The sequence below is a fragment of the Streptomyces sp. NPDC088194 genome (genome assembly GCF_040702025.1).
Classification (GTDB): Bacteria; Actinomycetota; Actinomycetes; order Streptomycetales; family Streptomycetaceae; genus Actinacidiphila.
On record NZ_JBFBIV010000025.1, the window covers coordinates 57,055 to 113,065 of the forward strand.

General features: G+C 73.1%; 35 protein-coding genes, 1 tRNA gene and 1 pseudogene (1 of these 37 cut by a window edge). 14 read left to right on the forward strand and 23 right to left on the reverse strand.

What is annotated here, in order from left to right; translation table 11 throughout:
• The 6 genes from AB0399_RS16270 to AB0399_RS16295 all read right to left on the reverse strand — a co-directional run.
• Positions 1-15, reverse strand: the 5' end (the start) of a protein-coding gene (locus tag AB0399_RS16270; protein ID WP_366411737.1) for a hypothetical protein. Its footprint begins 2,016 nt before the window's first position; the window shows 15 of its 2,031 coding nt (coding positions 1-15); its start codon is at positions 13-15; its stop codon lies beyond the left edge, outside the window.
• Positions 16-21: 6 nt separating this feature from the next.
• The gene (locus AB0399_RS16275; RefSeq protein ID WP_366411738.1) at positions 22-1,638 is read right to left on the reverse strand and encodes a heparinase II/III family protein; all 1,617 of its coding nucleotides are present in this window, start codon (positions 1,636-1,638) and stop codon (positions 22-24) included.
• 797 nt (positions 1,639-2,435) lie between these two features.
• Entirely contained in the window at positions 2,436-3,203 is a 768-nt protein-coding gene (locus AB0399_RS16280; protein ID WP_366411739.1) for an SDR family oxidoreductase, read from the reverse strand.
• Between the two features lie 88 nt (positions 3,204-3,291).
• Positions 3,292-4,200, reverse strand: coding sequence for a carbohydrate ABC transporter permease (locus tag AB0399_RS16285; RefSeq protein WP_329362066.1), 909 nt, complete (start codon positions 4,198-4,200; stop codon positions 3,292-3,294).
• Positions 4,190-5,173 carry a sugar ABC transporter permease gene (locus tag AB0399_RS16290; RefSeq protein ID WP_366411740.1) on the reverse strand — a complete coding sequence of 328 codons (984 nt, stop codon included), beginning with the start codon at positions 5,171-5,173 and terminating at the stop codon, positions 4,190-4,192. The genes AB0399_RS16285 and AB0399_RS16290 overlap by 11 nt, the downstream gene beginning before the upstream one ends.
• Positions 5,173-6,471 (reverse strand): ABC transporter substrate-binding protein, encoded by a 1,299-nt coding sequence (locus AB0399_RS16295; RefSeq protein WP_366411741.1) that lies wholly within the window; start codon positions 6,469-6,471, stop codon positions 5,173-5,175. Before AB0399_RS16295 ends, AB0399_RS16290 begins: the two co-directional genes overlap by 1 nt.
• Before the next feature lie 182 nt (positions 6,472-6,653).
• On the opposite strand from AB0399_RS16295, the gene AB0399_RS16300 reads away from it, so the two are divergent.
• Positions 6,654-7,703 carry a LacI family DNA-binding transcriptional regulator gene (locus AB0399_RS16300; RefSeq protein ID WP_328472670.1) on the forward strand — a complete coding sequence of 350 codons (1,050 nt, stop codon included), beginning with the start codon at positions 6,654-6,656 and terminating at the stop codon, positions 7,701-7,703.
• A gap of 130 nt (positions 7,704-7,833) precedes the next feature.
• Here the strand turns inward: AB0399_RS16300 and AB0399_RS16305 are convergent, their stop codons facing one another.
• Positions 7,834-8,733, reverse strand: a complete 900-nt coding sequence (locus AB0399_RS16305; RefSeq protein WP_366411742.1) for a LysR family transcriptional regulator — start codon at positions 8,731-8,733, stop codon at positions 7,834-7,836.
• A 122-nt stretch (positions 8,734-8,855) separates the two neighbouring features.
• Here AB0399_RS16305 and AB0399_RS16310 point away from each other — a divergent pair, with 122 nt between their 5' ends.
• Positions 8,856-9,944, forward strand: a complete 1,089-nt coding sequence (locus tag AB0399_RS16310) for a zinc-binding dehydrogenase (protein ID WP_329362074.1) — start codon at positions 8,856-8,858, stop codon at positions 9,942-9,944.
• 42 nt (positions 9,945-9,986) lie between these two features.
• Here the strand turns inward: AB0399_RS16310 and AB0399_RS16315 are convergent, their stop codons facing one another.
• The 3 genes from AB0399_RS16315 to AB0399_RS16325 form a co-directional block, all read right to left on the reverse strand.
• Complete coding sequence (locus AB0399_RS16315; protein ID WP_366411743.1) at positions 9,987-11,201, reverse strand: FHA domain-containing serine/threonine-protein kinase; 1,215 nt, start codon at positions 11,199-11,201, stop codon at positions 9,987-9,989.
• Between the two features lie 2 nt (positions 11,202-11,203).
• Positions 11,204-14,797 (reverse strand): protein kinase, encoded by a 3,594-nt coding sequence (locus tag AB0399_RS16320; protein WP_366411744.1) that lies wholly within the window; start codon positions 14,795-14,797, stop codon positions 11,204-11,206.
• Positions 14,798-15,284: 487 nt separating this feature from the next.
• On the reverse strand, positions 15,285-19,490 hold the full coding sequence (locus AB0399_RS16325; protein ID WP_366411745.1) for a hypothetical protein: 4,206 nt from the start codon (positions 19,488-19,490) through the stop codon (positions 15,285-15,287).
• A gap of 196 nt (positions 19,491-19,686) precedes the next feature.
• On the opposite strand from AB0399_RS16325, the gene AB0399_RS16330 reads away from it, so the two are divergent.
• The 3 genes from AB0399_RS16330 (at position 19,687) to AB0399_RS16340 (ending at position 24,332) form a co-directional block, all read left to right on the forward strand.
• On the forward strand, positions 19,687-20,727 hold the full coding sequence (locus AB0399_RS16330) for a helix-turn-helix domain-containing protein (protein WP_366411746.1): 1,041 nt from the start codon (positions 19,687-19,689) through the stop codon (positions 20,725-20,727).
• 218 nt (positions 20,728-20,945) lie between these two features.
• Positions 20,946-23,528: a PQQ-binding-like beta-propeller repeat protein gene (locus tag AB0399_RS16335; protein WP_366411747.1), complete on the forward strand. Its 2,583-nt coding sequence runs from the start codon at positions 20,946-20,948 to the stop codon at positions 23,526-23,528.
• A 162-nt stretch (positions 23,529-23,690) separates the two neighbouring features.
• Positions 23,691-24,332: a hypothetical protein gene (locus AB0399_RS16340; protein WP_329362085.1), complete on the forward strand. Its 642-nt coding sequence runs from the start codon at positions 23,691-23,693 to the stop codon at positions 24,330-24,332.
• Positions 24,333-24,451: 119 nt separating this feature from the next.
• Here AB0399_RS16340 and AB0399_RS16345 read toward each other — a convergent pair.
• Together AB0399_RS16345 and AB0399_RS16350 are read right to left on the reverse strand one after the other, a co-directional pair.
• Positions 24,452-24,526, reverse strand: a tRNA-Trp gene (locus tag AB0399_RS16345).
• Between the two features lie 257 nt (positions 24,527-24,783).
• Positions 24,784-26,271, reverse strand: a complete 1,488-nt coding sequence (locus tag AB0399_RS16350) for an MFS transporter (RefSeq protein WP_366411748.1) — start codon at positions 26,269-26,271, stop codon at positions 24,784-24,786.
• 113 nt (positions 26,272-26,384) lie between these two features.
• On the opposite strand from AB0399_RS16350, the gene AB0399_RS16355 reads away from it, so the two are divergent.
• On the forward strand, positions 26,385-27,281 hold the full coding sequence (locus tag AB0399_RS16355) for a LysR family transcriptional regulator (protein ID WP_366411749.1): 897 nt from the start codon (positions 26,385-26,387) through the stop codon (positions 27,279-27,281).
• Between the two features lie 83 nt (positions 27,282-27,364).
• Here AB0399_RS16355 and AB0399_RS16360 read toward each other — a convergent pair whose 3' ends face one another.
• The 4 genes from AB0399_RS16360 to AB0399_RS16375 form a co-directional block, all read right to left on the reverse strand.
• Complete coding sequence (locus tag AB0399_RS16360) at positions 27,365-27,586, reverse strand: hypothetical protein (RefSeq protein ID WP_366411750.1); 222 nt, start codon at positions 27,584-27,586, stop codon at positions 27,365-27,367.
• Positions 27,577-27,963 (reverse strand): hypothetical protein, encoded by a 387-nt coding sequence (locus AB0399_RS16365; protein WP_366411751.1) that lies wholly within the window; start codon positions 27,961-27,963, stop codon positions 27,577-27,579. Before AB0399_RS16365 ends, AB0399_RS16360 begins: the two co-directional genes overlap by 10 nt.
• Before the next feature lie 248 nt (positions 27,964-28,211).
• Positions 28,212-28,430 carry a hypothetical protein gene (locus AB0399_RS16370; protein ID WP_366411752.1) on the reverse strand — a complete coding sequence of 73 codons (219 nt, stop codon included), beginning with the start codon at positions 28,428-28,430 and terminating at the stop codon, positions 28,212-28,214.
• Between the two features lie 184 nt (positions 28,431-28,614).
• On the reverse strand, positions 28,615-29,235 hold the full coding sequence (locus tag AB0399_RS16375) for an L-threonylcarbamoyladenylate synthase (RefSeq protein ID WP_329362095.1): 621 nt from the start codon (positions 29,233-29,235) through the stop codon (positions 28,615-28,617).
• A 165-nt stretch (positions 29,236-29,400) separates the two neighbouring features.
• Here AB0399_RS16375 and AB0399_RS16380 point away from each other — a divergent pair, with 165 nt between their 5' ends.
• The 6 genes from AB0399_RS16380 (at position 29,401) to AB0399_RS16405 (ending at position 36,980) form a co-directional block, all read left to right on the forward strand.
• Positions 29,401-30,645 (forward strand): hypothetical protein, encoded by a 1,245-nt coding sequence (locus tag AB0399_RS16380; protein WP_366411753.1) that lies wholly within the window; start codon positions 29,401-29,403, stop codon positions 30,643-30,645.
• Positions 30,646-30,813: 168 nt separating this feature from the next.
• Positions 30,814-32,199: an MFS transporter gene (locus AB0399_RS16385; RefSeq protein ID WP_366411754.1), complete on the forward strand. Its 1,386-nt coding sequence runs from the start codon at positions 30,814-30,816 to the stop codon at positions 32,197-32,199.
• A 130-nt stretch (positions 32,200-32,329) separates the two neighbouring features.
• Positions 32,330-34,036 carry a hypothetical protein gene (locus AB0399_RS16390; protein WP_366411755.1) on the forward strand — a complete coding sequence of 569 codons (1,707 nt, stop codon included), beginning with the start codon at positions 32,330-32,332 and terminating at the stop codon, positions 34,034-34,036.
• Positions 34,037-34,062: 26 nt separating this feature from the next.
• Positions 34,063-34,995: a GntR family transcriptional regulator gene (locus AB0399_RS16395; protein WP_366411756.1), complete on the forward strand. Its 933-nt coding sequence runs from the start codon at positions 34,063-34,065 to the stop codon at positions 34,993-34,995.
• Between the two features lie 142 nt (positions 34,996-35,137).
• Complete coding sequence (locus AB0399_RS16400) at positions 35,138-36,595, forward strand: amidase (protein WP_366411757.1); 1,458 nt, start codon at positions 35,138-35,140, stop codon at positions 36,593-36,595.
• Between the two features lie 88 nt (positions 36,596-36,683).
• Positions 36,684-36,980, forward strand: coding sequence for a hypothetical protein (locus AB0399_RS16405; protein ID WP_329362107.1), 297 nt, complete (start codon positions 36,684-36,686; stop codon positions 36,978-36,980).
• A gap of 86 nt (positions 36,981-37,066) precedes the next feature.
• Here AB0399_RS16405 and AB0399_RS16410 read toward each other — a convergent pair whose 3' ends face one another.
• The 5 genes and pseudogenes from AB0399_RS16410 to AB0399_RS16430 form a co-directional block, all read right to left on the reverse strand.
• Positions 37,067-38,866, reverse strand: coding sequence for an adenylyl cyclase (locus AB0399_RS16410; RefSeq protein WP_366411758.1), 1,800 nt, complete (start codon positions 38,864-38,866; stop codon positions 37,067-37,069).
• Between the two features lie 535 nt (positions 38,867-39,401).
• The gene (locus AB0399_RS16415; protein WP_366411759.1) at positions 39,402-42,164 is read right to left on the reverse strand and encodes an NPCBM/NEW2 domain-containing protein; all 2,763 of its coding nucleotides are present in this window, start codon (positions 42,162-42,164) and stop codon (positions 39,402-39,404) included.
• Positions 42,165-42,328: 164 nt separating this feature from the next.
• On the reverse strand, positions 42,329-43,603 hold the full coding sequence (locus AB0399_RS16420) for a SpoIIE family protein phosphatase (RefSeq protein WP_366411760.1): 1,275 nt from the start codon (positions 43,601-43,603) through the stop codon (positions 42,329-42,331).
• 172 nt (positions 43,604-43,775) lie between these two features.
• Positions 43,776-47,765, reverse strand: coding sequence for a GH92 family glycosyl hydrolase (locus tag AB0399_RS16425; RefSeq protein WP_366411761.1), 3,990 nt, complete (start codon positions 47,763-47,765; stop codon positions 43,776-43,778).
• Positions 47,766-48,821: 1,056 nt separating this feature from the next.
• Positions 48,822-51,164, reverse strand: a pseudogene (locus AB0399_RS16430) (GH92 family glycosyl hydrolase); the annotation flags it as partial.
• Positions 51,165-51,484: 320 nt separating this feature from the next.
• Between AB0399_RS16430 and AB0399_RS16435 the strand changes: the two are divergent.
• Positions 51,485-54,133, forward strand: a complete 2,649-nt coding sequence (locus AB0399_RS16435; RefSeq protein ID WP_366411762.1) for an alpha-L-rhamnosidase C-terminal domain-containing protein — start codon at positions 51,485-51,487, stop codon at positions 54,131-54,133.
• A gap of 36 nt (positions 54,134-54,169) precedes the next feature.
• On the opposite strand, the gene AB0399_RS16440 is transcribed toward AB0399_RS16435, so the two are convergent.
• Complete coding sequence (locus AB0399_RS16440; RefSeq protein WP_329371213.1) at positions 54,170-54,778, reverse strand: hypothetical protein; 609 nt, start codon at positions 54,776-54,778, stop codon at positions 54,170-54,172.
• A gap of 48 nt (positions 54,779-54,826) precedes the next feature.
• Here AB0399_RS16440 and AB0399_RS16445 point away from each other — a divergent pair, with 48 nt between their 5' ends.
• Positions 54,827-55,015 (forward strand): DUF5703 family protein, encoded by a 189-nt coding sequence (locus AB0399_RS16445; RefSeq protein ID WP_328462000.1) that lies wholly within the window; start codon positions 54,827-54,829, stop codon positions 55,013-55,015.
• Between the two features lie 299 nt (positions 55,016-55,314).
• Here the strand turns inward: AB0399_RS16445 and AB0399_RS16450 are convergent, their stop codons facing one another.
• Positions 55,315-55,935: a chaplin gene (locus tag AB0399_RS16450; RefSeq protein WP_366411763.1), complete on the reverse strand. Its 621-nt coding sequence runs from the start codon at positions 55,933-55,935 to the stop codon at positions 55,315-55,317.
• Between the last annotated feature and the right edge of the window lie 76 nt (positions 55,936-56,011).

A 56,011-nucleotide genomic window follows, 5' to 3' on the forward strand; every position in this document is an offset into this window, starting at 1 on the left:
GTCGAGTAGTAGCACTTCGGCTCACTCTCCCAGGTCGTGGTGGTCGGTGGTGCCGTCGAGGAGTTCGACGGCGAGCAGCGAACCGTCCAGCCGCATGGCGCGGACCGGGGACAGCCCGCGGCAGTAGGCCGAGGCGAAGACGACGTGGCGGCCGTGCGCGGACCAGTCGGCGCCCTGCCGGACGGCCGCCGGGTCGTCGGCCGGTCCCGGGTGCGGCCGGATCGCGAACTCCGCCTGCACCGAGGCGACATGGATGCCGGTGAGGACCGGGCCCGCCTCGTCGCCCCAGACGGTGCGGACCACGCCGTCCGGGCCGCGCACCGCGTCGAACTCCACCGCCGGGCGCAGGTGCGCGGTGAGCGTGCGCTCGCGGTCGGCCTCGACGGTCAGCACGTCGAGCAGGTAGCCCGCGGCCGCGGTGACCGTGCGGGTGGCGGTCACCCCGTCGTACGCCTGCGCGCACACGCCGTGCGCGGCGCGCTCGTCCGCCCGGTCCAGCCGGGCGTCCACCTGCCGCTGGTCCGCGCCGTCCACGCTGAAGGCCGGGTGCGCGGCGGTCGAGGCGTAGTACGCCCGGAAAGCGCGGTGCGCGTACGGCACCTGGCCGGGGTCCGGCTGCCACGCCACGCCGTCCGGGCCGTACAGGTACAGCGCGAGCTTGTCCTGGTGGCCGTGGCCGCCGCCGTGCGGGCCGGCGTCCAGGACGGCGTGCACGCCGCCGCCCCTGACCACCGCGAATCCGGCGTCGGGGAAGGTCCGGCGCGGCCGGGAGTACGGCCACGGCAGCGCGGGGCCGTCGAACCAGCCCTCGACGTCCGGCGCGGGCGCCGCGGACCGGGACCGGACCCGGTCCAGGACCTCGGCCAGCGGTTCGCCGGTGAACAACTGGTGCACCAGCAGGCACACTTCGTGCAGCTCGGCCAGGGCCTCGGCTCGCCGGTAGGGCCCGTCGTGCAGCTCCGGCAGGTCGCCGTCGGGCGCGGCGATCCCGGCCAGCGCGGCGGCCATCGCCGCGAGCCGCTCCCGGTCGTCCGGCGCGATCCGGGCCGGGTCGCAGCCGCGCAGCGACAGCAGGTAGGCCCGCAGCACGAACAGGTGGTAGTAGGTGCTGCCTTCCCACTCCCAGCCGTCGGGGTGGGTGGCCAGTCCCGGGTGGCCGCGCAGGTCGCCGTCGCGGCGGCCGCGGCAGACCGCGGCGGCGGCGTTCAGCCACGCGGTGTAGTTGGAGCGCTCGTCGCCACGGGCCACCAGCCGCTCGCGGGCCGCCTCCGCGGAGTGCGCGAGCGCGGCGAGCAGGCGTGCCACGGCCGCGCCGCCGGTGCTGGTGCCGGTGCCGGTGCCGGTGCCGGTGCCCTCGCCGCGCTCGGCGAGGCTCCAGGCCGCGTGCCCGATGTTCACCGCCCAGATCGCCTCGGTCAGCGCCTGCTGGAAGAGCCGGCCGCGCAGCATCCAGTCGGGCGCACCGCTGTGCTCCCCCGGCCTGGTCAACTCCGCGTACAGGGCCGCGTACCGCTCCAGTCCCCGGGCCGCGCTCACCCGATCCGCGGCATCCTCGGACGCGGCCAGGTGCCGCAGCCGCAGCGCGCACGCCTGATGGGCGAGCACCGTCCAGGCCCCGCGCACCTCAGCGGTGTCCACCCGGCAGCCATGCGGACACACCGCTCCACCCGCCGGAAACCTCCCACCGAGCAGATCCCCATGCCCGAGCTCCGTGCCGTGCACGGGACACACGTAGGCATGCCACCACCCACCCCGCTCCCCCGGCGGAACGACCACGTGCCCGCCCTCCCCCGCAGGGGCAACCGGGTATCCGTGCTCCGCGGCCGGGTTCACCAGGTGCCCGCGCTCTCCCGTCGGGGTGACCGGGTTTCCGCTTTCCCCTGCCCGGATGACCGGGTGGCTGTGCCTCCCCGCCGGGTTCACCGGGTCCGCCGGGATGACCGGGTTCCCCGCCGGGGTCACCCGGTGCCCGCCCTCCCCCGCCGGGATGACCGAACTTCCGCTCTCCCCCGGCGGGGCCGCCTGGCGTTCGGCCTCCCCGTCGATGCCCCCGGTGCCGCCGGTCATGTCGGTCGCGCCCATGCCCTCAGCCCCGTCTCTCGCACTGGCCTCACCGGCCGTGCTCGCTGTGCCGGTTCCACCGCTGCCGCCGATCCTGCCGGTTCCGCCCATTCCCTCGGCTCCGCCGGTCGTGCCGCTCTCACCGGCCCCGCCGACACCGCCGACCTCGGCGAGCAGGCCCGGTACGCCCACACCCTCGGCCCCGCCGCTCGCGCTGCTCTCACCGACCCTGATCACCCCGCCCGTGTCGCCAGTCCTGTCGGCTCCGCCCGAACCCTCCGCCCCGCCGGCCGTGCCGGCCGTGGCGGGCGCACCGGGCGTGGCGGCACGGCCGGTGCCACCGGCCGTGCCGGCCGTGCCCCGCGCGGACGCGCTCATCGCGGCCACGCGCCGCCGCCGATGTCGAAGGTGGCCCCGGTGAGGTAACCCGCCTCGTCCGAGGCGAGGTAGACGGCCGCGCCGGCAACGTCGTCCGGGACGCCGCCGCGGCCGATCGGCAGGCCGCCGACGATCTTCTCCTGGACCTGCGGGGCCGTGAAGGTGCCGTGGAAGGCGGTGTCGCCGATGAAGCCGGGGGCGAGGGAGTTCGCGGTGATGCCGTCCTGGCCGAACTCCTTGGCCAGGCCCTTGGTGAACCCGACGACGCCGGCCTTCGCCGCGGCGTAGGCCGCCGCGCCCGGTCCGCCGCCGTCGTGCGCGGCCTGGGAGGCCATCGTGATGATCCGGCCGCGGCGGCCGGCTTCCCGCAGATACGGCACGGCGGCGCGCACGGTCCGGTAGGTGGCCGTCAGGTTGACGTCGATGACGGCGTGGAAGTGGTCCTCGGTCATCTCGGCGACCGGCACCCGCGCCACGAGGTGGCCGGCGTTGGTCACCACGATGTCGAGGCCGCCGAGGAAGCCGGCCGCCGCGTCGACGAGCGCGGTGACCTCGGCGCCGTCGGTGACGTCGGCGTGCAGCGCCGTGGCCTTGCGGCCGAGTCCGGCGATCTCGGCGGCGACCTGTTCGGCGCCTTCGGCACTGCGGCCGTAGTGGACGGCGACGTCCGCGCCGGCGGCGGCCAGGCCGCGGGCGACGGCGGCGCCGATCCCGCGGCCGGCCCCGGTGACGAGGGCGCGGCGCCCGGTGAGATCGAACGGCATGGGGGTCCTCCTGGTGTGCGGTGGGTGAACTGCGAGGGGTGGGTGCGAGGAAAGAGAGGAAGGGTCGTGAACGGGCCTCGCGGCGCGGTCACTTGATGCCGGAGTTGGCGAAGCCCTGCACGAAGTAGCGCTGGGTGAAGAGGAAGAGGACGACCATCGGCACGGTGGCCATCGTGGTGCCGGCCATCAGGTAGGCCCACGCGTTCTGGTCGGACTGCTGGAAGCTGGACAGCCCCACCTGCAACACCCGCTTGTCGGGGCTGCTGGTGACGATCAGCGGCCACAGGAAGTTGTTCCAGCTCGACTCGAAGGTCAGCAGCGCCACCGTCGCGATGGCCGGCTTCACCTGCGGCGTCATCACCCTGGCGTAGATGCCGAACTCGCCGAGTCCGTCGATCCGGGCCGCCTCCTCCAGTTCGCGCGGCAGCGACAGGTAGAACTGCCGGAACAGGAAGATGGCGAACGGGGTGAGCGCGCCGGGGACGATCAGCCCCCACCACGAGTCGAGCCAGCCGTGCCCGCCGCGGCCGAGGTAGTCGTTGCCGCCGAAGAAGGGCATGCCCTTCGCGATCAGGTACTGCGGCACGACCTTGGTGTAGGTGGGGATCATCATCATGGCGAGGATCGCCATGAACAGCGGTGTCCGGCCGCGGAACGGCACCCGGGCGAGGGCATATCCGGCCATCGAGGCGAGCAGCAGGTTCAGCCCCGTGTGGCTGACCGCGATCACCAGGCTGTTCAGGGAGTACGTGCCGAACGGCGCGTAACTCAGTGCCGTCGAGTAGTTCGACCACCGCCAGTGCTGCGGGAGCAGGTGCGGCGGATAGGACGCGAGGTCCGCCTCGGTCTTCACCGAGGTGAGGACCATCCACACGAACGGGGCGATCATCGCCAGGGAGACCAGCAGCAGCACCAGGTGCAGTGCCGCCCTGCGCAGCCGCCGTGCGAGCAGCGGGTCGAGGGACCGTATCCGGCCCCGGATCGGTTCAGCGGACATCGTCCTCCCTCCCCGTCACTCGCCGGCTGATCAGCATGAGCACCAGCAGGAAGGCGAAGAGCACCACGCTCATCGCGCACGCCTGGCCCATCTGGAACTCCTTGAACGCCTTGGTGTAGATCTCGTACGTCATCACGGTCGTGGAGTTGGCCGGCCCGCCGTCCGGCGTCAGCACGTAGAGTTGGTCGAACGCCTGGAAGGAGTCGATGATCGACACCACCAGCACGAAGAAGGTCGCGGGTTTGAGCAGCGGCAGCGTGATCGACCAGAAGGTGCGGGCCTTGGAGGCACCGTCGAGCGCGGCCGCCTCGTACACGTCCTGCGGCATCGCCTGGAGCGCGGCCAGATAGATGAGCATCTTGATGCCGACGCCCTTCCAGATCGACACCATGATCACGGCGAACAGCGCCCAGCTCGGGTCCCCGAGCCACACCGGTCCCTTCACGCCGAACCAGCCCAGCGCCGTGTTGAAGATGCCGATCCGCGGCTCGAACATCCACATCCACACCAGCGCGATCGCCACCGTGGCGGTGATGTGCGGCATGAAGATCGCCGCCCGGTACCAGGCGCGCCCGCGGATCTTGTTGTTGAGCAGGACCGCGAGCACGACCGCGATGGCCATCGCCACCGGCACGGTGAAGAAGGTGAAGACCACGGTGTGCCAGATCGAGGCGTTCCAGGTGCTGTCGGAGAAGATCGCCCGGAAGTTGTCCAGGCCGGTGAACGTGGCGGTGCCGGCGAGGATGTCGTAGTTCATGAACGCGAGCACGAACGTGGCGGCCACGGGTACGCCGATCCACCACACGAGGTGGATGGTGGCCGGGGTGAGCATGAGCAGCGCGACCCGGCGGCGGTCCCGCCCGAACTTCGGCCGCCGGCCGCCGCCGTGCCGCCGTGTCGACGGGAGCGGGAAGCCGCGCGGCGGCGGTGGGCCGCCGCGGGGGTGCGAGGCCTGCGCGGTGGGCGCGGCCATCAGGCGTCCTTGGCCATGATCGCCCGGGCCTTCTCGGCCAGCCCCTGGAGCGCCTTGGCCGGGGTGGTCCGGCCGAGCAGCGCGCTCTCCAGCGCGGGCTTGAACTCGTCGCGGATCTCCAGCCAGGACGGCACGCCGCCCTCGGAGAAGGCGTGGTCGAGGTTCTTCATGGCGAAGCCGACGAGCTTGTCGTCCTTGACGTACGCGGAGTCGGCGGCGCTGTTGACGGCGGGGAGGTTGCCGCGCTGCTGCGCGGCCTGCGGGGAGACCTGCGCGCTGGAGATGAACTCGACCAGCTTCTTCGCCTCCTCACGGTGGCTGGAGCGTGCCGCGACGGTGGCCAGGGTGCCGCCCTGGAACATCGCCGGGCGGGCCTGGTTGAGGGTGAACCCGGCGACCTTGTCCTCCTTGATCAGGTCGGGCGCGGCCGCCTCCATCTGCCGCCACAGGTCGTTGTGGCCGACCGCCATCGCGGCCCGGCCCTGGGTGAGCGGGGCGGCGACCGCGCTGGTGCTGGAGAAGCCGTAGTCCTCGATCCTGTCGTTGCGGACGACGTCCACCATCCACTGGAGCGCGTCGATCGCCTCCGGGGAGTCGAAGGCGGGCTTGCCGTCCTTGAACAGGTCGGCGCCGAAGGCCCACATCAGCGGCAGGAAGGTCTGCCGGATGTCGTTGCTGAGGATGTCCACCCCGGCCCGTTGCAGGGTGCCGCCCTTACGGACCGTCAACTCCTTTGCCATGTCCTTGAGTTCGGTGAGATCCTTCGGCGGCGCGGTGATGCCGGCCGCCGCCAGGATGTCCTTGCGGTAGATGCCGAGCCGGGTGTCGAGGACGACCGGCCGCGCGTAGGTCCTGCCGTCGTAGACGCCCGCCTCGACCACCCGGGAGTTGTAGACCTTGCCCAGTTCGGCCGCGCTGGTCTCCAGGTCGGCGAGCACCCCCTTCTTGGCGAAGGGCGGTATCCAGCCGACCCCGATCAGCATCACGTCGTACGGCATGCCGCCGACGATCGAGGTGGTGAGCTTCTCGTTGAGCTTGCTGTAACTGGTGTAGTCCGGTTGGACCGTGACCCCCGGGTTGGTCTTCCGGAAGTCGGCGATCAGCGACTCCAGCAGCTTCTGGCCGTCGGAGCGGTCGAAGATCGGGGTGATCATCCGGAGCGTGCCGCCTCCTCCGCCGCCGCCCGACGAGTTCGGCGCCGGACCGCCGCACGCGGCGAGCGCGGCGCCGGCCGCCGCTGCCGTACCGAGGCCGAGGAAGTGTCTGCGGGACAGTGCTGCTGAGCGTGTTGGAGGCATGGCTGAACTCCCGTCGGCGAGCAGGATCGCCGTGGTAGAAGACTCGCTTGGTCTTGCGCTGACGCCAGTGCATCGATTTACTTGGCTGCGTTGCAGAGCAGACTAGAAATGTCACCAGAGAGTGTCAACATGTGTGAAACACATTGGTTATCAGCGCGAGTGAGGGTGGGGCCTTGAGTGGTGTGACGATCTACCAGGTGGCGGCGGAAGCGGGCGTCTCGCCGAGCACCGTCTCGAACCTCCTCAACGGGCGGCACGCCAAGATGCAGCCGGAGACCCGGGAGCGGGTGGAGTCCGCGATACGGAAGCTCGGCTACCGCCCGAACCGGGCCGCGCGGCAACTGCGCACCGGGCGGGTGCAGACGGTCGGCCTGATCGTGCCGTCGGTGGCCAACCCCTTCTGGGGGACCTTCGCCCGGCACTTCGAGGCGGCGGCGCTCGCCGACGGGTTCTACGTGCTGCTCTGCAACAGCGAGCGCGATCCGGTCCGCGAGCGCGGCTACGTCGAGGAGTTGTGGGACGACGGCATCGGCGGGGTGGTGCTCTGCTCCTCGCTGCCCTCGCTCGACCACCTGCGCCCGGTCGTCGAACGCGGCCTGGCGCTGGTGGCGTTCGACCGCACCGCGCAGCCGGGCGACCCGTCGACCGTGGTGAACGTCGGCACCGACAACGTGCTCGGCGCGCAGATGTCCGGCAGCCATCTGATCGAACTCGGCCACCGCCGCTTCGGGTTCGTCTCCGGCTCCATCGGCAGCGTCAACCGCTCCGAGCGGTACCGCGGCTTCCGGCAGGCGCTGGAGGCGGCCGGGCTGCCGGAGGACGCCATCACCGTCTCCTCGGCCGCCGCCACCGCGAACTTCGACGACCGCGACTCCGCGGAGATGGGCCGTACCGCGGCCCGCGAACTCCTGGACGGGGAGCATCCGCCCACCGCGATCGTCGCCATCAACGACGTCTGCGCGCTGGGCGTCTGCGCGGGGGTGCGCGACGCGGGCCTCGAAGTCGGCCGGGACGTCTCGGTCGTGGGGTACGACGACATCATGCTGGCGCAGATGGCCATGCCCGGGCTGACCACGGTCCGCCAGCCGATCGCCGAGATGGCCACGGGCGCCTTCGCGAAGCTGCGCGAGCAGACCGAGGCCGAGACGGCCACCGCCGGCCACTCGGTGCTGCACCGGCCCGAACTCGTCGTCCGCGGCTCGACCGGCCCGGCCCCCGCGCCACGGTCCTGACAGCGGGGCGCGGGCCCTGACGGCGAGGCCCTGACCGCGCGGGCGGCCGGGCGCCCCACCGGAAGGCGGCGCCACCGGTGCGCCGTGCGCCGCCGGGTCGAAGGGCCGTCACCCGCCGGTCGGAGGTCCGTCACCCGCCGGTCGAAGCCGCCATGACCGCGCGGGTGACAGCCTCGACCGCGGGGGTGGGGCGGCCGGGAAGGCGGGCCAGCAGCACCCGGCGGATCTCGGGCGGCGCGCCCTCGACACGCAGCAGGATCACACCCGGGGGCAGCGCCGCCGAGGACCGGGAGGGCACCGTCGTCACGCCGAACCCCCGTGCGACGAGCCGGAGTTTGGTCAGCCAGTCGGCCGCGTGGTGGGCGACGCGGGCCCGCCCGGGCAGGCCCGGCCAGACCCCGAGCAGCGGCTGCGCGGACGAGGAGGGGGTGGCGATCCAGGCGGCGTCCACGAGTTCGTCGACGTGCACCGCGGTGCGGCCGGCGAACTTCCCGTCCGACGCCGCCGCGACGGCCAGTTCGGTGTCCTCGACGGTCTCCAGGCGCAGGCGCGGCGACTCGCCGTCCGACGGCCTGTGCGGCGGGCGGGAGGTCAGCAGGGCCAGGTCCGTCGAGCCGGCGCGCAGCGCCCGGATCAGGGCGGGCGTGCTGCCCTCGCTCGTCGTCACGGTGATCCGCGGGTGGGCCGAGAGCCGGTCGAGCACGTCGGGCAGGACGGTCCAGCCCGCGCTGGGGAACGTGCCCAGCCGCACCACCTCGGTCCGCGAGCCGGCGCCGGCGAGTTCGCGCTCGGCGTCCGCGACGGAGTCCAGGATGGTCCGGGCGTGGCGCAGCAGGACGAGTCCCGCGGGAGTCAGCCGCACCCCGTCCGCGTGGCGCTCGAACAAGGCGGCGTTCGCGTTCCGTTCGAGGGCGGCCGCCTGGCGCGAGACGGCCGACTGCGTGTAGCCGAGGTGGGCCGCGGCGGCGGTGAAGCTGCCGGACTCCGCGATCTGCCGCAGGACCCGCAGGCCCGCACTGGAGATGTCCATGCGCACCAGGCATACCACGCATGCTCGATCGTCGCTTCCCGCATGACCGCCCCGGTCGTAGCGTCGATACCGGAAACGCGGAGGACAGACCCGGAATCACGGACGAAAGACGAGGTCATCACGTGCGAGCAGCGGTTCTCACGGAGTTCGGCGCGCCGCTCACGGTGCGGGAGGTGCCCGCCCCCGAGGCGGGCGGCGGTGAGGTGGTGGTCGACGTGCTGGCCGCCTGCGTACCTCCGTACACCGCCGAGGTCTTCAGCGGCGAGCGCAACTACCCGCTGGTCCCTCCCGTCGTGCCCGGTGTCGGCGGTGTGGGCCGGGTGGTCCACGTCGGGCCGGACGCCACCCGGCTGCGGGCCGGCGACCTGGTGTGGTGCGACTCGACCGTGCGCTCCCGGGACGACGCCCTGGCCCCCGACATCACGTTGCAGGGCTGGAGTTCCCGTGGCGACGGCGGCGCGCGGCTCGCCGAGCACCTGCACGACGGTTCGTTCGCCGAGTCGATGCGGGTGCCGACCGAGAACGTCTTCCCGCTGCCCGCGGCGGCGCGGTCCGATCCGGCCCGCTGGGCCGCGCTCACCGTGCACGCCATCCCCTACGGCGGGCTGCTGGCCGGCGGGCTCGAAGCCGGTGAGACGCTGCTCGTCAGCGGGGCCACCGGGAACCTCGGCAGCAGCGCGGTCGCGGTCGCCCTGGCGATGGGGGCGGGGCGAGTGGTGGCACCGGGCCGGAACCAGGCCGCGCTCGACCTGCTCGCCGACCGGTTCGGCCCGCGCGTGCGACCGGTCCGGTTGACCGGGGACGAGGCCGCCGACCGTGCGGCGATGTCCGCGGCAGCCGGCGGCCCGGTCGACATGGTGATCGACCTGCTGCCGCCGCGCGCGCCCGGCTCCGTGACGCGCACCGCCGCCATGACCGTACGGGAGAACGGCCGCGTCGTCCTGATGGGCGGCGTCGGCATGCTCGGCGGCGAGGACCTCGCGCTCCCGTACCGGTGGATCATGCGCAACTCGATCACCGTGCGCGGGCAGTGGATGTATCCGCGCTCCGCGAACGTGGGCATCGTCCGGCTGCTCGCGTCGGGCGCGCTCGACCTCGCCCCCGAACGCGTCCGGTCCTTCGGGCTCGACGCGGTCAACGACGCCGTCGCGTACGCCGCGGCGCACCCGGGACCGTTCGACCGCACGGTCCTCGTCCCGCCGGCCGGCTGACCGCCGTTACGTCAGACGGCAGACGGAAGACGGCGGGCCCGCTCACAGCGTCCGTCGCAACGCCGAGGCCAGCTCGGACGCCGAGGACGGTGCCGTGCCGGCCGACTCGTCGAGGGTGGTGTCGATCAGCTCGGCGAGCCCGCGTGGCAGCGACGGCACGCGGGTGCGCACCGGCACCGGCGGCTCCCACAGCACGATCTCGGCGGGGTCCACGTCCGGGGGGAAGTCGCGTGGCGTGTGGCCGGTCAGCATCCAGTACAGGCAGGCCGCGGTCGCCCACAGGTCGACGTCGGGCCGGGAGTACTTGTAGTCGAGCAGCTGGCGGCGCGGCATGAAGGCGATGCTGCCGCCGACCGCACCGGTGTGGGTGCGCCCGGACAGGCCGGCGTAGTCGAACGCCTTCGCCAGGCCGAAGTCCGCGACCTTCAGCACCGGTTGCCGGCCGGGACCGTCCAGCAGCAGGTTCTGCGGCTTGATGTCACGATGCACCAGTCCGCGCGCGACCGCCGCCCCGCCGTCGGCGCGGCGTACCGTGACCTCGGCCTCGTGGGCGTACGCGAGCCCCTCCAGGGCCTGGAGCGCCAGGGGGACGGCCGTCTCGACGGGGAGCCGGCCACCGCTGCGCCGCACCAGGTCGGCGACGCTGCCGCCGGCGCAGTACTCGCACAGCAGCCAGAACACGCCGTCGCGCGCGGCGCTGTCGTGGAAGCGGACGATGTGCGGATGGCGCAGCGCCTTCGTGCAGTCGAGTTCCCGGCGGAACGCCTCGCGCGCGGCCGGGTCGACGTGGCCCTGCGGGATCAGCGACTTCACGGCGACGAGCCTGCGGGAGCGTGCGTGCCGGGCCAGTTCGACCACGCCCTGCCCGCCTCTTCCCAGCTCCCGCAGGACGCGCAGTCCGGGCGGCAGGTCGGTGCGGACGTCGGGGCGCAGCACCACCCGCACGGTCGTGCCGCCCGCGCGCAGCTCGTCCCCGTCCGCCAACTCCCGTGCGCCGGCGGCCTCGTCGATCCGCTCGCCGTTGACGTGGGTGCCGTTGCGGCTGCCCAGGTCGCGCACGAAGGCGTGCGGCGGCCGGACCTCGACCAGGCAGTGCCGGCGGGACACCTTGTGCTGCTCGGCGGCGATCCGGATACGCGCGTCCCGGCCGCGCCCGAGCAGGCAGTCGGCGCGCTCGGTGAACACGTGCTCGTCGGTGAGTTCGGCCCCGTCGCCGGTCCGCCCGGTGGTGACGACGAGCACCGCGGTCCACGGCACGGTCACTCCCCGTCCGCGGGTGCGAGGGTGAAGTCCCAGGCCAGCTCCCACACCCGCAGGTTCGACCCCAGGTCCGTGGTGGCGAGCAGGGCGCCGTCCCGGCTCAGCTCGATCCCGCCGACGGCGGCCTCGTGGCCCTCCAGCGTCCGCAGGCAGCGTCCCGAACGCAGGTCGTACACCTGGACCAGCCCGTCCCAGCCGCCGGTGATCGCGAACGCGCCGTCGGCGCTGAGGGTGAAGGAGTAGGGCATACCGCAGGGCAGTGAGTGGAGCACCCGGCCGGTCGCGGTCTCCCACACCTGCACCGCGCCGCGGCCCGGGGAGGCGGCCAGCCTGCCGTCGGCGCTGAAGGCGCCGGCCGTCTGGCCGATCGCGAACGCGCCGCCGCCCCGGACCGAGTACTGCGGCGACCCGCTCGCCACGTCGAACGCCGTGGTCATCAGGCCGGCGGAGAGGAACAGGGTCCGCCCGTCCGGGCTGAAGTCCAACTCCTCGTCGCTCGATCGGGACGGCAGGGTCCAGGCGGGGCGGTCCGCGTCCAGCGGCCACAGATGGACCTCGTGCTCGCCCGAGGGCCGGAACGAGGTGTCCGCGGCCGGCCGGGTCAGGCCGTGCGTGGCGGCGAACCTGCCGTCGGGGCTGAGCGCCACCGCGCCCACCCTCCCGCCGTGCGCCCGGAGCTCGCGCAGGACGGTGCAGCCGGGCAGGTCGCGCAGCCGCACCGTGCCGCCCGCGTCGCCGATGAGTATCCGGTCGCCCGCGGGGTTCAGCGCGAACGTGCTGATCCGGCCGAACTCGTCGGTGAGCAGGTACTTGCCGCCGTCCTCCAGGCTCAGCAGCCGGATGGTGCCCGTGTTGGTCAGGACCGCCAGTACTCGCCCGTCGAGGGCGAACCGGATGTCCTTGGCGTGGCCGCCCTCACCGTGGTCGAAGGTGTGCAGCCGCTCCCCGGCCCCGACGTCCCAGACATCCACCTCGCCACTCCACCGCCCGGTGGCCAGCAGGGTTCCGTCATGGTCGAGCACGGTGGTGGCGGGCTGGGTGAACTGCCGGTGCCCGTTGTACGCGTACAGCCCCCAGGCGCCGACCAGACCTGCCCTGCGGCCGTGCGCGCCCACCCTGGCCCACTGCTGGCGCACCTCGGGATGGCGGGCGAAGCCGGGCACCTGCTGTGCGGCGCGCAGCGTCTCGGCGGCGGGCGCGTAGCGGGCCGCGTCCGCGAGGTCGCGGGCACGTGCGATCAGCTCGCGGAACGTCTCTTCCGCGGTGGTGAGTTCACCGGCCGGCCTCGGGCGGGCGTAGCACCACGGGGCACGGTAGCCGGTGCCGGGCAGCGAGCGCAGTACGACCGTGGAGCGGCCGCCGAGCACGGCCACCCGCCCGTTCGCCACCAGCGCCGCGCAGTTCACCGAGCGCGCGGCCGACGGCACCTCCCGGTCGAGGGTGCGCAGGCAGCGGCCGGTGGTCGGGGCCCACGCCTGGATCGGCACCCCGGCGTCGCCGGCGGTCAGGAGGGTGGGGCCGGCCGAGGCGACCGCCATGGACCTGATGTGCCGCAACCGGTGCGGCACTTCGCTCACCACCTCGCCACGGCGGGCGTCCCACACCGTGAGCGGCCCGTCCCACCAGGCGACCACGGCACAGCGGGCGTCCGGGGAGATGCCCACCACGTCCAACCCGTGGGCCCGCACGTCCCTGCCGTGCAAAGTCCCCCGGACCGGACCGACCAGGGTGGCCAGCAGCCGCGGCCCGGCCATGTTCCAGGTGCGGACGGTGCCGTCCCGGCCGGAGTCGTCGAAGGACGCGGACACGGCGCGGCTGCCGGTACGGCTCAGCGCGAGCGAGGTGACCGGGCCGTCGTGCGCCCGCACGATGGTGGCTCCGGCGCTCATCCGATCCGGTTCCCAGAGCCAGATGGTGCCGTCCTGGTGTCCCACGGCCACGTGGCGGCCTTCGCCGCTGACCGCCAGCGCGCGGACGGCGGAGTGCTCGTCCTGCAACAGGATGCGCCGGCGGCCCCGGGCCAGGTCCCAGATCTCGACGGCACCGTCCGCGCGGGCCACCGCTCCCCGGGTGCCCGTCGCGTCCACGGCGAGGTGCACGACGGCCGGCCCGTTCCGGGTCAGGGTGCGCCGCGCGTGCCTTCGGCGCCGCTCGCCGGGCACCGACACCACCAGCCGGCCCGCGCGGTCACCGGACAGCACGAGGCGGCCGTCGGCGGTGACGGCGACCGCCGACACCTCCTCGGTGTGGCCGTCGAGGTCGGTGCGGACCGGCGGCGGCCGGCGCGCCAGCTCGGCCAGCGCCACCGCTGCGTCCGGCGAGTCCGGGTCCGCGGCGGCCGCCTCGCGCAGCAACTCCCCGGCCCGCTCGTCCTCGTGGCGCTCCAGCTCCAGGCAGCCGAGCAGGAGGGCGCCGAGGCCGGCCGGGGCGCCGGCGACACGGGCCGCCGCCAGGTCGGAGGCCGCCTGCTCGCCGGTGACGCGGCCCGAACGCCAGCGGTGCAGGCCGAAGTTGTACAGCGTCGGGAGATGGTTCGGATCGGCGCCCGACGCCTGTCGCCACAGTGCCTCGGCCTCCTCGGCCCTGCCCAGGTCCAGCAGCGAGAGCGCCTGGTTGGACAGGCCGTCCGACAGCAGGCGCACCGGCCTGGGCGCGGGCCGCGGATGGGCGGTGCCGAGGGCCGCGCGGTACACCTCGCCGAGCGTCGCCGCGATCTCGTCGAAGCCGGACGGCCGGGCCGCCGGGTCCTCGGCGAAGCACCGGCTCAGCAACTCGCCGACCCCGGCGGGCATCTGAGGCACCCGGGCGTCCTCGGCGCCGCCGTCCCGCAGGAACGTCGCCAGCGCTTCCCCGGCGACCTGTCCACGGGCGGTGAGGCGGCGTCCGGCGAACATCTCCAGGACGCTCACCGCCCAGGACCACACGTCGGTCGCCGCGGTCAGCCGGGCCGCGCCGCGCCCCGCGCCGGCCGCCGCCTGTTCCGGGGAGCAGTAGGCGGGTGTCATCCCGGCGTACGTCGCGGTCAGTGGGTCGCCGGCCGGGGGCTCCGCCGCCTCCGGCCGGTTCGCCGCCGGTCCCCCGGCCAGGCCGAAGTCGGTGACCTTCGCCGTGCCGTCCGCCTGGAGCATCACGTTCGCCGGTTTGACGTCCTGATGGACCAGCCCGCTGTCGTGTGCGTGCGCCAGCCCCCAGGCCATCTGCACGGCGATGTCCAGGACGCGGCCGAGCGCGGCCCGGTGGCCGCCCTCGTACAGCCCGCCGCCGCGTACGGCCTGCGCCAGGCTGCCGCCGTCGACCCACTCGGCGAACACCCGGGGCAGCCCGTCGATGGTGCGCACGTACACGCAGTTGACGGTGTGCGGATGGAGCCCGAGTCCGACCCAGGTGCCCGCCTCGTTCTCGAACCGCCGCCGGTCGTCCGGTGTCCGCACCCGGTCGGGGCGCGGGGTCTTCACGGCGAGGTCCACCTGCCAGTCACGGTGCCGGACCCGGTGCACCAGGCCCATCCCGCCGTCACGCACCACGTCGAGGATCTCGTACAGCCCGAGGACGGTGTCGCCGGGTGCCCAGATACGGGCGGGTCCGCGTGCCACGGCGGCCTCAGCCGGCGGGGCCGGGCGGCGACGGCGGCGGGGCGGCCCCCGCGTCGCCGACGTGAAGGCAGTAGCGCAGCGGCATCCGGCCGACCCTCCCCCGATATGACGTCAACTCACCGACGTCAGGTTAGTGCCGTGGCCGGAAAGGTTTGCCCGGTTCGCGGAGTCCGGTGCGATGCGTCGCAGGGCGGAGGATCGTCCTCGTACCGGGCGTACTCGGACGGCTGCGACAACGCGGCGAGGTGCCGTGCCGGGCGCCGCGAACCGGTGCACCCTTCCGGTCACGGCACGAGCGGCCGGCTGTTTCACGCTTTGCGTCGCCGGCGCACGCGGAAGGCCGGTGCCCGGGGGGTCTGCCCCGGGCACCGGCCTGAGTGACCGGCCGGATCGGCCTGGTGGGCCGGGCCGGCCGGTTCCGCCGCGATCGGCCGCCGTCGGCCGTGATCGGCCGTGATCGGCCGCCGTCAGCCGTGATCGGCCGCGATCAGTAGCTGAACTGCTGGATCTGCTGGTCGTACGCCCCGAAGGTCCACCCCGTCCGCGTCGACGGGTCGAGCTGGATGGCGTCGGCGGGCGAGGCGTGTCCGCCGAGCGTGAAGCCGGTGAGCGTACGCAGCACCTTGCCCGTGGTCAGGTCCACCACGACCAGCCGGCCGCTCGCGTTGTTGTCCGGGACCCACATGCCCGCCCCGAAGTACGCGGTGCCGGCGGGCGAGGAGTAGGAGACGACGGCGATCTTGTGGGTGCCGTCGACCGCGAGCGCGGCCGGCTTGCCCAGTCGCACCGTCACCGAGTCGCCGGCGGTGGCTCCGGTGGTCTCGTCGGTGCCGGAGATGACGCCGGTGGGCACGATGTTCACGCTGATCGCGGTGGCGAACAGGTTGTAGAGCGTGCCGTTTCCGTCGGAGGCGATGCCGTGGCTGCACGCCGAGGTGCTGCCGGCCGCGGTCACCGTGCGGGCGGCCAGGTCGACACGGGCGACGGTGGCGCTGCCCAGGCAGTTGAACGGCCCGGCCGGGCGGGCCAGGAACACCGCCCCGGTGGAGGTGTCGACGGCCAGCAGCCCGTACGACCCGACGAGCACGCCGGGCAGGTCGGCGGGGATGGGCGCCGCCGCCGTCCCGGTGGACAGGTCGACCGGCAGCACCAGGTCGGCGCTGTCGGCGCCGTGCAGCAGCAGGGCGCCGCGGCCGTGCGCGGCGTCCACCCGGCCGGTGACGTAGGTGTCCTCGGCGGCGGGCAGCACGGTGGAGCCCACGAGCGTGCCGGACGCGGTGTCCCACGTCTCGACCCGCAGGTCGCCGCCCGGTGCGGAGCGGTGCACGAGCAGCACGCGGTCGGTCGTGGCGCCCACCACCTGGTAGGCGGAACCGGCCGCGGTGTCGGCGGTGATGACGGCCCCGTAGCGGCCGGTCGCCGTCGCGTAGTGCCGCACCTCGGTGCCGCCGGACGCGGTGGTGAGGGCCACCACCGAGTGGTCGCCGTCGGCCGCGAAGCCGCTCACCGACGAGCCGTCGGGGGCGAGTCCGTCGTCGAAGGCGAGCGAGGACAGCGGGGACGCCTGGCCGACCACGTGTCCGGCGCGGTCCAGCGCGAGGACCCGCACCCCGTAGCCGTCGGAGCTGCCCAGGCCGAGCGCGGACGCGTCCAGCCGGACCGTCCCGGACGTACCGGGCAGCACCCGGTGCGCGGCCGAGGGGGTGTCCACGCCGTCGTCGTCGAGCCCGGTGCCGTTGGCGTTGGTGAACGTGTTCACCGAGCCGAACGCGGTGGGCGCCGGCGCGGAGAACTCCAGCTCCGCGCTGTGCGCGCCCGGCACCGTACGCACGTCGTAGCGCACGTCGAACCGCGGTGCGGCGCGGGTGGGTTCGGCGGTGTGGCCGGCCGCGCCGCCGGCCGCGGACAGCAGCGGGGCGTCGGGGCGCTGGGCCGCGGTGGCGCCCGCGACCCGGATCGGGGCGAACTCGCCGTATCCGGTGAGCTGCGGGTTGCCGCCGTAGCCGAACTGCGCGATGCCGATCCCGTAGATGCCGCCGCCGTCGTCGAACGCGGACGCCGGGATGGTGACGGTGCCCTTGTCCGCGGTCAGCTCCTGGTGCCACGCGGCGGTGAACAGCGGGGCGAGCTGCGGGTTCCAGTGGCCCGCGGTGGAGACGACCAGCTGCGGGCTGGAGGTCTTCGCCACCCCGGTCAGGTCGTAGGAGACGGTCACCGCGTGCCCGGCGGCGACCACGGCGGGCGCGGTGGGAGCGGCCGCCTCGGCGTAACGCCCGTCGCTCGGGCCGACGGTGAGCGTACGCTGCCGGCTCGCGACGGTGCGGCCGCCGCTGACCACCGCGTAGGTGACGGTGACCTGCCGGTCCGTTCCGGAGACCACCGGCAGCCCCGCGGCGGCCAGCAGCCGGCTCGGCGTCACCCGGATCGCGGGCGAGTCGGAGCGCAGGACGGTGTGGCCGACAGTGAGGGTGTACGACGTCCGGCCGCCGGTCAGGCCGGTCACGTCGCCGGCGAAGGTGATCGGGCCGACCAGGCCCTCGCCGTCGCCGCCCGAGGCCATGTCGCCCAGGTCGATCCGGTCCTGGTCGGTGCCCTCCAGGAAGGTGCCGCCCAGGCCGCCTTGGGTGACCCGGTGCGCGACCGACAGCCGCACCAGTGCCGGGCGGGCCGGCGCCTTGCGGCCCAGCGCCCGCTCGGCGGCGGCGGTCACGTCGATCTGCGGGCCGACGTGCAGCGTGCGGTCGATCTGCGGCGGCGTCGGCACCGCGCGGCCGGTCTGCTCCAGCAGGTCGCGGACCTGCTGCGGGCTCAGCTCGCGGCCGTCGAGCCGGCCGGCCTGAAGCACCACGGCGGCCGCCGCGGCGATCTCCGGGGCGGAGGCCGAAGTGCCGCCGTTGAGCGAGACGTTCACGTCCTGCGCGGAGCCGCCCGCGGCGTGCGAGAAGGCGAGGATGTTGTCGCTGGGCGCCGACAGGTCGACCCGGCTGCCGAAGCCTGAGGAGAAGCTGCCGAAGCCGCTGAGCCGGGTCTCGGCGGTGGTGGCCGGGCCGCTGGTGCCCTGCGCGAGCGTGTCGTCGAGCGTGCTGCCGCCGGCGGCTATGGCGCCGGTGTCCGGCACCCGGGTGGGCGTGGTCGACAGCGCGTCGTCGTCGATGGTGGTCGCCGGCGAGTGGCCCGGCGCGGTGTCGGTCGGGGTGCTGCCGCCGTCCGGGCCGACCGCGGCCGGGGTGTAGAGCCGGGTGCCGTCGTTGGAGGAGATCGACACCACGATGTGGTCGCGCTGCACGATCGACGCGACGACCGAGCGGATCACCGGGTCGTCCTCCAGGTAACGGCCGGGCAGTCCCTGGGAGTCGGTGCCGAAGCCGAGGCTCGCGGTGATCACGTCCGGCTTGGGCGACTGGTCGGCCGCGGCCAGCAGCGCCCCGGCGATACGGTCGGTGGTCGGCTGCTCGGGCACCACCAGCCGGTAGTTCGCGCCCGGTGCGATGCCGAGCAGGTCGGTGTAGCCGCTGCCGGTCGCGCCGTCGCGCTGCTGGTCGTGCGGCAGCGGCGCCATCACCCCGAAGTCGAGCATGACCTCGTCGAGGGAGGGGTCCTGCTGCTCGGTGGAGGCGGCGCCGTCCAGGCCGCCGGAGTCCTTGGCGACGTACGCCGGGATCAGCGGCATCGACGGCAGGTCGAGGTAGCGCTGCCCGTGCTGGAGGACGGTGGTCGGGCCGTTGCCCTGGACGTACGTGTCGCCGGCGTCGGCCATCGACTGGTCGGTGAGGTCGCCGATCGACACGTTGGTGATGGTCTCGCCGGCGCCGGGCTGCTGGCCGAACTCGCCGCCCAGCAGGGAGTAGGCGCCGACCGCGTCGACGCCGCCGGCGTCGAGGAACGCCTGCGCGGAGTCGGCGAGGGTGTCGTTGGCGGGGAGGGAGGCGGTGCCGGAGGTGCCGGGCTTGCCGGGCTTGCCGGGCGTGCCGGGGGCGGCCTTCGCGGCGGGGGTGTGCGCCGCCGTGCCGGGCGCGGTCGCCCCCTTCGGGAGCTGCTGCGCGCCGCTGTTCATGGTGTTGACGTAGCGGTCGGGTTCGGCCGCGACCACGCCGGGGCTCTTCGCCAACTCCCGTGCCACGGCTGCCGCGTCCTTCCCGGAGGTGCGCAGCACATAGGTCCGGCCGAGGTCGGGTGCGGCGGTGCCCAGCCGGCTGCGGGCGGCACCGGTCAGCGTCTCGGCGGCGGACTCGGACACGCCGGGCAGCAGCGGGCTCAGTGACTGCGCGCCGACCGACTTCAGCCGCGTGTCGAGCGCGGAGTTGCTGGTGTCGGGCCGGCGCGCGGCGATCCGGGTGCCGGGCACGCCGCTCCCGGTCACCGAGGTCGCGGCGTCCAGGGTCACCAACACCTGTCCCGGCACGACGCCTTGGCGCTGGGGCGGGGGCGGGGTCGGTGCGGCGGCCTTGCCGAGTGGGGACAGGGCCGGGGCGGGCAGGTCGGTGGAGGGGTTCGCCGAGGAGGCGGTCGAGGTGGTCGAGGTGGTCGAGCCGGATGCGTCCGGCGCGGCCGGCGCGGAGAACGCCTGAGGGTGCGGGGTCGCCGCTGACACCGTTGTCGGAGCGGCCACGGCGGTGGCGACGGCCGCGACGACCGCCACCACGGCGGCACGTGCGCGGCCGGGCGCGCTGCCCGGCAGGTTGGAGCGGTGCATGGAACACCTTCCGACGGAGGGAGTGCGAGTGCGGGCGCACAGGGAAGGAACGGGCGGCGCTTCCGGGGCTGCGTCGACACGGGAACGACACCCTGTGCGGTGGAAGATGCCAACTGCGGTGGATCATGCGCAAGATGTTCACGTTGGCCTGGTTGTGCCAGGTGGCTGCGGGCCGCCACACGAGTACGGAGAAACCATGAAACTTGACGTCCTGGGGCTCGGTGCGGAAACAGAGCGCGTCTACACGGCGCTGGTCGGCCTTCCCCGGTCCAGCGCCTCGGAGCTGGCCGAGGCGTCCGGCGGCAGCACCGCCGCCGTCGCGAAGGTGCTCGCGGCGCTGGTCGCCAAGGGCCTCGCGATCCGGGCGGGCGGCAGGCCGCCGCGCTTCACCGCCGCCCCGCCGGACGTCGCGGTCACCGCGCTGATCCAGGACCGCCAGCGCCGGCTCGACGCGGCGCGCACGCTGGTGCAGCGCCTCGCGGAGACGCACCGCGAGGCGCTGCGCATCAACGACCCTGACATCGCGGTGGAGTTGCTCACCCACCGTGACGACATCAGCGCGGCCGCCGGACGGCTGATCAACGAGGCGGAGCGCGAGGTGCGGGCGTTCGACCTGCCGCCGTACATCGACCGGCCGGGCAGCAACCTCCAGCACCAGTTGCGGCGGCAGCGCATCGGGGTGGCGCACCGGGTGATCTACTCGCGTGACGCGGTGGCGTGGCCGGGCCGGCTGCTCGACGACATCCTGCCGAGCGTGCAGGCCGGTGAACAGGCGCGGGTGCGCGGCGAGTTGCCGTTGAAGCTCGTCATACGCGACGACGTGGCGGCGCTCATCCCGTTCAGCCTGTCGGCCGGCGGTCACTCCGCGGCGTACCTGGTCCACCCGTCCCCGATCCTGGCGGCGCTGGAGGCGCTGTTCGAGGCGGAGTGGGACCGGGCGGTGCCGCTCGGCACGGGCGGGCCGGGGCTGTCGCAGGGGGCCGCGGGGGCGCCGGGGGCCGCGGGGGCCGGGTCCGCCGGGTCCGCCGGGTCCGCCGGGTCGTCGGCTGCGCCGAGCGAGGAGACCAGGACCCTGCTCATGCTCCTCACCTCCGGGCTGACCGACGCCGCGATCGCCAGAACCCAGGGGTGGAGCCCGCGCACCACGCAGCGGCGCATCCAGGCCCTGATGACCGCCCTCGGCGCGACCACCCGCTTCCAGGCCGCCCTGGCCGCCGCCCGCCGCGGCTGGGTGTGACGGTGTGACCTCGCGCCGCCCCACCGCACCCCCGCACGACCAAAGACCTTGCGCTCAGGGCGCCTTGCTCCGTCCACCGCACCCCCGCGCCTCCCGTTCCATAACGAACAGATAACGGGTCTAGTCCAGATTTCAGAGGCTGTTCACGTGCCGGTTCGCCGCTCCTCGCGGGGCCTACGCCGGTGCGGCCGAGGGTGGAGGCCATGTGCAACCACGACATGAGCCGACGTACGTTGATGGGCGCGGGCGCCGCCGCGGCCGCCGCGCTCACCTTGGACATCTCCCCGGCGCTGAGCGGGTCGGCAGCCGCCGACTCCGGCGCCACCGCGACGGTTTCGGGGGTGGTGTACCTGGACCGCAGGAAGAACGGGACGGCGGGCCACGGCAACCCCGGCATCGCGGGGGTCGCCGTCAGCGACGGGGTGCAGACCGTCCTGACCGACCGCGACGGGGCGTACCACCTGAGTGTGGACCCGGGCCGCCGCGCGCAGACCATCGTCTTCGTCTGCGTGCCCGACGGCTACACCGCGCCGCTCGACCAGTACCGCGTCCCCCGCTTCTACCGCCGGGTCGGCGCCCTGAGCGCCGGTTCCCAGGCGACCGCCGACTTCGGCCTCGACCGCGACCACGCCGCCGGCGGCAGCGCGTTCACCTTCACCCAGATCTCCGACACCCATGTGAACACCATCGACATCCCCGAGCCGCCGAGCGACGACAAGGGTGCCGCGATCGGCCGGATCAGCCGCTACCTGGAGCAGATCGGCGCTTTGACGGCCGCTCCCGCGTTCATCCTGAACACCGGCGACCTGTCCTTCGACGGCGCGGACGGGATGTTCCAGGGGCTGCTGGCCGCGTTGAAGAACTCGCCACTGCCGGTGTGGCCGGTCGTCGGCAACCACGACCACGGTGGCGGCGGCTCGTTGGGCACCGACCGCTACCGCTCCTACCTGGGCCCGGAGTGGTACTCCTTCGACTACCGCGGCTGCCACTTCGTCGTGCTGGAGAACAACGGCGGCTTCGGCGTCGCCGAGCAACTCGCCTGGCTCCAGCAGGATCTGAAGCTGCACGCGCGGGACGCCAAGGGCCGGATGAAGAAGCTGATCGTGGCCACCCACGAGCCCTGGGACACCCCCGCGGCCGGCGGCTCCACCGTCCAACTCCAGGCGTACCTCGACGCGCTGGCCCCCTACGGACCGCGCACGCTGCTCAACGGCCACAGCCACGCGAACTACGTCTCCGAGCGCATCGCGCCCAACACGGTTCAGTACAACACCAGTTCGTCGAACTACAACGACGACCAGAGCCCGATGGGCTACCGCGAGTTCGCGGTCACCAGCAAGGGAGTCAGGAGCACCTTCCGGCCCTACGACTACGAGCGCCGCACCGCGTTCCTCAACCCCCTGCCCGGGCAGACCGTCGCCCGCACGCGCACCGACTTCCAGGTCAACGTGTTCGACACCTCGGCCGAGATCGAGTGGGTCCGCTTCCGCGTCGACGACCGCGGTGGCTGGAACGACCTGAAGCGCACCGGCCTGTTCACCTGGTCGGCCCCCTGGAACACCAGGCAGCTCGGCCTCGGGCGGCACACCGCGCGACTGCGCGTCCACGCCCGCGGCAACACCGACTGGAGCGCGGAGACCACCTTCACCGTCACCGCCGCGCCCGCCGCTGTCCCCGCCGTCGCCAACCGGCCCGAGTTGCAGCAGTTCCACGGCGGCCCCGCCCACACCGGCATCGCCGCCGGCCGGGTCGGCCCCGAGCTGGACCTCCTGTGGAGCCACCGCTCCGGCGCCGCCACCGTCATGAGCTCCCCGGTCATCGCCTCCGGCGTGGCCTACTGGGGCACTTGGGACAACGACGCCGAAGCCGGCAACGGCCTGATCGCCGTCGACACCGCCACCGGCGGGCAGTTGTGGCGCTTCCCGACCCGCTCCCAGATCCAGGGCACCCCCGCGGTCAGCGCCGACACCGTCTACGCCACCGAGGTGTACGGCCTGCTGCACGCGGTCGACGCCCGTACCGGAAAGCAGCGTTGGAGCCTGATGCTGCCCGGCGTCAACGCCACCCTCGGCGGCTGGGCGTACACCTCCCCCACCGTCGTGGACACCACCGTGTACGCCATCGGCTACGGGTCGACCCCCCAGTGCAGCGCCATCGACGCCCTCAGCGGCCGCGTCCTGTGGTCGGCGCCCCTGGACGGCGGCTGGTGGAACAGCACCGCCCCCACCGTGGTCGGCGACAAGGTCTACATCAACTCCAACCCCTCCGAACTCGTCATCCTGGACCGGGCCACCGGTACCCGCCTCGCGGCCTCCAGCCAGCTCGGCGCCCTGACCCACTCCACGCCCGCCGTCGACGGCGACACCGCGTACGCGGGCGCGTTCGGCAACATCCTGGTCGCCCGGGACGCCACCACCGCCGCCGAGAAGTGGCGCTTCACCTCCACCGGCCCCTCCGTGCACGAGGCCGCGCAGATGGGCTCCTCCCCGGCGGTCGACGGCAGCACGGTCTACGTCGGGTTCACCGACGGCCGGGTCACCGCCGTCGACAAGGCCACCGGCGGCCAGAAGTGGAGCGTGATGACCGGCGCCGCGATCGTCTCCTCCCCGACCGTCGCCGGCGACCTGGTGTGGATCGGCTCCATGGACGGCTTCCTCTACGCCTTCGACAAGGCCACCGGCGCCAAGCGCGCCGCCGTCGACATCGGCGCCCCCGTCGACGGCACCCCCGCCGTCGCCGACCACCTCCTCCTCGTCACCGCCTACGACGGCAACCTCTACGCCCTCACCACCCGGCGCTGACCCAATCGCCCGCTGCGGCAGCCGGTGGACGGCCGGGTTGCCCCGGACACCGGCCGGCTGCCGCACCGCGCGCGGGAGTCCCCCCGCGACCCCGCCCCCACCGGCCCCGTCGGCGGGCACACTGCCTGTGGTTCCAACTGCCGCTCGCCGTATGGGGGGACGATGCTGACGCTGTCGATCTCGGTGCTGGCCGTACTCGTGTCGCTGGGATCGCTCTTCCTCGCGTACGCGTCGGACCGGCGCTCCGAGATGCCGGTGCTCCAGTTCATGTGGGAGAGCGGCCAGGGAACGACCGGCGAGCCGAAGTGGTGGCTGGTCAACGTCGGCGCCGGCCCCGCCACGAACGTCGTCGTCGCGCAGTCGCTCCGCACGGGTCTCGGCCGCGGCCTGGCCCACGAGACGTGGTTCAACCCGGTCCTGGTGCCGTCGATTCCGGCAGGCGGCAGGCTGGCCCTGGCGTGGCTGGGGAGCACGCAAGGTCTCGACTGCGGCTTGGGCGCGAGCTGTACGGACGTCCACCGGTTCTTCTACACCACCAAGTGCGGCGACGACGTGTCGATGTTCCACGTCGGCTTGCACCTGCCGCGATGGCCGCTGCTGAAACTCCACGGGGAGAAGGCGGTCAAGACCTGGTGGGGCGTGGAGGATCTGTCCGGTCCGGAGTGGTCGCACGCCGCGGCGGGGTGCGTGCGCAGGCGCTGGTGGCTGCCGCGGCGGTTCGGGCTCAGCCGCCGCCTCGGGGGGTGGGCGGACCCCGTGCTCTCCTACCGCCCGCAGGCCGCCGTCAGCGGCGCCCCGCAGTGACCTCGCCGGCTCGGCTCGGCCGGCTCCCCAGTGCCCGAAAGCCCCGCCGCTGCCAGAGGTCCCGGCCCCCTCCGCGAGCGGAAACGTGTCGGAGGAGGCGACCGGCCGGGCGAGGTGGACGAAGCCGGCCGGATTCGAACCGGCGTCCTCGCGGTTTTGGAGACCGCGCGCGTCGACCGCTGCGCTACGGCTTCGCCCAGCCGGAATCCTAGGCCCCCGCGCCGCGGACAGCTCCGGCTTCCGGTGCCCCTGGCGGCGCGGGCCGACCGAAGGACCGTCACGACCGATTGGTCCCGCCCCGCGCGGCGGGCCCTGGTTGTCGGCTGGGCGCCCGCGCGCCCCGGTGCACCGTTCCGGTTCGACCAGTCGCGCGGCTTCGTTCCGTGGCCGGGGGCGCCGCTCGCCGAGCAGTGATCCGCGGCGGGAGCGGGAGCGCCCCGTACGGCCGGCGTCAGCGGCTGAGCGTTGCCGGTTCGGGGGAGGCCGCGGGCGGCTCGGACGTGGAGCGCGCGGCGAAGGCGACGTCGGCCGCGGCCACGACCAGGGCAAGCGCGATGAAACCGATGCAGTACAGCAGCCCCTTGGCCGCCGCGGCGGGGAACCGTCGGTGCGACGCGCCCAGCGCGCCGAAGAACGCCGAGCTGGTGACGGCGAGGCCCACCGCCGCTCCGATGCGTTGAGCGGTCTGGAGTGCCGCGGCGGCGGTACCGCCTTCGGACGGGGGCACCTCGTGCAGCGCCAGCGTCAGGTTCGGCCCGACGACCACCCCGCTGCCGGCGCCGGCGAGCAGGAACGGCCCCAGCAGGACCAGCCAGATCGGGGTGCCGTGCACGGTGCGGATCAGGGCGACCGTGGCGGCGAGCCCGACCACCACGGTGACCGCGCCGAGCAGGACCAGGAGCCGGCCGAGCCGGATGACGAACCGTCCGCTCAACGCGGCGCCGGCCGCGGCGCCGACCGCGAACGGCACCCCGGCCGCACCCGAGGCAAGTGCCGTGTAGCCGAGCCCCTGTTGGAGGTAGAGCGAGGTGATGAAGGGAATGGCGCTGTACCCGGCGAAGTACGGCACCCCGATGAGCGCGGCGAAGACGTACGACCGCTGCCGCAGCAGCGCCGGATTGATCAGCGGCTGCCCGCCGCGCCGGCCGCACCGTCGCTCCCACCCCGCGAAGCCGACCAGGACCACCACGCCGAGGCCGACGGCCGGCCACCGCTTGGCGCCGCCGAAGGAGGTCAACGGCAAGGTGACCGAGGTGATGCCGGCGCCGAGCAGCAGCACGCCGACAGGGTCGAACCGGACGGTACGGCCGCCTGTCCGGTCGAGCCGCCGGCGGTCGTGAGGGATGCGACGCGCCCCGAGGGCGTACGCGAGGACGCCGATCGGCACGTTCACCAGGAACACCCACCGCCAGCCGTTCGCGTTCCCGGCTCCCTGGACGATCAGCCCGCCGGCCACCGGCCCGACGGCGGTCGCCGCCGCGATCATGGCGGCGTACCAGCCGTAGGCGACACCGCGTTCCCGCCCGACGAACAACTGCTGCATCACGCCGACCACCTGCGGCGTGAGCAACCCGCCCGCCACCCCCTGGGCCAGCCGGGCGGACACCAGCCACTCTCCGGACAGCGCCGACCCGCAGGCCAGGCTGGTCACGGTGAACAGCACCAGGCCGGACAGCAGGAGCGTACGGCGTCCGAACACGTCGCCGAGCCGGCCGGCGGGCACGAGCACCAGTCCGAAGGCCAGCGTGTAGCCGGTCACCGTCCACGACAACTCGCCGGAGGAGACGCCGAGCCCGGCCTGCATCGACGGCATCGCCACGTTGACGATGCTCACGTCGAGCAACGTCATGAACCCGGCGATCAGGCACACCGCGAACGCCGACCAGCGCCGCGGGTCCGTGCCGCGCCCCGGATCGGGTTCGGCGATTGATTCGACCACTCGCACTCCCTGGTTTCCCGTTCGTCCGGTCACCAGTCCACTGGGCTCGGCGAGGGGTGGTCAATGACCGATGCGCCCGTAGACTCATCACCGAACGGAATCGATGGAGATCAATGATGGAGCTCCGGCAACTGCGTTATTTCGTCGCTGTCGCGGAGTTCGGGCACTTCGGCCGGGCCGCGGCGCACCTGCACATCGTGCAGCCCGCGGTGAGCAAGCAGATTGCCGGCCTGGAACGCGAACTCGGACTCGACCTGTTCGACCGCTCCCGCCGGCAGGCGAGGCTCACCTCCGACGGCGAAGCCTTCCTGCCGCACGCGCGCCGGGTGCTGCGCGCCGTCGACCGGGCCGCGACCGCGGCGGCGGACCTCGCGGCGGGCTCGACGGGAACGCTGCGCCTGGGCGGCAACCCCGGTCTCGGCCGCCGGCTGGAGGACATCCTCACCGAGTTCCGCGAGCGGCGCCCGGCCGTCACGGTGCACCTGACGACGACCCGGTCGGCCCCGGAGAAGGTCGACGCGGTGCTGGGCGGCGACCTCGACGCCGCGTTCGTCGCGGCGGTGCCGAGGAGCCCGCGCCTGAGGGTGCGTCATCTGTGGGACGAGCCGCTGCTCCTCGCGGTACCCGCCGGCCGCGCGCAGGCCGCCGCCGGCCTGGTCGGCCTCGCCGACCTGCCGCTGTCGAGGACGACCCGCGAGGAGAACCCCGACACGTTCGACCTGATCACCGACGCGTGCAAGGCGGCCGGCTTCACGCCCAGGCCCGGCCCCACACTCGTCACGGCGCAGGACATCCTGCTCGGCCCGGTCGCGGCGGGACAGTGCTGGACGGTGCTGCCCGCGCACACCGCGCACGCGGACTCGGCCGCCGTGGCGTTCGTCGAGCCGAACCGGCCGATCCTGGAACCCACGTCGTTCGTCCTGCCCTACCCCTCCGCCCGCCCGGCCGCCGAGGAACTGCTCGCCGCCGTGCTCCAGGTGACGAAGCAGCGGACCGACGACCGTCGGTGACGACCGGCCGCCACGGCGAGCAGTCACGACGCGCGGGTCACGACGGGCGGGTCACGGCCGGCCCGATCCGGCGGCCGGTACGGTCAGCGGGTGGCCGTCACCATGGCTTCGTTCTGCGCCTCGACGATGTCGGGACGGTCGACGGGGATGTCGTGCGAGCTGTGCGCGGCCGTGACCAGACGCCGGTTGGGCGCCTCCTTCGCGAACGCGGCCTGCGCGGCACGCCACGCCCGCGCGTCGGGCGGCGACGTCGGGAACGGCGTCCGCTCGGAGCCGATCACGGTGGCGGGCACGCTCACCGCCACGCGGTCCGGTGGTACGCGTGCTGGTCCGCCACGTAATCGGCGGCGACCGCCGGCAGTTGACGGTCCCCCTTCGTCACGGGCTTGCCCTTCAACACGTCGACCTGCGCCTGCGTGGCCGCCGCGACCCGGACCACCTCGGCGTCCGCGGAGAACCGCGGCACGCTCGCGTCCACCAGCACGGCCCCCGCGCACTGCCCCGGGTGCCGCCGGGTGGCATACGTGGCGATCTCCGCCGCCTCCGAACGCGCCACCAGGATCACGCCATGGGTGGCCCCCAGATCGGTGAGCCCGGCCTCCAGATCCGAGACCGCGCTCCGCACCTTCCCCGGACCCGGCACCGCGTCGCCGGCACCCATCCCGTCCCGGAGTGCCCGCACCCGGCGAGCACCCCGGTCAGCGCCGCGGTCACCCCCACGGCGATCGCCGTACGCCGGCGCTTCGTTGACGACGGGAATCGTGCGGCCATGAGGGTCTCCCCCACAGCTACGGTCGCGGGCCGTGCGGCCCGGAACAGTGGGTTCCCCGCGTTCCTTCGACGAGTTCAACCCTGCCGTGGCCCGCACACCCGCACCCTGCGGCCGAAACCCCGAACGGGATGGACAAAACCCCGCCCCCAGCCGGGCTCCTACTCGAAGCGCGTGGGGTCGCCGGCGCCGTGATCCCCGGACGTCCCGCCGCCGTGAGGGATCGGTGGCACCGGGTCCGAGGGGTCGCGCTTCCGGCGCTCGCTCCACCAGTCGCCGCCCTGGAACACCAGCAGACCGCCCAGGAACGAGGACACCCCGGCGTACGCGAGGCCGCGCCCGTGCATGCCCTCCGCCCGGTCATCCGCGGCAACCGTCACGGCAGCCATCAACAGCGACCGACCCACGTTCGCAAGACGCACCACGCCGCCTCCCCCCGACACCCGGCACCCGGCACCCGGCACCCGACCACCAGGGTGACCTATTCCGACACCGCCGGGCCATGGACTCCCGGCACGCACGGGCGCCGGCGCCCCGGCAGACGTATGCGGGCCGGGCGGGCTCCTACTCGAAGCGGGTGGGGTCGCCGGCGCCGTGGCGGAGGATTTCGCTCGCGCCGCTGGAGAAGTCCACGACGGTGGTGGGCTCGGTGCCGCAGTCGCCGGAGTCGACCACGGAGTCGACGACGTGGTCGAGCCGTTCCTTGATCTCCCAGCCCTGGGTCATCGGCTCGCCCTCGTCGGGCAGCAGGAGGGTGCTGGAGACGAGGGGTTCGCCGAGTTCGGCGAGGAGCGCCTGGGTGACGACGTGGTCGGGGATGCGGACGCCGACGGTCTTCTTCTTGGCGTGCAGCAGCTGCCGGGGCACTTCGCGGGTGGCCGGGAGGATGAAGGTGTAGCTGCCCGGGGTCGCCGCCTTGATCGCCCGGAACACGTCGTTGTCGATCTGCACGAGCTGGCCGAGCTGCGCGAAGTTCTGGCACATCAGGGTGAAGTGGTGCCGGTCGTCGAGGTTGCGGATGGACCGGATGCGGTCGATCCCGTCGCGGTTGCCCAGCCGGCAGCCGAGGGCGTAGCAGGAGTCCGTCGGGTAGGCGACGAGCGCGCCGGACCGGATGCTGTCGGCCACTCCGCTGATGATGCGCGGCTGGGGATTCTCAGGATGTACGTCGAGGTATCGCGCCATCGGCCAAGCGTAGTACCCCGCTTGCGCTTTGCTGTCCGCCCAGGTCAGGCGCGTCGGCGGGGGTACGGGCGGCACGGAGTGGCGTAGTTCACGAAAAGAGCGCAAAAGGAACTTTATGCCATCAGCTGTCCGTCTGTTCTTGCGGTTGACCGTGAGAGGTGGGCAGTGTCTGACATGGGAGCGGGACGGGTCGGCGACGGGCCCCCGGAGCAGGGCGAGCAGGTGGAACAGGCCGAGCGCCCCGACCTGGGCAAGCACCCGGGGAAGGGCCCGCACGCGGAGGCGGAGCGAAGCGCGGAGGCGGAGCAAGGCGCGGAGGCGGACCGGAGCCCGGGGAAGGGCCGGCGCCTCGACCTGAGCGTGCCGCAGGTGGCGGGGAGCGCCGTCGCCGCGGTCGTGGCCGCCAAGCTCGCGTCCAACCTCGGCGTGTACGGGACGATCATGGGCGCCGGAGTGGTCAGCGTGCTGGGCACCTGCGGCGGCTCGCTCCTCCAGCACGTCTTCCACCGCACCGGCCGGCACGTACACGAGGTGGCCGGGCACGTCCACGGGGCAGCGACGCAGGTCAAACCGAAGCTCCTCCGCTCGGCGACCGAGACGGCGGCTGCGGCGACGCGCCCGGCCACCTCGTGTACGGCCGCCGATACGGGCACGGCCGCCGCGCGTACGTTCACCGCCGTGGAACCCCCCGCGCCCGCCGCTCCCACCGCGATCGGTCCCGTGATGGACACGACGGTGGAACCGGAGGCGGAGCCGGCGGCCGACGCGACGAGCCCGTTCCCCCTGGAGGCCACCGGCACCTTCGCGGGCCCCACCGCGTACACCGCGTACACCTCGTACACCACGCCCACCGCACAGATCGATCCCGAGAGCACCGGCTACTCCGAGGGCACCGTGCACCGCGCCCGCGGGCTGCGCTGGAAGCGGCCGGCGGCGGCGGTGGCGCTCGCGTTCGGCCTGACCATGGGCGGCATCACGGTGTGCGAACTCGCGTCGGGCCAGAACATCAGCGGCCACGGCAGCGGCACGACCATCGGCAACGCCTTCACCGGCGGCAACTCGTCGCACTCCAGGAAGACCCCGTCCCCCGGGACCACGGAGAGCCCTTCCGGCGACCCCTCCACCGGCACGCGGGACGGGGGCGACCCCACGCCGTCCGGCACCCGTCCGAGCACCGGCGGCACCGCGCCCACCTCCCCCACCCCCTCCCGGACGCCGAGCACCGGAACCGGAACGGGCGGCGGCGCGAACACGGGCGGCGGCGCGGGGACCAGCGGCGGCACGGGTACGGGCGGCGCCGGCACGGGCGGGTCCGCCCGGCCCTCCCCGTCCGCCCCGTCGGCGTCCCCCTCCCCCTCCGCCAGCGGCAACCCGGGCGGCGGCGCGGCCGACGCGCAGGACCTGCCGTAGCCCTCGGCCGCACCGTCCGGGACACCCGCGCCATCCGCCGCACTCGCCCCACCCACCCCACCCCGTACATGTGTCGACGTCAAGTATCTTGACGTCAAGCAATATCCCGGGGCAGACTCACGTGGTCTCTCGATATCGAGAGACATTCGCGACGAAGGGGGCGGGCACATGCGCGGCGGGGGAACCGGCCGGCCGGTCCGGGAACAACGGCACGGCAGCCTGATCGCGCAGGTACGGAACCCGCCGGGTGGCCGAGACGCGCGGACGATGCTCTTCGCCCTGCTGCTGGACCGCACCGGCTCCGGCATGTGGTCCGCGGTCTCGGTGCTCTACTTCACCTTCGTGACCGGGCTCGACGCCCGGCAGGTCGGGCTGCTGCTGGGCGTGGCCGGCGCGACCGGCATCGCCGGGTCCCCGCTGGCCGGCCGGCTCGCCGGTCGGTTCCCGCTCCGCCCCCTGCTGCTCGGGTCCCACCTGCTGCGGATGGCGGCCGTCGTCCTGCTGCTGGTCTGCGGCGACTTCGGCACGCTGCTGCCCGTGGTCGCCGTCATCTGCGTCGCCGACCGCGCGGCGAAGACGTGGGAGACGCTCTTCGCCACCCGCGCCGCGGGGCCGGAGCGCACCCGGTACCGGGCCCTGTCGCGCGTCATGATGAACGCCGGCTACGGCGTGGGCGCGGGCGTCGCCGCCCTCGGACTCGCGGTGGGCACCCGCGGCGCGTACACCGCCCTGGTACTCGGCAACGCGCTGTCCTTCCTGCTCGCCGGCGCGCTGGTCGCGCGCACCCGCGAGTCGCGCCGGTCGTACGAGGCACCCGCGCGGGAGCACGGCGGCGCCGGTGGGCCGGCACCCGGCACGAGCCCCTGGCGCGACCCCGGCTACCTGCTGTTCGTCCTGCTCGACACACCCCTGAACATCGACGACGCGATCCTCAACGTCGGCCTGCCGCTGTGGCTGGTGAACCACACCAGCGCGCCGCACACCGTGGTGCCCGCGTTCCTGATCGTCAACAACATCCTGGTCGTCGGCTGCCAGATGCCGGTGTCCGCCCGGATCGACGGCCCGCGCCGCGCGCTGGGGGCGGTGGTGGCGTACGGCGGCGCCCTGCTCGCCTGCTGCGTCCTGGTGGCGCTGTCGGCCGGCGGGGGCCCGGTCACCGCCTCGGTGCTGCTGCTGGCCGCGGCGGTGGCGGTGACCGGCGCGGAGATGATGCGGGCGGTGAGTTCGTGGGAGCTGTCGGTCTCCATGGCGCCGGCCCGGTCGCAGGCGGCCTACCTCGGGGTCGCCGGGGTCTCGCAGGGCGTGGCGCGGTCGGCCGGCCCGGTGGTGCTCACCGGCGCGGTGATGGTCGCCGGTCCGGCCGGCTGGCTGGTGCTGGGGACCGCGGTGGCCGGCGTGTCGCTGGCCCAACGCCGCTGCTCCGCACGCCGGCTGGACACCCTGCTCCCGCCGGAGCGGCCTGGCCCGAAACAGCCGCCGCGGCCGGCCGGCGGGCGGCGCATGGCGGCCGGGACCGGCGTTCCGGCCCCGGGTCCGGCCGATCAGCGCAGGTAACCGGGGTGGGCGCGGCCCGGCGGGCGGCGTAGCGAGGCGTAAAGCGGCGCGGCATCCACACGAAACACACCATTCATAGCTTCCCGGCCAAGCCGCCTGCGACGGCTCCGCTACGAAGGAGATGGTGGGTATGGGCCTGGCCGACAACCCGGAGATGGAAGACTACTCGCTACGTTTCACCCCCGCGGCCTTCCGCAAGTGGTCGCCGTGGATGGTGTTCCTGTCCTGCCTGGTGGGCATCTCGGCCATGGCGGGGTACGCCCTGGACGCGGCCTTCGTCGACGCGTACGGCTTCGGCAACGCGCTGGTCGGCTTCCTGGTGGCCGCGGCGGTGACGGTGCCGCTGACCTTGGTGCTCGCCTTCGCCATCGCCCGCAAGCACGTGGACATCGACCTGCTGACCCGCGGTTCGGGCTTCGGCTACCTCGGCTCGACCCTCACCTCGCTGGTGTACGCGACGTACACGCTGATCTTCCTCGCCTACGAGGGCGCCATCATGGCGCAGGCGGTCACCGCGCTGACCCACCTCGACATCCACCTGTCGTACGTGCTCGTGGCCGCGGTGATGATCCCGCTGACGCTGTACGGGATGACGTTCAGCTCCAGGTTCCAGGCGTGGACCTGGCCGTTGTGGGTGGCGCTGATCGGCCTGGCGGTGGGGGCGGCGATCACCTCGCCGGACGCCGGGCACCACATGACCTCGCCGGCCACCGTGTCGGCGTCGGGGGCGGCCGGGATCGGCGTGCTGGCGGTCTTCACCATCGCGGCCGCACAGCTGTCACTGGCCACCCAGATCGGTGAACAGGGCGACTACCTGCGGCTGATGAAGGACCCGGAGCCGGGCCGGGAGCGCGGCTGGCGGCTCGCGGTGATCTTCGGCGGACCGGGCATGTCGCTGTTCGCGGTGGCCATCTTCTTCGCCTCCACTCTGCTGGTCGGCTACGCCGGCACCAAGGCCGACGCGAGCGTGGTCGCGGTGCCGGTGGACCTGTTCACGGTGGTCTTCGAGCGGGTGACCGGCGGCCACACCTCGGCGCTGGTGCTGGCCGGCAGCCTGGTGCTGCTCTCCCAGCTCAAGATCAACATCATGAACACCTACTCGGGTTCGCTGTCCTGGTCGAACTTCTTCTCCCGGCTGCTGCACCGCCACCCCGGCCGCGCCGCCTGGGTCTTCCTCCAGGTCGGCCTGGCGCTGGTGCTGATGGAGCTGGACATCTTCCACCACATCGTCACGGTGCTGACCTGGTACGCCAACATCGGCGTCGCCTGGATCACCGCGATGTTCAGCGACCTGGTGATCAACAAGCGCTGGCTGCGGCTGAGTCCGCCGCAGCTCGTCTTCCACCGGGCGCACCTGTACAACGTCAACCCGGTGGGCTTCGGCTCGATGCTGATCGCCGCGGCGGTGTCGATGACCGCCTCCTACAAGGTGTTCGGCCCGACCGCGGCGGCGCTGGCGCCGTTCCTGTCCGTCGGTCTGGCGCTGGTGCTGCCGCCGTTGATCGCCGCCGCGACCCGGGGCCGCTGGTACATCGCCCGGCTCAGCGAACTCCCCGCGGGCGCGGAGGAGTTGCCGTGCGCGGTGTGCGGCGGTGACTACGACGTGTCCGACCTGGCGACCTGCCCCTTCCACCGCGGCACGATCTGCTCGCTGTGCTGCTCGACCGAAGGCGCCTGCCACGACCGCTGCAAGCCGAACGCCTGGCGGCCGCCGGCCGGCGCCACGATGCTCGGCATGCCGGCGATGCCCGTCCTGGTCGCCCGCGGTGGCGACGATCCGGCCGCGGTGGGCGCGCACGCCGGTGGCAAGGCTGCCGTCGAGGAGGCCCAGGCGTGAGGGCGCCGGCCGCGACCGCGGAACGTATGCCGGAGACGGAGCCGGAGCCGGACGCGGAACCGGCGCTGGAGCCGACGCTGGAACCGGACCGCGCGCCGCACCCGCCGGCCGCGGCGCCCGCCGAGCGCAACGCGCTCGTGCGGGACCGGAAACCCGGCGGCAACCGGATGCGGCCAGCATGGCACCGGATGAGACCCGTACCGCCTTCCCCCGGCCGCCGCGAGACCGCGCGCGTCCACGAGGTGCGCCGGCTGCGGGACATGATCAGGACCACCATCCAGCGCGACGGCTACCCCGGCGGCCTGCTCCCGCACGAGTCCGAGCTGATGGCCGGCCACGGGATGTCCCGGGCCACCGTCCGGGAGGCGCTGGCCATGCTGCGCGCCGACGGTCTGATCGAGCGCACCCAGGGCGTCGGCACCCACGTGGTGACCGCCACCGTGACCACCGGCCTGGCCGAGGCGCACGGCGCGGTACGGCCCACCGCCAACGGCCTCTTCGACCGGCGGATGCGCCCGCGGGTGCTGGACCGCAGCCGGATTCCGGTGCCCGGCACGGTCGCCGAACGCCTCGGCGTCCCGCTCGGCACCCCCTGCCTGCGCCTGGAGTACGTCGGCCTGCTCGACGAGGAACCGCTGCTCGTCGCCACCAACTACGCCCTCTACCCCGAGGCGGAGCGGCTGGGCGACAGCCCGTTCGTCTCGGACTGGTACGCCCTGATGGCGGCGGCCGGCGCGGCCTTCGGGCAGTCGGAGTTCGTGATCGGCTCCGAACTGGCCGACCCGCTCACCGCCGACATGCTGGGCCTGCGCCCGGGAGCACCACTGCTCGCGATGGAACAGGTCATCTACGACCCGGACGGGCGGCCGTTCGACGTGGCGTTCATCTACACCCGCAGCGACCGGATGCGGTTCATGTCCAGGGCCGTGGTGGACATCCCGCCGCCGGCCGGCGCCTGAGCGCCGCACCGCGCCGCGCCGTTCCGGCACCCCGCCGTTCCAGCACCTCACCGCCCCACCACGCGGCCGCCCCAGCACGCGGCCGCGCCCGGTCGCGCCGCCGCCAACTCCCCTTCCCGCCAAGCACTTTGGAGCTGCCACCATGACCACCACGACCACCACAACAGCCACGACCACCGCCGCCACCGCCCTGCCGGTGACGCTCACCGACGCGGCAAGGGCGCTGCGCGAGGGCACCGTGACCTCGACCGCCCTCACCCGGGCCGCGCTGGCCGCCGCCGACCGGCTGGACGCGGCGACCGGAACGTACCTGCACCGGCTCGACGCCTACGCGCTGGCCACCGCCGAGCGCGCCGACCGGGAGCTGGCCGACGGCCTGGACCGCGGCCCGCTGCACGGCATCCCGTTCGGCGTGAAGGACATCCTGGCGATGGCGGAGGGCCCGACCACCGCGCAGAGCCTGATCCTGGACCGCCGGTGGGGTGCGGACAAGGACGCGCCCGTGGTCGCCCGGCTGAAGGCGGCCGGCGCGGTGATCACCGGCAAGACCTCCACCATGGAGTTCGCCTGCGGCATGCCGGACACCGACAAGCCGTTCCCGGTGCCGCGCAACCCGTGGGACACCGCGACCTGGCCGGGCGGGTCCAGCTCCGGCACCGGCACCGGGGTGGCCGGCGGGCTGTTCCTGGCCGGGCTCGGCACCGACACGGCCGGCAGCATCCGCATCCCGGCCGCCTTCTGCGGGGTGACCGGGCTGATGCCGACCTTCGGCCGGGTGCCCAAGTCCGGCTGCGTGCCGCTGGGTTACAGCCTCGACCACATCGGCCCGCTGGCCCGCAGCGCCCGCGACTGCGCGGCGGTGCTCGAAGTGCTGGCCGGCCCGGACGCCAGCGACCCGGACTGCGTGGACGCGCCGTTCACCGCTCCCGCCCTGACCGGCGACCTCACCGGCCTGCGGATCGGCCTGGTGCGCGAGCACCACTTCCCCGAAGGCAGCGACCCGGCGGTGGAACCCGCCTTCGAGGCGGCGGCCGCGGTGCTGGCCGAGCGCGGCGCGACCGTCGTCGAGACGGTGCTGCCGTACTGGTCGGAGATGATCACCGCCGACATGGTCACCATGTCCTGCGAGGCGCTCGCCTACCACCGCACCGACCTGTCCGACCGCTGGGGCGACTACTTCCGCTCCACCCGCGCCACCATCGCGCTGGGCGCGCTGGTCTCCGGTGCCGACTACGTCCAGGCCCAGCGGGTGCGCCGGGTCGCCCAGGACGCTCTGGCCCGGCTCTTCCGCGAGGTCGACGTCATCGCCTGCCCGACCATCTCGGTCGGCGCGCCGGCCTACGAGTCGGTGGTCGACGCCGAGGGCCGGCTCGACGTGGAGGCGCTCTTCCGCTTCATCCACACGCCGTACTGGGACAGCGTCGGCAACCCCGTCATCGCGCTGCCGATGGGCTTCACCGCCGCCGGGCTGCCGCTGTCCCTGCAACTCGCCGGACCCGCCTTCGGCGAGGCGGTGCTGCTGCGGGCCGCCGACGCCTTCCAGCAGTCCACCGACTGGCACCTGCGGGTGCCGGCCGGCGCGGCACCGTACCCGGGCTGACCGCACGGCATCGCCCGCATCGCCCGCACCGCCCAGCCCCGACCCGCACCCGGCGCGCCCGCGCCGCACCCTCGGAAGGACCCCCGCCATGAACGACGCATCGCCCAACAGCGCGACACCGCACGCCGGTTCGGACGTTCCCGGCTCGCAGCAGACCGGTCCGCAGGACGCCGGCGCCGACGAGACGACCACCCGACTCCTGCTCGCCGCCGCCTCGTTGCCCGCCGACGCGGGCGAACTCGCCCTCCTCACCGCGCAGTACCCGCGGCGCCGCGCCGACGTGGACGCGCTCTACGCGGTGCCGGCCGCCCGCTACGCCGACCCCGCACTGCGCTTCCGGGCCGGCGCCACCATCGAGGAGTGGGCGCGGCCGGCGGCCGGCTGACCGCTCCCCCACGCCGACGGCCGCCGGTGCGGACCGGGTCTGCCCGGTCCGCACCGGAGGCCTGCCACGCGGGGCGGTCGCGACGGTCAGACGGTCGCGACGCCGTTCGCGTACCGCTTCATGTTGTACGTGCCGAAGCCGTTCTCGACCGGGTCACCGCTGCTGTTGATGCAGTGCAGGATGCCGCCGCCGGCCGCGTCGTTGAGGCAGACGGTCATCAGGTCGGTGAAGACCACGCCGGGGGTGTCGGGGACCTCGTAGGCGCGGTCGGTGTAGATGTTCGCCTCCAGGTTGAAGAAGCAGTAGCTCCCCAGTCCCCAGGCGAGGTGGTCGGTGACGGAGTCCGCGACCTTGTAGGCGGCGTACCCGTTGGTACCGCCGTGCACCCAGGCCGACTGGGTGGGCACGTCGTACGGGTGCTCGTTCTGGAAGAAGTACGTACGGCCGTGGTTGCCGTTCCAGACCACTTCGTACTTCTGGTAGTGCTCCACCGCCAGGGCGTAGGCGGTGACGTGCTCGCCGTTGACGAGGAAGCCGGTGTCGGCCGGGTTGACCGACCAGCCGACGGTGCCGTCCAGGCCGTGGTCGGCGCGCCAGAGCCAGAGGTTGTCGCAGATCACGTCGTTGCTGTCGAGCTGGACGCTGACCCCCGCGCCGCCGGGCAGAGAGCCGCCGATCCGGGCGTAGACGTCGAAGAGCGCGGTGGGGTCCGCGGAGTGCCTGATCCGGCTGCGGCCGTGGCCGACCCGCAGCAGCACCGGGGAGTGCGCCGAGGCCGCCTCCAGGAGCACCCCGGCGACGGTGACACCGCCGACGTCGGCGACCTCCACCAGGGAGTTGCCGTGGGTGGCCTGGAGCGTGGCCAGGCCGAGGCCCAGGACGACGGTGCCGGGGCGGTTCACCCGCAGCGGCGCGGACACCTGGTAGACGCCGGGGGTCAGCAGCAGGTGCCGGCCCCGCGCCAGGGCCCGGTTGAGGTCCGCGGCGGAGTCGCCGGGCTTGGCCACGTGGAAGTCCGACAGCGGGATGCCGCGGCCCTTGGCCCGGCCGTGGGCCCAGGTGGTGCCGGCGCTGTCGCGGCGCAGCGCGGGCACGAAGACCTGGTAGCCGCCGTGCCGGTCCGCGGTCAGGAAAGGCTTCTCCCGTACGGTCGGGGTCCGGTCGACGGTGGTGTAGGGCGGCGTGGGGAAGGACTGCGCGGGGGCGCCCTGGGTGCCGACGAAGACCATGTTCCAGTTGGAGCCGGTCCAGCTGCCGAAGGTGTCGTTGCGCGACAGCCACTGCTGCTGCGAGCCGGAGTCCACCTGGCCGTCCACCACGCTGTCGGCGAGGAATCCCCCGCTGGACCACTGGTTGCCGGGCGGGCTCGGCCACAGGGTCATGTCGCCCTTCACGTGGACACGGCGCATCGGGCCCGCCTGGGCGACCGCCCAGCGCTCCAGGCCGTCCGGCGGGGCGATGCTCAGGTTCTCCGCGGCCCGCCAGAAGTTCTGCGTGCCGTTGCCGTCCAACCACTGCGCGTCGACGGTGACATGGCCGTTGATCACCACGTCGTCCGGGCTGTCGCCCAGGCCGAGCACGTGGGTGTAGAAGCCCACGTTGACGTCGACGTTGTAGCTGCCGGGCATGAAGGCCAGGGCGTACCGCTCGGTGCCGAACTGGTTGGACTGCTGGGTGGCGAACACGGCGTCGAGCTTCGCCTGGATCGCCGCGTCGCCCATGGACGGCTCGAAGACCAGGACGTTCGGTCCCAGGTCGGCGCCGCCCCCGTGACCGGGCTGCGGGTGACCGGGGTTCGCGTGGCCGGGCTGCGAGGCGAAGGCTGAACCGGTGGCGATGCCGCCGACCAGCGGCACCGCGGCGGCGACGGCCGCTCCGCGGAGCATGGCACGGCGCGTGGGAATGACGGACACGGCTCTCCCTGAAGTGGTGGATGGGGAGGAGAACTGCGGCTGGCCCTGAACCGCGTGAGAGCGCTCTCAGGGACGAAGTGAATCATCGCGCTTATGCAGCGTCAATAAAGCGGACGGTCATAACTCGACCGGCTGGGAGGCGCGAGGGAGAGGCCGCTGCGGCGGCAGTGACACCCGGCTGGGGCGGCTGGGGCAGCGGGTGAAGGAGTGGCGCCGGCACGGCGGGGGGGAGGCCGCACGGTACGGCGGCAGCGCGGCAGTTGGAGGCGTCGCCGGGCGGCGGCAACATGGCGGGCGAAGGGCCCGCGGCGCCGAACGCAACCGTCCGCCCGCGCCGAGCCCAACCGCCCATCCACGCCACACGCAACCGTCCGCCCGCGCCGAGCCCAACCGCCCATCCACGCCACGCCCAACCGTCCGCCCGCGCCACGCGCGACGGTCCGGCCGCGCGTGGGCACGGCCGGACCGGGTTGCCGGGGTCACCCGGCATCGCCTTGCGCGCGGGCGCTCAGCCGGAGCAGGTGACGACGGGCGCCGCCCAGTCCCCGTGGTCGTAGGCATTGCCGTCGCCGGCGTCGCCCACCACGAGGTCGAGGGTCTGCACGCCGGTCAGATCGGCGCTGATCTTCTGCGCCGGGTCACCGCCCTTGATGGTGCCCGTGGCCGTCAGCGTCTTGCCGTCGCCGAGCACGCTGAACGTGTCGCTGCCGGACGTCCCCGCATCGTCGTCGTTGCCGACCGTGGCGGTGAACTTCGAGCAGTTGCCGCCGAGATAGATCGTCACGTCGCTGATCGAGTTGGTGCCCAGGCCCTTCGGGTACACCGTGCCGCCGAGCGTGATCGGGGTGCCGTCACCGGCGTTGGTGCCGCCCACCGACTCGTCGCGCTCCACCGGGCCCCAACCGTTCGTGGACGAGACGAAGTCGAGGTCGCTCACGTCGTTCACCCCGGTCGGCGGCGGCGGGTTGGTGACGGCCACCTGCGCGTCCTGCCGCAGCCACTGCGCGACCTCGCCCTGCGCGAAGGTCGCGGTGGCGCTGACGGTCGCGGTCGACGCCTTGTCCGTCGGCGCCGTCAACTGCCAGACGGCGGTGGCGCTCTGCCCGGGCCGGATCGCCCCGAACACCTCCGGCTGGGCGTCGAAGGTGAACCCGGGCGCGGAGAGGGAGACGTTGACGCCCTCGGCGGTCTTCGCGCGGGCCGGCACCGACACGGTGGCGGACACCGTCAGGGTCTTGCCGCGCTGCACGCTCTTGGCCGAAGGGGTGACCGCCAGCGCCGCGGTGGCCTTGTCGCCACCGGTCTTCTGGAAGGACAGGTTGTCGAACTGGTCGGTGTCGTACGACGTGAGGCCGAGCCCGCCCTGGCCCGCGGTGTAGCTGCTGTCGTGGGCCACGCCGACCTGCTTGCCGTCCACGGACGCGGTGATCGCCGAGCCGCTGAAGGAGAGCCCGAGCCGGTGCCACTTGCCGGTGCCGAGCGGGGTCGTCGCGGACCTGCTCAGCACCGTGCGGTTGCCGTCCGCGTCGCTCTTCAGGATCGTCCAGGCACCGGTGTCGCTGATCTGGAAGTAGTAGCCCTGCTGGTGGGACTGCGGGCGGTTCTGGGTGCCCGCGCGCCCGATCAGCTCGACCGTGCCGGGCTTGGCCAGTTCGACGTCGGACTGGAGCGAGTAGTCCGTCCAGGTCGGGTCGCCGACCAGGGTGAACGCGTCCGAGTCGTCCTGCCATTCGATCGGCTTGACCGGCGCCATCTGCTGCAGGCACATCCCCCGCCGGCCGGCGGCGCACTTCTGCACCTCGAACGAACCCTGCATGTCGGAGACGTACTTCGCCTCGGTGCCCGCGACATCGTTGTCAAAGCTGTCGGAGTAAGGCAGCTTCAGCGCGTGCGCGGCCGGGGCGGTGGCGGTGCCCTTGCCCTGCCCCGTGGTCGTGGTGACCGTGTAGATGTAGCCGGGCTTCATCGTCAGCGCGTACGTGCCGTCGGCCGACGGGGTGATGTCCTGGGTGTGCACGAAGTCCGTCGCCGCGCTGGGCTGGTCGACGTCGGTGGCCCACACGTGCGCGGTGCCCGTGGACAGGCCGCCCTTGACGGTGAAGTGCGCGGTCTGCGCGGCGGTGGCGGTGGTGGTCTCCAGCACCGTCGAATAGTCCTTGCCGTTCGGCGACTTGAGCGTCACGTAGCTGCCGTTCGACTCCGAGCCGCCGAGGTAGCCCGACCCCGCGTCGATGAACTTCCAGCCGGGCTGGGCGAACTGGGTGACCTGCGCGGTGGCCCAGGTGTTCTCGCCGATGCCGTAGTTGCCCGACCAGGGCGAGCCGGCGGTGGCCAGGCCCACCGTGGAGTACGGCAGGTTGGGGTAGATCGCGGCGATCAGCGGCCAGTTGAAGTAGCTGGTCATCTTGGCGTCGACGTAGCCGCGGGTGATGGAGCGGATCAGCGCGGGCGCGCCGGTGTTCATGTCCTGCGAGCCGTTCTCGCTGGCCCACAGCGGCTTGCCGTTGTCCTTCGCGGTCTTCGTGCTGGAGCAGCTGTCGGCGGGTCCGCCGTCCCCCTGGCAGGGATAGTGGGCACCGATGATAGAGACCGCGTTGTTGAAGTCGGGGTCCTTGGCCATGTCGTCGGCGACGTCCCAGCCGCTGTCGTCGGCCACGATCTGCACCTTGGAGTAGCCGGCGTTGTCAAGGGCCTTGCGGAGCTGGACGTACCAGTCCGCGTCGTGGCCGCGCTCGTTCCAGCCGCCGAGGTACTTGATGTCCAGGCCGTGGCTCTTGGCGCAACCCAGCCACGAGATCAGGTAGTTGATGGTGTCGGTCGACCAGAAGCCGCCGTTGATCCACCCGGGCGCGGCCCACGCCAGGCCGTACAGGCCGATGTCCGGGTTGCGCTTGACCGCCTGCTCGGCGAGCCAGAACTCGTAGCCCGCGTCGCAGTTGACCGCGCCCTTGGTGTGCTCGATCGACGGCTCCGAGCCGTCCGTGGAGTTGGCGTCGCCACCGATCTCCAACTTCAGCAACTGGAGGTTCGCGCCGTAGCCCGGCTTGAACATGTAGTCGAGGATCTGCTTCTGCTGGGCGGCCGGATAGTCCGTCAGCAGGCGGGAGTTGCCACCGCCACCGCTGATCGCGCCGATCCCGTCGAACGTCCGGCCGCTCTGGCCGCCGTCCACGCTGATCGACGTGTCGGGGTCCGCGTGGGCCGGCGCCGTGCTCGCGGCCAGCAGCGCGGCCAGCAAGGCCAGCACCCACAGCGGGGTAAGTCTCCACACACGAGTCATCACTCGGGGCATGGCTGACGCCCTTCACTAGAGGAGGATGGCGCCAAGTGTCCCTACCTGTTGAATATTCGGTCAACAGCGCGAACAAAGAAACACAATCAAACATCCCCGGTGCCACCGCCCGGGTAAAAACCTCACCGGGCGAACAGGACCCGTCAAAGCCGGATGACGAGCAGGGAGATGTCGTCCTGCTGGCCGGAGGGGTCGGTCATGGCCGGGAGCAGGCCGTCGGCCAGCTCGTCCGGGGAGAGCGCGCGCAGCTCGCGGATGGCGTCGATCAGGCGGCCCACGCCCGTGTAGATGTCCTCGCCGCGCCGCTCGATCAGGCCGTCGGTGTAGAGCACCAGGGTGTCGCCCGCCCGGTACTCCGCGGTGGCCTGCGGCCGCGGCACATGCTCCAGGCGCGCCCCCAGCGGCGGGTCGGTGGCCTGGTCCAGCAGGTCGTGGCTGCCGTCGGCGTGCATGAGCACCGGCGGCGGGTGGCCGGCGTTGCTGTACATCACCAGCCGGCTGTGCGGGAAGAGCTGGCAGGTGAACGTGGTGGTGGCCATCGCGCCGTCGTGGGAGCGCGCGTACAGGCCCAGCGTCTCCAGGGCGCCGTTGGGGCCGTCGGCGACGCGGATCGCGGCGCTCAGCGCGCTGCGCAGCATCCCCATGACGCTGGCGGCGTCCACGCCGTGGCCCACCACGTCGCCGACGGACAGCGCCAGCCGCCCGTCGGGCAGGTCCACGACGTCGTACCAGTCCCCGCAGGCGTTCATGCCCTTCAGCGCCGGCAGGTAGCGCACCGCGATCTCGGGGTGCGCGGCAAGGTCGGGGGTGGCGAGCATGGCCCGCTGCAGGGCCAGCGCGACATCGCGGGTGCGCAGCGCGGACTCCTGGAGGCGGGCGTTGGCCTGCCGCAACTCCTTTGCCCTGGTGAACAGTTCCGCGCGCGGCGCCTCGACGTCGGCGGTGTCGTCCGCCCCGCCGTCGTCCACCGCGCCCTCGTCCCCCCGCTCGGAGCGGACGTACTCGGTGACGTCGTCGACCTGGTGGATGATCAGCTCCACCTGGCCGTCGGTGCCCTTCACCGGCCGGTTCACCACGTTCCACCAGCGGGGGTCGAACCGGCCGGCCCGGTCCGGCCGCGCCACCGTGAAGCGGTGCATCAGCAGCATGTTGGTGCGGCCCGAGGTGAGCGCGACCTCCAGCGACCTGCGCTGGACCTCGGCGCCGTGCGAGGCCGGGTCGCCGGGGTCGGGCGGGTACGCGTCGAAGAAGCCGGAGCCGAGCAGTTCCTCCGCTGCCCTGCCGGTGGCCGCGACGTACTCCTCGTTGACCGCGACGATCGTCAGCTGCCGGTCGAGCACGATGCAGGCCACCGGCATCGCCGCGAACAGCGCCGCGTAGTCCAGCTCGGCGCCCTCGCCGCCAGCCACCGCGACCACCCGGCCTCCCTGTCTGCACCCGTGTCGTACGCCCTGGTCCGGCCGTGCACACCAGTCAACCCCGGCGGCGCGGCCGCCTCGCTCAGGCGCACGGGCGGCTCGCCCGGACAGCGGAACGCGGCGACGCCCCCGGCACGGTTGTGACGGGGGCGTCGCCTCGGGCGGGTGCGGATCAGTGGTGGGTGCTCGCGCCGGATGTGGCGAGCAGTTCCACCTCGGACAGCGTGGTGGACGTGCCGCCGTTGTTCGCGGTCACCACCAGGCGGTAGGACGAGTAGGCGCCGGGGTGGGCGATCTCGAAGGGACGGGTCTGCAGGCGGTCGTCGAAGGTCTGGCCGCTGCGGGTGTCGACGGTCTTCCAGTGCTTCCCGCCGTCGTCGGAGCCCTGGAGCTGCCAGCTCTTCGGGTCCTGGGCGGCGGTGCTGCCGGAGGTGAGGGTGTAGAAGGTGGCCTTCTGCTCGGCCGACTTGCCGCTGCCCTGGTAGGCGTAGGTGATCTGCGGCGTCGCGGACGGGAAGGTCACCGCGGTCTTGGAGGTGTTGTCGAACAGGCCGGACACGTCGGTGCCGTCGGCCGCCGAACCGGTGCCCAGGCCCGCCCCGGTGGTGTCCGCGAGCGGCTTCGGGGTGCCGCCGGCCGGGGTCAGCGAGGTCTGGACGGCGGAGCTGCCGGTGCCCCACGTGGACGGCTTGGCGCCCATGGTGAAGTCCAGCACGGCGCCCTTGGAGAGCTGGTCCTGGGTCAGGTAGACCTTGTTGTACGGCTTGCCGTTGACCTTCAGCGACTGCACGTAGACGTTGCTGCGGCTGTTCTTCGGCGCGTTGACGGTGATGGTCTTGCCGTTGTCGAGGTGGATCGTCGCCTTGGTGAACAGCGGCGAGCCGATCTCGTAGTTTCCGCTGCCGGTCTGCAGCGGGTAGAAGCCCAGCGCGCTGAAGATCTGCCAGGTGGAGGTGGCGCCGTTGTCCTCGTCACCGGGGTAGCCCTGGCCGATCGAGCTGCCGGTGAACAGCCGCTGCTCGATCTCCCGGACCGCCGCCTGGGTCTTGGCCGGCGCGCCCGCGTAGTCGTACATGTACGGGATGCCGTAGGAGGGCTGGTTGCTCATGCCCAGCTCGCCCATGCGGACGTCGCGGGCCTCGATCATCTCGTGGATGGTGCCGCCGTACGACCCGGTGTCGCCCTGGGCGGTCTCCTGCGTGCCGAAGAACGTGTCGAGCTTCTTCTCCATGCTCTTCTGGCCGCCGTACAGCGAGGTCAGGCCGGCCGGGTCCTGCGGCACGGTGAAGGCGTAGTTCCAGCCGTTGGACTCGGTGTACTCGTAGCCCCAGGTCTTGGGGTCGTAGTCCGAGTCCGCCACCCGCCAGGAACCGTCGGCCTTGCGGCCCTCGAAGAAGCCCACGTTCTTGTTGAAGATCGTGGTGTAGTTCTGCGCGCGGGCCAGGAAGTACGCGGACTCCTCCTGGTAGCGCTCGCGGTCGGCCTTGGATGTGCCGGGGGCCTTGGCGAGCTTCGCCGCCATGGTGCCGATGCCGTAGTCGTTGACGTAGCCGTCCAGCGACCAGGAGACGCTGCCGTCCACCGAGGTGTTGGTGTAGCCGGTGAACTCGGAGGTGTCGATGCCCTTGCGGCCGGTGCCGGAGTTCGGCGAGACGGTGGTGGCGTTCTTCACCGCCGCTTCGTACGCGGCCTTGGCGTCGAAGCCGGTCACGCCCTTGGCGTAGGCGTCGGCGAAGGCGACGTCGGAGCTGGTGCCGGTCATCAGGTCGGCGTAGCCGGGCGAGGACCAGCGGGCGGTCCAGCCGCCGTCCTTGTACTGCTGCACGAAGCCGTTGGCGAGCTTGCCCGCGGTGTCGGACTCCAGCAGCGAGTAGGCCGGCCACTCGGTGCGGTAGGTGTCCCAGAAGCCGTTGTTGACGTAGACCTGGCCGGGGACGACCTTGGCGCCGGTCTGCGTCGGGGAGCTGGGGCCCTGCGGCGAGAACGAGCTGGCGTAGCTCCACACCGGGTGCGCGTTCGTCCCGGTGTTCTCCGAGGCGGAGTTCGGGTAGAGGTTCATCCGGTACAGGTCGGAGTAGAGCGTGGTCAGCTGGTCGTCGCTGGCGCCCTGCACCTCGACCTTGCCGAGCTTGGCGTTCCACGCCTGCGCGGCGCGGTCCTTCACGGAGGTGAAGGAGGTGCCCTGCGGGATCTCCTGGTCCAGGTTCTTCTTCGCCTGGTCGGCGCTGATGAACGAGGTGGCGATGCGCATGGTCACCACCTTGTTGCCGGAGGTGTCGAACTGCGCGTAGCCGGTGACGTTGTCGCGGCCCGCTCCGGTGGTCTTGGTGGCCGTGCCGGGCGTCCGGTCGAACTCGGCGTGCACGTACATCCGGCTGGCGCCGGTGGACAGCCCGCTCTTGTGGTCGGCGTAGCCGTCGAGGGTGCCCTTGGCGGCGTCGAAGGTCAGACCGCCGTTGTTGTCGATGTTGTCGAAGAGCAGGTCACCGGTGTTGCCGGGGAAGGTGAAGCGCATGATCGCCGAGTGGTCGGCGGGCGCGATCTCGGCCTTCAGGCCGTTGGTGAACGTCACGCCGTAGTAGTCGGGCTGCGCCACCTCGTCCGAGTGCTTGAAGGGCAGCGCCCGCTTGGTGCGGTCCAGGTCCGGGGTACCGGTGGCCGTGGAGGGCATCACCTGGAACAGGTCGCGGTCACCCATCCACGGGCTGGGCTCGTGGCTGATGCCGAGCGCCTGCAGCTCGGGCAGGTTGTCGGCGTTGTTCTGCGCCGCGTAGCTGTACTCCCAGCTGTCCGAACCCGCGTCGGTGACCGGGGTGTAGAAGTTGAAGCCGTTCGGCACCGCGGTCAGCGGCAGGTTGTTGCCGCGGGAGAAGGACCCGGAGGAGTTGGTGCCGCGCCGGGTGTCCACGTGGTCGACGTAGCTCTTGGAGGTGTTCGCCGCCGGGGCCGCGCCGATCGTCAGGTCGTCGATCCAGCCCTTGAACTGGGTGGCGGCGCCCTGTGCCGCGCTGCCGGCCGGGTCGTCGTAGCCGAGCAGGATGCGGTCGATCGTCTTGCCCGCGGCGACCTTGCCGACGGACGCGGCGACCGCGTTCCACTGCGAGGCGTAGAGGATCTTCGAGTCGCCCTGCGCCCGCGGGGTGAGCGCGACGCCGTTCACGTCCTGCGCGCTGCTGCGCAGCTGGCTCAGGTACGTGCCGTCGGTGAAGTGCAGGTCGATCGAGGCGTACGTGCTGGGGTACTTCAGGTCCCCGCCGGTCAGCTCCGGGAAGATGTCGTACGACAGCTGGGTGTCACGCGCGACCGGGATGTGCACGTCGTAGAGCTTGTTCCAGGCGTGCACCGCGCCGGACGCGGTGTGGGTGCCGGCGTACTCCAGCGCCTTGGCGCCGGTGAAGCCGACGTTCGGCTTGACGTCGGGACCCGAGGACGGGCCGCTGCCCACGTCGGTGGTCATGCCGGCCACCGGGGTCGGGGCGGCGGAGCCGTCGGAGAGGATGAGGTCGGCGAGCTGGGTGGAGCCGGTGTTGCCGCTGTTGGCCGTGACGTTGAGCCGGTAGTAGCGGTAGGCGCCGGGGTGGGCCACGTCGAAGATGTCCGACGAGAAGCGGTTGGCGAACTTCTGGCCGCTCTCGGTGTCCACGGTGGTCCAGGTGGAGCCGTCGGCCGAGCCCTGCAGCTCGAAGTCCTTCGGGTCGCGGTCCGGGCTGTCGTTGGCCGAGGTGAGCGCGTACTTCTTGACGGTCACGTCGCCGGACAGCTCGTACTGCAGCCAGCCGGTGGTGGCGAAGGTCAGCCACTTGGTGTTGGGGTCCTCGTCGGCGGCCTTGCCGGCCGTCTCGTCGGGCGGGTTGTCCGAACTCGCCGTGACCTTGGCGATCTTGTCCTTGATGCTGCCGGCCAGCACCGGCACGTTGCCGGCGGTCACGCCGGAGTCCCACGCCTTGCCCTTGGCGTCGGTCTCCGAGGTGCTGGTCCAGGTCGGCTGCGGCTGCCCGGACTCGAAGGACGTGGTGAAGGCCGGCGCGGGGGTGTCGCCCGCACCGTGCGAGCCGCTGCCCGCGGCGTGCGCGAGGCCGGCGGCGGGCACGGTCAGGGCCATGGACACCGCGGCTGCCAGTAGTGATCTGGCGAGGGTGCGGCGGGATCGGCCACTTCTCATGGAGGTGCTGCCTTTCTGGTTACGGCTCCAGGTACTGACCGGTGCCCCGCCCGCTTGCACGGGGGTCGCGGGCGGGCGGGGCACCGGCAGGTATGCGGCGGTCGGACGGGCGGTCAGGCGGCGGTCAGGGACGATCGGCCGCGGTCAGGCGTTGTGCCCGCTGATCGCGTACAGCGCCAGGTTCGTGTTGTCGGGAAGGGTGACGGACTGCGCGGTCTTGCCGCTGTCCAGCGGGACGGAGAGGTGCCAGAGGTTGACCGCGACGCCGTCCGGCGCGCCGCTGCTGTTGTAGCGGCTGTCGGCGTGCACGGCGATGTCCTCGCCGAGCCGCGGGGAACCGGCCGCCCAGTCCGTGGCGTTCAGCGCGACCTGCGCGCTGCTGCCGTCGGCGTAGTGCACCGTCGCGGTCGAGGTGACGTCCCCGCCGTGCGCGGAGAGCAGCACGTCGAGCCCCGAGTAGGCGCGCGGCACCAGGGAGACGGTCTGGCCGTGGGCGGTGACGAAGTTCTTCGCGGTGCCCGCGGTGTCCGGGAAGTCGTAGGCGCGGCCGGCCAGCACCCCGGTGCCGGGCGTCGGCATCTGTTCGGCCGGGTAACTGGTGCCGGTGCCGTCGAAGTCCGCGCCGGGGCCGCCCGCCGCGCTCACCCCGTCCACGTCGTACTGCCCGGACAGGTCCTGCGGGCAGTAGCCGCTGCTGCCCTGGCAACCCGCGGTCGTCACCGACACCGGTACGGTCCTGGTCGCGGTCGGCCCGCCGGCCTGCTTCACCGTGACGGTCACCGGGTAGGTGCCGTCGGGCGTGCCCGCCGGGGCGGAGACGTGCAGCGGCACCACGTGGGTGGCGGGCAGGGACTTGGACTCGACGGTGAAGGAGGTCCGCGCCGGGTCGACGCTCAGCGGTCCGGCGGAGGAGACCGCCACCGAACCGGACACCGTGCCGGGCCCGGAGAGCACCGCGGACACGTCCACCTCGGTGGCCTTGGCCCCGGCGAGGATGCCGGGCGCGGCCGGGCTCGCGGCCGCGGCGGTGTGCCGACGGTTGTCGGGCACGTGGTCGAGGGCGGGCGGCGCGGCCGACTTGGCGGTGCCCCAGGTCGAGGGCGAGGTGCCGAGGGTCAGCGCGAGGTTCTTGCCCGCCTTGATGTCGGCGGTGGTGAAGTAGGTGTCGGTGAGCGCCTTGCCGCCCAGGCGCGCGGACTGGATGTAGCGGTCGCTGTCGCTGCTGCCCGGCGCGGTGACGGTCAGCCGGCCGCTCGGGTAGTACGTCCGGTCCAGGCTGAGGTCGACCCGGCTGAACAGCGGCGTGGACACGCCCCATTCGTCGGTGCCGGGCGCCATCGGGTAGATCCCGATCGCGGACAGCACCTGCCAGGCCGACATCGTGCCGAGGTCGTCGTTGCCGGTGACCCCGTTGGGCGCGTCGGTGAACAGCGTCAGCGCGGCGTGCACCACGTCGGTGGTCTTCCACGGCTGCCCGGTGGACAGATACGTGTACGGGGCGCTGAGGTCGGGCTCGTTCTGCGGGTTGTACTTGTCCTGGTTGTAGTACGAGTAGGGGCCGTTGACCCACACGTTCCGGGCGGTGCCGGCCGGGTCCTTGAGCAACTGGTCGTAGGCGAAGAAGGAGTCCAGCCGATCGTTCCCGGCGGAGGTGCCGCCGATCTGGTCGAGCAGGCCGGGCAGGTCCTGCGGCACCAGCCACATGTACTGCCAGGACGTGCCCTCGTGGAAGCCGACGCTGGAGGCGGGGTCGGTCGGGCCGACGAACGCGCCGTCGGTGTCGCGGGCCTGGAAGAAGCCGGTGGCCGGGTTGAGGATGCTGCGGTAGTTCTGGCCGCGGGTCAGGTACGTGGCGGCGTCGGCCTTGTGGCCCAGGTCGCGCGCCATCCCGCCCAGCGCCGCGTCGGCCAGCGCGTACTCCAGCGTCGCGGACGGCCCGTGCTGGTAGTCGTCGTCACCGGGCTTGGTCTGCGGCCGGGTCGGGTCGTAGGGCACGTAGCCGTTGGCCAGGTACTCCGGGTCGGCCTGGCGGTCGGCGGACGGCGAGGAGGCGGGCGCCGCGTGGTCGACGTGCTGCTTCAGCACCCGGTACGCCTCCTCCTCGTGGCCCTTCAGCAGGCCCTGCCGGTAGGCGTCGACCAGGAACGGGGTCACCGGGTCGCCGGTCATGATGTTGGTCTCGACGGTGCCGTAGCCCCAGCGCGGCAGTTGCCCGCTCTCGTCGGCCACCCGCAGCAGCGACAGCGCCATGTCCCGGGACTCGCGCGGCGCCAGCAGCGACAGCAGTTGCTGCTGGGTGCGGTAGGTGTCCCACAGCGACCAGTTCTGGTAGTACGTGATGCCGTCCGCGGGGTGCACCTTGCCGTCCCAGCCGGTGTACCGGCCGTCCACGTCGTCGCCGACGTTCGGGGCGAGGAAGGACCGGTACAGCGACGAGTAGAAGGTGCGCTGCTGCTCGTCGGTGCCGCCGGTCACCCGTATCTGCGCGAGCCGGTCCTGCCACGCCTGCTTGGCGGCGGCACGGGTCCGGTCGAAGCTGCCGCGCCCCTCCGCGGCGAGGTTCTTCGCGGCGCCGGCCGGGCCGGTCCACGACAGCGAGGTCACGGCGGTGACGGCGCGGTCCTTGGTGGTGTCGAACCGCACGTAGGCGCCGCCGCGTCCGGTGGAGGTGGACGTGGCGCTGCCCGCGGTGACGGTGCCGCCGTTCCAGGTGCCGTAGGAGGCGAACGGCCGGTCGAAGCGGGTCTCGGTGTAGAGCGTGTACGGCTTGGTGTCCTGGCAGAAGCCGCTGCCGGTGATCGCGGTGAGCACGGTGCGGTCGTCCACGACGGTCACAGTGCTGCTGGTCACCTTGTGCAGCGCCTGGCCGCTGTCGAGCAGGACGTTGGCCTTGTCGGTCGCGGGGAAGGTGTAGCGCTGCCAGCCGGTGCGCGCGGTCGCGGTCAGCTCGGCGGTGATGCCGGTGCCGAGCTTCACCTGGTACGACCCGGGCGACGCGCTCTCGTCGTCGTGGCTGTACGGCGCCGCGTACTGCGCGTCGTCGGTGCTGGTGATGTCGCCGGTGGTGGGCAGCACCGGCAGGTCGCCGCCGAGGCCGCAGCCGACGCCGGACAGGTGCACCGAGCTGAAGCCGAGGATGTGGTCCTGGTTGTAGTCGTAGCCGGTGTTGTGGCCGGTGTCCGGGGAGAGTTGGACCATGCCGAAGGGCACGGCGGCGCCGGGGTAGGTGTTGCCGTCGTCCTGGGTCCCGATGAACGGGTTCACCAGGTGGGTCAGGTCCCCGCCCGCGCTCGCCGTGCCGGCCGAGGCGGTCTGCGCCGGCAGTGCCGCCGCGCAGGCCGCGGCGAGCGCGACCACTGCCGCGGTGGCCGCTCTTCGCAGCCGCGTCCGTCGGGTCATCGTGTACTCCACTTCGTTGACAACGTTGTCAGCTCTCCATGCAGGCCGGGCCTGGTGGAATCCGGGGCGTGGGACATGCCAAGAATGACAGGAATCCTGACGACGAAGGGCCCCGGCGTCAAGCGTTCGGCGCCTGACGGATGATCAGAAGCCGTCCGGCGCCGCCGCGTCCGTATCGATTCAAGCCTCGGCGCACCCCCGGCGGGCCGCGAAGGCTCGCCCGGCGCGACACCTGGACGGAGCTCGGATGTGCTTGTAGCCTCAAGCCGCACTCCACCATTGAAACGTTTCACACCGTCGTCCCGTCTGGAGCCGCCCCCATGCCCAACACCCCTGCGGGAGAAGGCCCCCGCCCGCCCGGACCGCAGCGCCGCACCGTCATGAAGGCCGGGCTCGGCGGCGCCGCGCTGGCCGCCGCCGGGCTCACCTTCGGCTCCGCCGGCACCGCCGCCGCGGACAGCGCCCACCGCGGCGGGGCCGGTGCCCCGGCCCCGCACGACACCGGCGACTGGCAGAAGTACGTCCAGGGCCCGTCCAGCCGGACCGTACGGCCGGTGAGCGTGCTGCGCAGCAGCGGCGCGGTCACCGACCCGCAGGCGCTGCTGGCACCGGGCGGCGGCGTCACCGTGCTGAGCCGCCCGCAGCCGGCGCAGCCGCCGCGCTGGCCGGACGGCACCACGGCGACCGCCTCGTCCTCGCACGCGCCCAACGGCGGCGACGACGGGCAGCCGCGCACCTACGACGCCGGCAACGCGATCGACGGCGACCCCGGCACCTTCTGGAACGACGACACGATCGCGGCCTACCCGGACACCCTGACCGTCACCACGGCCGCGCCGCTGTCCCTGCCGGGCATCACGCTGCTGTCCAACTCCGACGGCGTGCCGGCCGACTTCACCGTCGAGACCTGGGACGGCGCGGCCTGGCGGACCGCCGCCACCGTCACCGGCAACACGTCCGTGCGGCGGGCCGTGCCCTTCGCCGCGGCGGTCTCCACCACGCAGGTGCGGATCAACGTCACCGCCGACCAGAGCACGCCCCAGGGCGAGTTCACCCGGATCAACGAGGTGTACCCGGGGCTGCTGGCCGACGACGACATCCCGCGGGTGGTGGTCGACTTCGGCAAGGTCGTGGTGGGCTACCCGCACGTCACCTTCACCTCCGCCTCGGGCAACTCCCCCGGCGTGCGGCTGGCGTTCTCCGAGACCGTCCAGTTCCTCACCGACCGCAGCGACTTCACCCGGGCCGACCAGTCCGGGGTGCCCTCCCAGGGCACCGACCAGTTCGCGGTGCCGGCCGGCGGCGCCGACTGGAAGGACACCAAGGGCTACCAGAGCGGCACCCAGGTCTACGCCGACGGCCTGCACGGCTTCCGCTACCTGCAGATCAGCCTGGACGCGCTCGCCTCCGACGCGCCGGCCGCCCAGCCCTGGGGCGAGGTGTCGATCGACGCGGTGTGGCTGGAGTTCACCGCCTACCTCGGCACCCCGGACTCCTACACCGGCTGGTTCCTCAGCGCCGACGACGACCTCAACCGCTACTGGTACGGCGCCGCGTACACCAACGAGCTGGTCACCGACACCTTCCGGTCCGACGACATCGACCCCCGCGGCGCCGACAGCCCCTCCCTGGACGGCAAGCTGGTCCTCCAGGACGGCGCCAAGCGCGACCGGGACCCGTACGTCGGCGACCTGGCGGTGTCCGCCCGCACCCTGTACCTCACCCACGACGACGCGGCCGCGGCCGCCCGCAACGTGCTCGCCGACCTCGCCGACCACCAGCGCTCCGACGGCTGGATACCGCCGGCGTCGATCAACGGCTACACCCTGCCGCTCTTCGACTATCCGCTGTGGTGGGTGACCTGCAGCTGGGACTACGTCCTGCACACCGGCGACCGCGCCTACGCCACCGGCTACTACCCGCACCTGACGAAGGTGCTCGACTCCTGGTACCCGTCGGTGACCGACGGGGACGGCCTGCTCAGCAAGGGGCTCAACGGCACGTCGGGGTACGGCGACTACGCCTTCCTCGGCCGCACCGGCCAGATCACCTACTACAACGCCAACTACGTGCAGGCCCTCACCGACGCCGCCTCGATCGCGACGTACCTGGGCAACTCCGCCGACGCCGGCCGCTGGACGGACCGGGCGACCACCGTCGCCGCCGCCGTCAACGCCCACCTGTGGGACGCGGCAGCCGGCGCCTACCTGGACTCCTCCAGCGGCCCGGCCCGGCACGCCCAGGACGGCAACGCGATCGCGATCACCGCCGGCGTGGCCGACGCCACCCGGGCCGCGTCCGCCCTCGCCCACCTGGACGCCACGACGGTACTGCCGTACGGCAACGCCTTCATGGACAACGACACCATCTTCGACGGCGCCTCGCAGCGGGTCTACGCCTTCACCTCCTACCCGGAGCTGGTCGCCCGCTTCCGCAGCGGCCGGGAGGACTCCGCGCTGGACCAGATCCGCCGCACCTACGGCTGGATGGACACCCACGACCCGGGCATCACCAGCTGGGAGGGGATCGGCCCCGACGGCTCGCTGTACGAAGGCTCGTACACCAGCATGGCGCACGGCTGGTCGACCGGCGTGGTGCCGGCGCTCACCAACGAGTTGCTCGGCGTCCGGCCGACCGCGCCGGGCTTCACCACCTGGTCGGTGCGCCCCCGCCCCGGCTCGGTCGCCTGGGCGCGCGGCCAGGTGCCCACCCCGCGCGGCCCGCTCGGGGTGGACTGGCACCATCCCGGCCGGGGCACGTTCGCCCTGACCGTCCGGGTGCCGCGCGGCACCCGGGGCAGCGTCGCCCTGCCCACCGACGGACACCACGTCACGGTGCACGTCGACGGCAAGCTCGCGTGGAACGGAAAGAAGGCCAAGGCGTACGCCGCCCGGGCCCAGGACGGCTGCGTGCTGCTCGACGGGCTGACCGCCGGGACCCGCACGGTGTCCGTCCGCCCGGCCGGCTGAGCGGGCGCCGGGGGGGCCCCCCCCCCGCCGCCCGGCTCACTCCGGGTCGAGCGCGCCGCCCAGCTCGTCCTCGAAGACCAGGCTCATGTCGAAGCGGCACAGCGCGAGCTGCGGGTCGGCCTGGTCGAACGGCGCGTCCAGCCACTCCCCCGGCTCGGTGGGCTCGGCGGCGCACACCCACAGCGTCGAGTCGCCCTCCTCCAGCCCGAACTCCTTGTGCCGCTGGGCGATCTCGTCGGGTTCGTACTCGCCGAAGACCGCCGCGACGGCCGCGTTGACCGACTCACCGGCCTCCGCGTCGCCCTCCGCGGCCCGCCGGGCCTGGGCGAGCAGCCGCTCCGGCTCGACCACGGTGTAGTCGCGCCGGATCAGGACGCTGATCGCCTCCGGGTCCTCGGGGCCGCGGTACTCCGGCGCCCCGTCGCCCGCGGGCACCTCGAACGGGGTCACCTCGTCGTACCTGTCGTACAGCAGCTCGTCGTACGACTCGGCGGCCGAGGCCAGAGCTTCGAACGCCGCGTAGACGGACGGGTCGTCGTCCCCGGCACGGTTCTCGATCGCGTCGAGGTGGCGGTCGAGCGCGGCTTTGAGCGCTTCTACCGCGGCACGGACCTCGGCAACGGTGGGCTGCACGTCATCAGACATGGAGCAGACGCTATCCGCACAGGGGCGTTGCCCGCACAATAGATTGCGATGCCGGAATACGAATTCAGAGAGATGTACGTGCCGCGCGGTACCTCGCGCAAGGACGCGGCACGTCTGCTGACCGACGAAGCCGAGTACAGGCACTGGGAGCTGGACCGGGTGCGGTTGTACCCGGACGGCAGCCGAAGAGTGCGGTTGCGCCGCCGGATCATCCGCCAGGTGCGGGCCACGTGGTGAGAAGTCCGGGGTGTCAGGTGACGGGACCGCCCGGGTAGCCACGCCCCGTGGATCGCCGGACCTCGCGGTCTGTGGAGGGTTGCTCGCTTGGTTCTCCCCCCGCGCCCCTGTGCAACCGCGGCCCGCCGCGTGCTTGCCCCGCGCTGCCCGCGCTGCCCGCCCTGCCCGCGCTGATCAAGGGGCACGTGGGGGTGCTTCCCAGGGCCCGTCAGGCCCTGGGGGGAGAACGGGGCGAGGGACCACCCACGGACCGCGAGGTCCGGGCTCTGCTGACAGGGGCTGGGCTTGCCGTCCCCCGCTCAGCGCGCGGCGCGTCCGCGGCGGAAGAGCAGGGCGCCGCCGAGGAGCAGCGCGCCGGCCGCGCCCGCGATCATTCCCATGTCGTCCGCGCCGGTCTGGGCGAGGGTGGGGGTGGTCGCGCCGGCGGGGGTGCCGGTCTGCGACACGGGGGTGGCTCCGCCCGGGGCGCCCGGGTTCGTCGGGGTGCCCGGGTTCGTCGAGGTGCCGGGATTCCCGGGGGTACCGGAGTTGCCCGGCTTCCCCGGGTGGCTCGGCGTACCCGGGTGGCTCGGCGTACCCGGGTGACCGGGGTGGCCGGGGTGTCCCGGCTTCCCCGGGTGGCTCGGCGTACCGGGGTGGCCGGGCGTACCCGGGGTGCCCGGCGTGCCCGTACCCGTGTCGCTGTTCCCGCACTCGTTGCCGAACGCCGGGTTCAGCAGGGCCAGCACGTCGACCGTGTTGCCGCAGACGTTCACCGGCACCTGCACCGGGGCCTGGACGGTGTTGCCCGACAGCACGCCGGGCGAGCCGACCGCCGCACCGCCCGCACCCGCGTCCGCGTGGGCGAGCCCGCCGGCCGCGGCGAGCACCCCGCCCGTGGCGACCGCGGTGAGCAGGCCCTTCTTCGTGACCTGACGCATGGATTCGTTCCTACCTTCTTGCGACTCTTCACCGAGCGGTAGGGAACATCCATGCCCCGCACCCCCCGGAAATGGC

Coding starts and splice junctions, on each gene's coding strand:
- AB0399_RS16325 (WP_366411745.1), bottom strand. CDS start 19,490: ATGCACCGCTCCAACCTGCCGGGCAGCGCGCCCGGCCGCGCACGTGCC.
- AB0399_RS16305 (WP_366411742.1), bottom strand. CDS start 8,733: ATGGACATCTCCAGTGCGGGCCTGCGGGTCCTGCGGCAGATCGCGGAG.
- AB0399_RS16390 (WP_366411755.1), top strand. CDS start 32,330: ATGGGCCTGGCCGACAACCCGGAGATGGAAGACTACTCGCTACGTTTC.
- AB0399_RS16330 (WP_366411746.1), top strand. CDS start 19,687: ATGAAACTTGACGTCCTGGGGCTCGGTGCGGAAACAGAGCGCGTCTAC.
- AB0399_RS16450 (WP_366411763.1), bottom strand. CDS start 55,935: ATGCGTCAGGTCACGAAGAAGGGCCTGCTCACCGCGGTCGCCACGGGC.
- AB0399_RS16355 (WP_366411749.1), top strand. CDS start 26,385: ATGATGGAGCTCCGGCAACTGCGTTATTTCGTCGCTGTCGCGGAGTTC.
- AB0399_RS16400 (WP_366411757.1), top strand. CDS start 35,138: ATGACCACCACGACCACCACAACAGCCACGACCACCGCCGCCACCGCC.
- AB0399_RS16280 (WP_366411739.1), bottom strand. CDS start 3,203: ATGCCGTTCGATCTCACCGGGCGCCGCGCCCTCGTCACCGGGGCCGGC.
- AB0399_RS16285 (WP_329362066.1), bottom strand. CDS start 4,200: ATGTCCGCTGAACCGATCCGGGGCCGGATACGGTCCCTCGACCCGCTG.
- AB0399_RS16435 (WP_366411762.1), top strand. CDS start 51,485: ATGCCCAACACCCCTGCGGGAGAAGGCCCCCGCCCGCCCGGACCGCAG.
- AB0399_RS16440 (WP_329371213.1), bottom strand. CDS start 54,778: ATGTCTGATGACGTGCAGCCCACCGTTGCCGAGGTCCGTGCCGCGGTA.
- AB0399_RS16395 (WP_366411756.1), top strand. CDS start 34,063: ATGCCGGAGACGGAGCCGGAGCCGGACGCGGAACCGGCGCTGGAGCCG.
- AB0399_RS16335 (WP_366411747.1), top strand. CDS start 20,946: ATGAGCCGACGTACGTTGATGGGCGCGGGCGCCGCCGCGGCCGCCGCG.
- AB0399_RS16410 (WP_366411758.1), bottom strand. CDS start 38,866: ATGCTCCGCGGAGCGGCCGTCGCCGCCGCGGTGCCGCTGGTCGGCGGC.
- AB0399_RS16375 (WP_329362095.1), bottom strand. CDS start 29,235: ATGGCGCGATACCTCGACGTACATCCTGAGAATCCCCAGCCGCGCATC.
- AB0399_RS16425 (WP_366411761.1), bottom strand. CDS start 47,765: ATGAGAAGTGGCCGATCCCGCCGCACCCTCGCCAGATCACTACTGGCA.
- AB0399_RS16445 (WP_328462000.1), top strand. CDS start 54,827: ATGCCGGAATACGAATTCAGAGAGATGTACGTGCCGCGCGGTACCTCG.
- AB0399_RS16290 (WP_366411740.1), bottom strand. CDS start 5,173: ATGGCCGCGCCCACCGCGCAGGCCTCGCACCCCCGCGGCGGCCCACCG.
- AB0399_RS16385 (WP_366411754.1), top strand. CDS start 30,814: ATGCGCGGCGGGGGAACCGGCCGGCCGGTCCGGGAACAACGGCACGGC.
- AB0399_RS16405 (WP_329362107.1), top strand. CDS start 36,684: ATGAACGACGCATCGCCCAACAGCGCGACACCGCACGCCGGTTCGGAC.
- AB0399_RS16340 (WP_329362085.1), top strand. CDS start 23,691: ATGCTGACGCTGTCGATCTCGGTGCTGGCCGTACTCGTGTCGCTGGGA.
- AB0399_RS16295 (WP_366411741.1), bottom strand. CDS start 6,471: ATGCCTCCAACACGCTCAGCAGCACTGTCCCGCAGACACTTCCTCGGC.